Here is a 56,581-nt window from a genome sequence, read left to right as displayed (position 1 = left end):
AACAAAGGAGGCTTTTATGTTCGACGACCTGTACGCCCACATCGATCAAAAAGATACATCGAGAAAACAAACCCTCCACGACCATCTGTACCACACGGCAGCGCAATGTGGCCGCATGGGAAAAGGGGTGGCCATGGAAAGCATGCTTTTTTACGTGGGCTTACTTCATGATTGCGGAAAAGCAAAATTAAATTTCCAGAAGAAAATCAGAACCAATTCAAAGGATCACGTGGACCACTCCACCTACGGCGGTCTTCTTACATTGTGTTTTTTAGATGAGGTGTATAGCGGTCTTGAAGGCGGAAATGTGGACGAAGCATTTGCGTCGATCATCAAAAAAATTAATGAGGACATCCATGTTCTTATCTTTCTTAACGACTACGCCCATCTTATGGCCTACGCCATTATGTCCCATCACGGACCTTACGATATGGTACGGAAAAATCGAGAGAATCGCTATGTTTATACCTCTTTTGAGCGGGCGGAAAGGGAGAAGCTGTCGCCGGAATTTGAAAAGGACCTGGACGCGTTTCAAGCGTATTGGAAGAGGGAAGGCATCGATCTGAAAAAGCTTTTTGCGGAAGGGTTTCACGAGTACATAAACATGGCGGAAAAGTTAAATGCTTTGGCCGAGCGTACGTCCGACGACATCGACGAAGCCATGAGTTTTTATCAGGGAATGTTGGCGCGCCTGGTGGTGAGCATGTTAAAATCCGCCGATATAAAAGACACGATCAATTCCTACGATACCGTCATCGAAGAGGAGGACGAGGCGACCCTTCGAGCACTAGTAGAGGATTTCGAGGCGCGCATCCTTGCCGTCTACGCCGCCTATGGTCCGCCGAAAGATGGTATCGCGCGCGGTCGGGCGAGAATTGCCGATGCCGTACTGGCCCGCTCCAAAGCCGACGACTGTGGGATCTATACTTTGGATCTGCCTACCGGGGCGGGAAAGACCCTGCTCTCTCTGCGCTACGGCGTGAACCAAATGAAGTATCGAGAAAAGCGGCGTTTCTTCTACATCACCTCTTATCTTTCCGTCTTGGAACAAAATGCCGAAACCATGAAAAAGACCTTGGGCCACAAGGATCAGGTTTTGGAACATCACTCCAATGTGGTGGAAGATGAGGAAGGTGAAACGTCTCGCGGTGCGGAAGATGAAAAACAGGATTCCGTGGCGGCAGTGCAGCGCCAATTTTTACTGGGCGATTGGACATCGCCTGTGGTGCTTACCACCATGGTGCAATTTTTCAACACCCTGTTTAAAGGAAAGTCCGCCAATCTCACCCGTTTTAAATCCTTTGTCAACGGTGTGGTGGTTTTAGATGAACTGCAATCTTTGCCCACGGACGTGCTCTACATGATGAATCTGGCCTTGAATTTTATGAAGACGGTTATGAATACCACCGTGGTATTGTCCACGGCGACTCAACCCGCCTATGGTTCTTTGAGCTTGAAGCATCGCTTGGATTACGGCGACAAGAATCAAAAAAACACCGCGTTGGTCGCGGTGGCCGAGGAAGACAAGAAAAGTTTCGAACGGGCGAAGGTGGCGCTCTTGGGAAAAATCGACGAGGAGCAATCCCTCGACGATGTGGCGGCATTCATCCTTTCGAAAGAAGAAAAATCGCGGCTGGTGATTCTAAATACGAAGGCGGCGGTGCGCGGCCTTTACGATCGCCTGGCGGGCGCCATAAACTCGAAGGATCTGTATTACCTCACCACGAATTTAACGGCGGCGGATCGCCTGGCGCGCATCGACGAAATCAAGGCGAGGCTTGTGTCGGACGATTCCATATGCGTCGTGAGCACGCAGCTCATCGAGGCGGGCGTGGACGCGGACTTCGCCATGGTGGTTCGCTCCCTCACCGGTATCGACTCCATCGTGCAGGCAAGGGGTCGCTGCAATCGAGAGGGCAAACGCAAAGAGGCCTACACCTATGTGGTGAATATGGATCGGCGGGAAGAAAACATCGCGCCGCTGAAGGGCATGGGCGAAAGGAAGCTCGCCGGTGGCTTGATTTTAAGAAATGAAGAAGGGGAAATCGCCATCGAGGAATTCATTTCTCCCTATTTCGAAAAACTCTACGCCAATTTAAAAAAAGACGCCCTATCTCCCGTTTTTGATTTGCTTTCGAAGAATCCGACGAAGAAAGACATTTTGCTGAAATCCTCCCCCGGTGCGGCTTCGTTGGACGGCGGCATTCTTATGGAAGACGGCAGGGTCGTCAATTTCTTTCAGTCTTTTAAAGAGGCCTATGAAGCATTTAAACTTATCGACGACGCGCAAGATGTGGCCGTGGTTTTATGTAATGAAACGGAGGAGGCCGTCAATCGGCTGCGGGACATGGAGCTTGGCTCCGCACGCTTCGATCCGAAGGCGTTAAAAGAAGCGCGGCAATTGATTCGCGGCCTCTCGCGCTACACCGTGCCTTTGCCGAAAAAAGCGACGAATGTTTGTGAGTCGATTTTAGACGGCATGGTGCAGGTCCTCCCCAAGGAATTTTACGACAAGGACTTCGGTTTAAATTTGGATTATGAGGGGGGAATTATGATGTAAATAAAAAAGGCCTAAAAATAGGCCTAATTCATATTGACTCATTTCAATCCGCAGCCGAAGCTGATTATTACAGTATAACAGAAAAAATTTATACTGCAACTTGCTTTTTCAAGAGAGCAGAATTATAATTCATATAGACTCGAATATGAAAGGAGGTGAATCCATGAATCAATCAAAGTTTTTCTATGCAAAAGTGTACGGCGATCGGGCGTTGATCACGTCCCCTGAGAGTAAATCCGGGGGAGAGAAAATGAGCGCCATGGTGCCTACTCGGGAAATGCTTCGCGGCATCGTCGACGCCAACTACTTTAAGCCCGTCTTAAAAAATGTAGTGGACGAAGTCCGTATCATGCACAAGATCGAGTCGTACACCCAGGGCACGCGGCTCTTACTAAAAAACTACGCCAGTGATTTGAGTGCGTACACCTATCTTTACAATGTATGCTATTACGTTAAATTCCACTTCGAGTGGAATGACGCACGCGACGATTTAAAAGGCGATCGCAACTTCAACAAACACGAAGCCATTACGGCCCGCTCCCTGAAGCGAGGCGGCAGACGACCGATCTTTCTCGGAACCAGCGAGTGCGCCGGCTACATTGAGGAGCTAACGCAAGAGCAATACGAAAACGATCCGGGCTACTACGACGACAAAACCCTGGGCTTCGGGCTCATGTTCAACGAATTTATCTACCCTACGGAGCCGGGAGGCATGCTCCAAGCCGTATACGCGCCCATCAATATGAAAAATGGCCGCATTGACTACACGGCACTGGAAGGCAAGGGCATTCTGCGAGACGTCCGCAATTACGACTTTAAATTGCCGGCGCAGACCAAGACCGTGGACGAAGAATTGGAAGACTATTAAAGGAGGTGAGACATGAGTTTATTGACAGCCTTACTGGATTCCTACGATTATGCCTTAGAAAACGACATGGTGGGAAAGCCCGATCACTTCGGTAATATTCTATTGCCAATGTACTACAATTCCATGAAATCCAACGGCAAGAATATTATTGAGCTCCTCTTGAGCAAAGAGAGTGTCCTTTTGGAGGCGCGCGTCCTTCCCGAAGGAGAAACCATTCAGTTTCCCGTTACGGAAGATTCCGTCGCCAGAAGCAGCGGCGTGGCGCCCCATCCATTGGTGGATTCCGCTTCCTACGTGATTCAAGACGGCGAAAAACGAAGCGCTGCCTATATGGAACAAATGGAGAATTGGCTGGCCTATGATGCAAACGATTACGTGCAAATCATTCGAGATTTTTTGAAGAAACCGGGCATGCTCGATGCCGTAAAAGAGAAAATAAAGAATTCCGAAAAAGACGGAGAGGAAAAATCAAAAAAGAGCGCAGCGTCCATCGACTTTGAGAAAGTGTTCTTCACTTTCACCATCGAAAATTACGAGGGCATGAAAAATGTCTCTGTAAGTGAAAATGCAGCACTGCAAGGACGCTACAAAGCCTATGTGGAATACCTGAATGCCAATGATCCGGAAAAGGAAAAGATCATTTGCAATTTAAGCGGCAAAGAGGATTACCTTTGTATCAAGCATCAACCGCTAATGGGGACGGCACGCCTGGTGTCGCAAATTACCGCCAATGACGAGAATTACCGCGGCCGTTTTACGACGGCGGATCAGAGCATAAAAATAGGCATGGAGACGAGTCAAAAGATTCATCTCATGGCCAAGTACTTACTTTCGGGCCAAGGGACGCGGCGTTGGCTCGGCGAGCAGGCCAATATGGTGAGCTGGTTTTCCGACGACCTTTCCAATGCCGCGGAATTTAATCCGACGAAATCCGCGGAAGTGGCCTCTTCCGTTAAAAGCCGCCTGCTGGCCATGAAGCAAGAAAAGTCGGATGGATCCATGATCGCCGATGCAATGACAGAAGATATCGTCAAGTCCTTTACCAGCGGCAAGCGTATGTTTTCTGATGTCGCCACCTATTACATCGCCATTTTCGACAAGATCAGCAACGGACGAGTGGCCGCCAAGTATTTTCGGTCTTTGAGCGCTTCCCGTTTAAAAGAAAATCTGGTCGCTTGGCAAGAGAAATACCACTGGTGGGGATTCAGCAATGAAAATCGGGACAAAGAGTTTACGCCAAGCCCGAGGCGCATGGTTTTGGCCGCCTACGGCGTGGAGCGGGACGGGATGTTAGAAATATCAAAAAATGATTTTCTGAAAAATCAGTACCAAAGCATCGTAACCGCCCTTGTGGAAGGGCGTGCCGTGCCCCGAAATTTCGAAAAAGCCTTGGCGGTGAACATTCGCCATCGACAAAACTACGACAAGACGTGGATGGAAGTGATGTTTTGCGCCTTGGCCGTATTAAAAGATAAGGGAGGGATTAAAGACGCTATGCTAAACCGAGAAAACACCGATCGATCGTACTTATTCGGTCGCCTGTTGGCTTCATTCGAGTATCTGGAGAAGAGCACTTTCAGTAAAGGGGACGAGCGAAGCACCAACGCCGAAAAAATGTGGACCAGCTACACCAATCATCCGGCGACCATGATGTTGCGCTTAAGAAATTTAATGATACCCTATGAGCGGAAGTTGGAAAGAAGCGACGAAGCACTAAAGCGAATGGCGTATTTTAACGCGATGCGCGAGATTCGAGAAGCCACCAATATGCTCCATGAAAGCTACGATATGGATTCAGTGGAAGTCAATCGGCCCTTGGACTACGGATTCATTTTCGGTTACGAGGCCCAAAGACAAGCTTTTTATTCCGGAAAAAACAAAGAAGTAAAAGAAACCGAGGAGGTAGATCATGATTAACCATAAAGTCGACTTTATCTTTACCATCGAAGTGGAAGGAGCCAATCCCAACGGCGACCCCTTGACGGGAAACATGCCTCGCATCGACGGCAGGGGCTACGGAGAAATCAGCGATGTGTGCTTGAAGCGGAAAATCAGAAACCGCATGCAGGACATGGACCATGCCATCTTCGTGAAAGCGGCGGAACGGTGTGACGACGGGTTCACATCATTACAAAAGCGCTTTGAGGCCAGCTTCAAGAAAGACGTTCCCGACGAAAAGGTCGCCGAGCAGGCCAACGAAAAATGGATGGACATTCGCGCCTTTGGCCAAGTATTCACCTATCAAAAGCGCGCCTTGGGCATTCGCGGCCCCGTCAGCATCTCCATCGGAAAATCCGTGGATCCCATCGAAACGACCACCATGCAGATCACCAAGAGCGTCAGCGGCATGGACCCGGGCCCGGGAAAAACCCGAAGCGCCGACACTATGGGAAGCAAGCACTATGTGGATTGGGGCGTGTACGTGGTCAACGGCAGCGTGAATTGCTATTTGGCCGACAAGACCGGATTCGACGAAGAAGACTTGAACGTCCTAAAAAAATGCATTCGAACCCTCTTCGTCAACGACGTTTCCGCGGCCCGGCCGGACGGCTCCATGGAAGTAAAAGACATTTACTGGTTCAATCATTCGTCGAAAGTCGGCGATGTATCCAGCGGAAAGATCAAAGATCTGCTTCTGCACGACGAATTGAGTACAGGCACGTTGAAGCCCTGCTACGAAGATTACAACTTCCGATTGGACGAAGAAAAATTAAAAGCATTCGAAGAAGAAGGAATAAGCGTCGAACATTTCACGGGGCTCTAAAATGTATCGAGAAGACGACTTTCTCATGTTGAGCGGCATTCAGCACTTTTTATTCTGCAAGCGTCAGTGGGCTTTGATCCACGTGGAGCAGGTGTGGAGCGAAAACAGCTACACGGCGGAAGGGCAGCTGATTCACGAGAAAGTTGATCAACCTTTCATCAAAGAAAAACGAAAGGACCTGATCATCTCCCGCGCCATGGACGTCAGCTCCAAAACACTGGGACTTTCCGGTCGCCTCGATGCCATCGAATTTCGCCGGGGAGAAGTAGGCATTGATTTAAAAGGGCGCGAAGGAAAATGGATGCCCACCATTGTGGAATACAAGCGGGGGAAAAAGAAAAAAGGCGACTATGACGAGGCCCAGCTCATGGCCCAGGCCATCTGCGTCGAAGAAATATGGGATGTAACCATGCCGTGCGGCTACATCTACTACCACGAAACGGATTCCCGAGAGAAAGTAGACTTTACTCCGGAACTGCGCCAGCTTGTCGTCGAAACGGCTCGCGCCATGCACGAGTATTATGATAAGCAGGAAATACCCAAAGCGGAATTCTTTAAAAACTGCACTCAATGCTCCCTGTATGACGCCTGTCGTCCGCGGCTCACCAAAAAAGCAAAAAACGTCCAACGTTATATTTACGAGGCGGAACTATGAAAAAACTCCTGAACGTCTTATACGTCACCAACCCGGACTACTACCTGCGCAAAGAAGGACTCAATGTGGTGGTGACCCTTGAGGGGAAACGCATGGGCCGTTTTCCCATTCATATCCTGCGGCAAATCGTCTGCTTCAATTACATGGGCGTTAGCCCGGACTTAATGAAACTATGCATGGAAGAGCATGTGCCCATCACCTTCTTTACCCCTTACGGCAAATACTGCGGCCGGGTCGTAGGCGCTTCCTATGGCAACATCTACACCCGAAAGAAACAGTACCGCCTGGCTGAATCCGAGGCCTCCCTCGACGTGGCGAGAAACATGATCTACGCCAAAGCCTACAATTCGCGAAAAGTATTGATCCGAGGCCGGCTGGATCACAAAGAAACCCTGGACTGCGAGCGGGTGCAAGAAGCCATCGACGCCATGAAGACGTGGATGGCGGAGACTAAAGCCTGTAAAGATAAAGACAGCCTGCGGGGCATGGAAGGGGTTATTGCCCGCCTCTACTTTTCCGTGCTGGACGAGCTCATCGTGAAACAGAGAGAAGATTTTTACTTCATCGAGCGGAGCAAGCGGCCGCCCATGGATCGGTTTAACGCCCTGCTCTCCTTTTTCTACGCTATCCTCGCCAACGAAACCGCGGCGGCTTTAGAAGGTGTCGGCATCGATGCCTACGCCGGGCTCTTCCACACCGATCGGCCGGGGCGGGCAAGCATGGCACTGGACATGATCGAAGAAATGCGCGCCTTCGTCGTGGATAAATTCTGCCTCTCTTTGGTGAATTTGAACCGCATCGACAAGCGCCACTTCGAAGTGAAAGAAAACGGCGCTTGCCTACTAAACGACAAAGGTCGAGAAATCGCCCTCAATCAGTGGAACAAACGCGCGCAGGAAGAAATCATCCATCCCTTTACAGAAGAAAAAATCAAGCTGGGCCTCTTGCCCCATGTGCAAGCACAGCTATTGAATGCCTACTTGCGCGAAGACATCGAGGCCTATCCGCCGTTTATGATGGGAGGATAAATGCAAATACTACTCACCTACGACGTGGAGACCGTGACGCCTCAAGGCCGAAAGCGCCTGAGGCAAGTGGCAAAAGTTTGCACGGATTACGGTCAAAGGGTGCAAAACTCCGTCTTCGAGCTCAATGTCGATCCCGCAACTCTGGTGACCATTAAATCCAAATTACATGGTATAATCGATCCAAAGAAAGATTCCATACGAATCTACAATCTGGGAAAAAATTGGGAGCGCCGAATCGAGACCATGGGACTGGACGAGAGCTACAACCCGGAATCGGATTTACTGATGCTTTGAGAGGTCGGGCTGAACAGAAAAGCGCCGAGACCGTCTCACAAAAAAGCACACAAAAAAGCGACAAAACGCTTAAAAATGACTTAGCTGTATGAAAAAAGGCCCGAGAAGGGCTCAAAAATACAGTCGCACCCCTCGCGGGTGCGTGGATTGAAATGTTCTTACAACTTGCAGATGAGGCCGGAAACATGTCGCACCCCTCGCGGGTGCGTGGATTGAAATCGGAAGGATGCTTTGGAATGTTGGTAGTCAGATCGTCGCACCCCTCGCGGGTGCGTGGATTGAAATCCAGCGTCCGCATCTCGTCGATGGACTTAATTTCCGTCGCACCCCTCGCGGGTGCGTGGATTGAAATATTCTTCTACCTCAAAAAGTTTTTCAATGTTATCTTCGTCGCACCCCTCGCGGGTGCGTGGATTGAAATCGCCCTACGCCATTCGGCACACGACGGGAACCTTTTTGTCGCACCCCTCGCGGGTGCGTGGATTGAAATCGCCCTACGCCATTCGGCACACGACGGGAACCTTTTTGTCGCACCCCTCGCGGGTGCGTGGATTGAAATCCAGATGCGGTGAAGCTGGACGGGGCGGAGTCGATGTCGCACCCCTCGCGGGTGCGTGGATTGAAATCTACACCATGACGGTGGGCGAGCTGGAAGAGTGGGTCGCACCCCTCGCGGGTGCGTGGATTGAAATGAGATCACCTCCGGACCGTGGGAGTGCACCATGATGTCGCACCCCTCGCGGGTGCGTGGATTGAAATCCAGATGCGGTGAAGCTGGACGGGGCGGAGTCGAGTCGCACCCCTCGCGGGTGCGTGGATTGAAATCATTACGCGGTGGGTGCGGTAACTTTAGCTTTCAGGGTCGCACCCCTCGCGGGTGCGTGGATTGAAATGTTAATTTTTGTTTAACGGCGCGTTAATTGTGGTAAGTCGCACCCCTCGCGGGTGCGTGGATTGAAATGGCTAAGATCGGTACGCCCGCGGCGATGGTCCCCGTCGCACCCCTCGCGGGTGCGTGGATTGAAATCCTTGTCAGAGCTTTAGCATCGCAGGACATCGACGTCGCACCCCTCGCGGGTGCGTGGATTGAAATTGCGTTTGCGGTTTTGGCAACAGGCGGCGGAGATAGTCGCACCCCTCGCGGGTGCGTGGATTGAAATCAACTCCGCCAACGCTCCAGGCCCGATGGTCACGGTCGCACCCCTCGCGGGTGCGTGGATTGAAATCAAGTAATGCGGAGGCAGAGAAGGGCGAGGCATCGTCGCACCCCTCGCGGGTGCGTGGATTGAAATGCGATAACGTCATTAAGATCGCTCCAGCTAACTGGAGTCGCACCCCTCGCGGGTGCGTGGATTGAAATCTTGATCTCCTGCAATGTACGCTCGGTGCGGATAAGTCGCACCCCTCGCGGGTGCGTGGATTGAAATGTGTAGCATCGCCGACGACAGGCTGCAGCACGTAGGTCGCACCCCTCGCGGGTGCGTGGATTGAAATATCCTTTGATCAACGGCGGCAATGTACACGCTCAGTCGCACCCCTCGCGGGTGCGTGGATTGAAATACTTTCCACGATGTAAAGATCACGGCCGGCCAACGTCGCACCCCTCGCGGGTGCGTGGATTGAAATTTGTGGGCTGATGATGTCCTTATCGCCCACACGGGGTCGCACCCCTCGCGGGTGCGTGGATTGAAATCGAAGGCAACAAGTTTATCATCGACGTGGGCAATGTCGCACCCCTCGCGGGTGCGTGGATTGAAATTGTCATATCCACCTCGTTTAACATCGCACCGGGCGTCGCACCCCTCGCGGGTGCGTGGATTGAAATACAATTAACTGAACAACTAGAAGATTAGGCGGGAAGTCGCACCCCTCGCGGGTGCGTGGATTGAAATACATTTATTTATGCAATAAAAAAAGCCTACCGCGGGTCGCACCCCTCGCGGGTGCGTGGATTGAAATGATCCCTTTTTTGCGCCTTGAATTGTCAAGTCAAGTGCAACTCCACTGAATGATAAACCTCATAAGGCGTTTTCCAGTTTAAACATTTACGTGGTCGACGATTGATCTCTTCTATTTTCGCTTCAATGTAGCTATCTGATTGGTCAATATCTTTTGTTTTTGGAAAGTACTCTCTTAATAGTCCATTTGTATTTTCATTGGTCCCTCGTTGCCATGGATGACGAGGCAGCGGGAAATAGAATTCAACTAGAGACAGTTGCTGTGATATCTCAGGATGCTTTGAAAATTCTTTTCCTCTATCGGGAGTAATGCTTTGAAGGGGTTCATCCTTCAACAGTTCAATCATAGCCTGCTTAACACATTGGGCAGTCTTCTTTGGAATTTTCTGGCAAAGAAGGTAGCGACTTTTCCTGTCAGTCAATGTGAGTAGGCATGCCCTGCCGGTTTTACCTGCCACCGTATCCGCCTCCCAGTCGCCCAAGCGCTCTCTTTTTTCAGTTGCATCCAGTCGTTCGGATATGGGATTGGTGATTGGAATTTTACCGCGTCTTTCTTCATAGGATTTTGTATGCCTTGTTTTTCCGCGATGTCTTAATTTTCTAATACATCCTCTATTGCCCCTCGACAGATTCGGTTCGTCAAAAAGGCCGGAATAAATGGCTCGATAAATCGTGGAGAAGCTAATGCTATAAACACTCCCTTCGTATTTTAAGCGGGCAGCGATCTGTTCCGGAGACCATTGGTGCTCTAAAAATAACGACTTTACTTTTAGGAAGAGGACGTCATCGTCTAACTTCTTTCGAGGACGACATTCTTTTCTTCTAGTGGTATAAAGTACCTGCGCATCGCAAGGCAAGTAACTTCCTTGTAAAGAATTTCTCTTTAACTCACGGCAAATTGACGATTTGTTGCGTCCTAACTTTGTAGCTATTTCAGATTGGTTTAAGCCGATGTCCATATAATGCTTTAGCAACTCACGATCTTTTAGTGTAAAATGAGAATAATGATTCATCGTTCCTCCTGGTTGATTGGTTTTTGTCGACATAATTTTACCAGAAAACGGTGAATCATTTTTTGTTGCACTTAGATTGTAAATTCAAGGTATAAAAAAACGCCATAGGAATTTAATAGCCTATGGCGTTTTTTATAAAGTTTATAATTCGACGAAAATCTGATTTTCTAATTTTATATTGATTGGTACAAGATTTCGATATTGAGATAAAATATCGTCATACAAAATTCCAGGATATTTTGGAATCTCTACTGTAATGGCAACAAAATATTTCATGGGAGTAGTTCCAGCAATATCTCTGTTCATTCCATGAAGTATGAAAAATGGATTGTTCAAAGAAGACGTTCTCATAGTAATAGTCTTTTTGGTTACAGTATCCCATTTCAAATGTTGTGATCGCAGTTCATCTTCACTCAAAAATTGCTTTGGCGGTTTGGAGATTGGAAGATCGGAACGACTATATCCTAAATCATATAGTTCTTTTTCTGCATCAGTCCCAGCAAAGGCTGCTTTTTGCTTTCTACCCTGTATTGTGTTTTTGAAATAATTATAATGTTTATCATGCGGATAAAAATAATCTTCTACACAATTACAAGTATAAGAGTCAACATCATTTGGGTTTAATTCAGATAAAGTTGAAAGAGTCCATGTTATATTAGCGTTACATTTAAGTCCATTTATATCTGGGAGAAGAATGGGGAGTTGTATATTTTGCTTAGGGGCTATAGTTCCTTCGTATAAAACAACAACTTTATTGTCTTCACAGTTTAGGATATTTGTAACATCATCAACACAGAATCCGAATCCTATTTCTTCAATGCTATATTCATCTGAATCTTCTGCTGTGTGAATAAGTAGTGTTTTAGCCATGTGCTGAGAGATTTCAGAAGATAATGCCATCATTTTTCCTAGCTTACCAGTAACAATAGGAGAGGAAAAACTGGTTCCACATTCTACAGTTGCTTTATTTGGTATAGTGCTAATTAAAACAGCTGGATTTTCTGGTGATCCTCCAAATTCCAAGACATCAGGCTTTACTTTGCATCCTTCGCGTCCAGGGCCAATGCAACTATAACTAGCCCTTACTTTTTCTCCATTTCTGTCAAATGTATAAGCACCAATTCCTAAACCATTAACTAAGTCTGCGGGTGCTTGTATCCTATTAAAAGGATAGGGTAAATCCCCATCATTTCCAACAGCAACACAAAATAGTGGATAATGAGGAAGCATGGAAAGCCTATCCAATGCGTAGGTAAAACGGCTAATATCATCATCAACAATTGCACCTCGAGGACCGAAAGATAAATTATATAATGCAGTTTCTGTATGGTTATGCACGATTTGTTCTATTTGATCGATTGCAGGATACAGTCCGCTATCTTCTATAGGATTTCCAGTCTGCTGTTGTGGCAATACTCTATATGAGTCAACAGAAACAATCGGCGTTTCAAGCTGTTCAGTTGATAATTTATAATTTAACAACCCATATAAAACAGCACCGCAAACTGCAGTTCCGTGTGCAATAAGTGCTGGATGTCCAGTGATAGGTGTCAGTTCATGTGCGGTGACAAAATCTTTTAAGTGAGGTAATGTCGAGTCAGCACCACCATCAAAAACACCTATTCGCATTTGAGGAGTTCCTTTGTATAATGGTGGAACTGGTGCGTCAAAAAAAGAGCTGCCACGCATATTTGGTATGTTGAGTTCCCCTAAAGGATGAATGGTTCTTAATGGGTTAAACTTTGCCAATCGTTCTAATGTTTCGTGATTACATACGGCTGCACAAAATAAAGGACCATTTTCATAACCAGATATTTTGTATTTATCTGCTTCTAAATCTAAAAGGGTTAAGAATTGTTGCATAGCAAAATCGTCATTCCATATAAATGGATGTAAAACAATTTCAACTAATCCGCTATCCCAAGTACCTGAGAAACCTGAAATTTTTTCTGTAGAGTCGAGCAAATCAATTGTTCGAATAGTTGAAATTTGATTTTGCCAGGTAACAGTGTTATCTTTTTGACCAGACTCCAATATGTATTTTAGGTTTTCTAATCCCCGATCACTGGTTTTTGCAAAATATAATTTCGATTTAACCAGTCCTTCTTCAGACTTTGAAATTACATATTTACGTCCTCCAATAGGAGTAATACCATCCACCGATAAAAGCATATCAGGTGAATAAGATTTAGCTTCAAATTTAGGTTCCATACGGATACAGACGACTTTTTCTTGTAAAAAAATCTCGTCATTTCTTTGGACTTCTTCTTGAATAGAAGTAATATCCTTGATTAAAGCTAGCTTATTTTCGTGATAAGTATGGGGGAGTTTTTGCGGTCCTCCATAGTAACGCTTTTCAATATCTTTTACATATAGTTCTCCGCGTCCTAAAATTGGATGTTTGTTACTCATTTGATGCACCTCCGTTCTGCAAATAACGACTTACAGATGTTGCTGGAATCTTTGTTATTTTTGATATATCGCGTATGCTTAAAGAAGGATCAACCTCTCGAAGCAAGTTGCAAAGTTCTATCTTTTGCAATTTGCTGTCGTAAGAATTCAAACAAAATTCTTCAAAAACAATTAAATCTGAATTACTCCCAGCTAAAACAATTTTTCTTTTAACGTGTGTACATAGTTTGCCAATATCAGCAGCACTAATATGGGCAGTTTGTTGTAGTGCAAAAGAAAGGGATTTGGGCGATAGCATATCATAATATTTGCCTAAGTATCTTTGTAATAATAGTTTGCGCTCACCTATTTCTGGAGTTTTAAATGTGATTGTTCGATCAAAACGTCTCCATATAGCTTTGTCTAATAAATCGGGATGGTTGGTTGCTGCAATAATTATGCTTTGACTTGGCCATGTTTCTAATTCTTTTAGTAAGACATTAACTAATCGTTTTAATTCCCCTAAATCTGAAGCGTCATCTCTGCGTTTCGCAATTGCGTCAATCTCATCTAAAAGTAAAATTGATGGAAACGACTTTGCATAATCAAAAATATGTTTAATATTTTGACCTGAGCGACCAAGATAACTTGAAATAGAAGTAGCTAAGTCCATTGTTATTAAGGGTAAATTTAATTTGTAAGAAAGCCATTTTGCAGAATAAGTTTTTCCTACGCCCGGCTCGCCAATAAAAAGTAAACTATTGGGTGGAGTAATGTCTTCAATAAGCAGTTTCTCGATTTCTGTTCTTTCGAGTATGAAATTGTTTAGTTCCTCCATGGTTTCCGTTGATAATATCGGAGGGTCAATTTCTAAAGGTTCTTCTGCTTTGCAAAGAGTAAAGCGAGTTTCTCTATCGATTGGAACTGGTTGTACATCGACAGATCTTATAGCAGAAGCGCCATTTCGGGAGTAAGTTAAAGATTGAGAAATTTCCTGAGCAATATGGGGTTGCTTTTTTTTATATAACTTAACCAACATAGTGGAAATTTCTTCAACTAATCTTCGGTCATTATCTAAACATGCCCGTACTAGTTTTGGTACTAATTCATCACTGTTCATCATTTCACCTCATAAATGCTATTTTGGTACAGATGAATTATACTGCAAATTCAATGCGAATTCAATCAAAATGTTCCAAAACAAAAAATATATTAAAAATGGAACACAGAAATAATGAAAGATAAAACGCCATAGGAATTTAATAGCCTATGGCGTAGAGGGTCTGTATTCTGTTATATATCTAATTTATCTAACCATTCATCAAAGGACTTCTTTGAAATCCTGATTGTATTGCCTATGCGGACAGTTTTGAAATGCCCCTCTTTCGTAAGGTTGTAGGCCGATGTTCTGCCGATGTTCAGCATTTTGGCAATATCTTCGACGGTATAGGTTCTGTTTTCACAATTTGACATAAGGTCTTCTATTTGGTAAACCGCCAACAGATGAGCGTTCCTACGCTACATTGGGTATGGTTTGAGCGATACATTCTTGCTAAGAATTTGCTAATTGGACATTACATAATGGGGGAAAAATCGGTGCATGGTATGTTGTGCCATATCAAGCACAACGACCGAAAAAGCCCATAAAATCAATGGTTTTCTTGCATGAGAAGTTATGTAGTCGGTAGCCGCAAGAGGTGGTAAGCCATACTCCGGGGCGGTAGTCGGTCTTCCCGAAGGTCGCACCCCTCGCGGGTGCGTGGATTGAAATATAGAAAGAGCTCGGTAGGAATCGGGCGTGCAACATCTATAAAAAATATGTTGGTTATGTTGGGTTACAAGGAGGTATAAAATGGTTAATTATATCGTTCACAAGAATTTTATCGGCGAATACCAATTTTATGAAGATAAGCAAGAATTTTATGGGAACATTCTAGGGATTGAACCTGTAATTGATTTTTGCGGTAACACAAAAAAAGAGTTAGAAGAATCATTTAAAGAAGGTGTTGAAACGTATATTGAAGAATTTAATATAAAGAAGGGATTTGAAGAGTTGTTAGTGATTTAATAAAGGGCTATCTTAGTCGCACCCCACGCGGGTGCGTGGATTGAAATGCACGTCATAGCGATATAAACACAACGCTGATATAGTCGCACCCCTTGTGGGTGCGTGGATTGAAATTACGTCGTCTAATACTTTTTCGTCGTCCATGTCTAGTCGCACTCCCCGCAACCATGTGGATTGAAATACAAATTTACATTATCTCAAGTAAAAAACACCCATCTCCACGCGAACAGAATTGAACAGGAACCGGGAGGCTCACATGAAACGATTTCTTTTCCTTAGCATGGCCATTGTCGCAGTTTTATCGGTCGCTTGCGCGAAGGCCGGTGCAAATGAAACCATCAATGCAGATAAGCAAAGTGCCTCAGCCCATGCTAGGGAAAGGGCGTCGGGGCATAAGGAAAGGGCGGAACACAATTATCCGCCCATGGTCAAGGTGGCGGGGGTCGTTTACGTGGACACGGGCTATGAAAATGCCATGGCAACCTGCACCACGACAGATGGCGAAATAAAAACCGCCGTGGACGGAAGGAAGATGCCCGTAAATGACGATGAATCGAATTTCGGCACAGGCTACGGCTATCAATTTTGGGAAAAGGGCTATATGAATGTTCGCCGGAATAATCGGTGGATTTTATTTAAGGATTTGGACCTCAAGAACGACGGCGATGGGATTCCGAAATGGGTCGCCCATTTTACGGCGAAGGTCATCAAGGCGGAGGAAGACTCCCTTCTCGTCGAGGTGACGGATGTGGACGATGGGTTTTATTTTAAGGAGCGAATGACAAAACCCATCGTCCTGTCGATTGAAAATTTGGATCACGCGAAGGACGGATTTGTCAGCACGGAAGGCCTTGAGGGGAAGGCGGTGGAGGTTTATTTCGGCGGCGAAATAAAAAATGCGGAACCGGAAAGCTCTGTGCCCATCCATCTTGAAACCATCTATAAAATCCATGTAAAGGAAGGCAATGGGATGAAATAAACTTTTCGGTTGAAAGAAAAGGCGGTCCATGGCGTTTAATATGTCGGCAGTGTTTTAGGCCGGTCGTTTTGAATGGGACCGAAACCATCCCTTACAATCGCGACGTCGCTTTTCTTCCACAGGCCTCTTCTTGTGGTTTCGATTATGGTATAGTTACAAGAAACACAACCAATAGAATCCTGGGGCATTTGCCTTTTGAAAGGGGATAGAAGGGAAGATTTGATGATCGGAAGAATTTATCACGTGGGCCTCACGGTATCTGATTTGGATCGATCCGTTGCTTTTTATCGAGATGTTCTCGGGCTTGAGTTTCAGGGGGAAATGGTCATGACCGGGGCTGGAACCGATGCGTTGTTTCAAAAGAAAAATTGCAAGGTGCGGCTGGCCTATTTAAACGGTTCCCGGCATGTGGAAGCGCCGCCGGTGGAGCTGATTCAGTTTGTCGGCGAAGCTTCGGTGAAGGGGGAGCCGGATTTGTTTGCGCCTTCGATTTCGGAGCTGTGCTTTTATACCGATGCCATTGACGCCGTTTACGAAAGGCTTCTTGCAAAGGGTGTGGATTGTTTGTCGCCTCCGGTGGCATTCGATTTTACCGACCAAGGCTTCGGCAAAAGCAAAGCCTTTTATTTTAAAGATCCCGATGGGATTATTTTAGAGATGATGCAGCCTCTTTAGGCGGATGAAGCGAGCTTTCGGGCTCGTTTTTTTGTGTCGTTTTTCCGTCGCTCGCCTTTAATTTTTCTTGCCTTTCGCGAGAAAATATATTAGACTATCGAGGACTACACATTTTTTTAACAAGCATAGAGAGGAAGTGACTATGAAGACGCACAATCGTTGGTTGGTGCTTGCCGCCTGCGTGGTAATCAATTTGTGTCTCGGGGCCGGTTACGCGTGGAGCGTGTTCCAAGGGCCTTTGGTGGAGATGTTTGGTTTCACGCCGGCGCAGGCGACGATCGCTTTCAGTATTTCTTTCGGCATGGGCCCGATCGGCATGATTTTATTCGGGCCGCTGCAGGATAAAAAGGGGCCGCGGCGGATTACCTTCGTCGGCGGTTTGTTGTATGGTTTAGGTTTTATTTTGACTTCGTTTACGACGAGTTTGGGCTGGCTCTACCTGTCTTACGGCTTGGTGGCCGGGGCGGGAATCGGCATGGCCTACGGCTGCACCACGGCGACGACGGTGGCCTTGTTTCCCGACAAACGGGGCCTCGCCAGCGGGCTGAATGCGGCGGGCTTCGGCTCCGGTGCCGTGGTATTTGCGCCCATCGCGGCGGCGTTGATTCGCTCCTTCGGCGTGCTGCACGCGTTCCGCTACTTGGGCATTGCCATTTTAATTATTATTTGCGCCGCGTCCCTTCTTTTGGTGGGACCGAAAGAGAAGCAGGCGCAAGGGGCGATTCCCGAAGGCGACAAGCGCCCCTCGGAAATGCTTCGCATGGGCCGCTTCTGGATTTTGTGGGTAATTTATGCCATCGGCGGCATTAGCGGCATGATGATCATCGGTCACGCCTCGCCCATCTCTCAAGAACACATCGGCTATCCCTTAGCCATGGCTACGGCGGTGGTTTCCATCGTGAGCCTTTCCAACACCTTGGGCCGCATTTTTTGGGGCTCCATGTCCGACCGCTTCGGTCGCTACCCGGTGGTGAGTATGATGTTTGCCGTGTCCACTGTGGGCATGGTGCTTATGTATTTAAATCTTTCGCCGGTGATCTCCGTGGCGGGCATCGTGCTCATCGCCCTGTGCTACGGCGGCTTCCTCGGTATTTTCCCGGGGATTACCGTGGAAAACTGGGGTGCCACCTTTAACGGCAGCAATTACGGCTATATGTTTGCCGCCGTGGGCATTGCTGCGGTTATCGGTCCCGTCCTCGCCGCCTCGGCGAAGCAGGCCAATGCCGGGGACTACGGCCCCGCGTTCTTCATGGCGGCGGCGCTGAACATCGTGGGCCTCGCCCTTATGCTCGGTTTTCAAAAGTTCCAAAAGAAAAAAGCAAGTGAATAAAAAAAGGTGTGCATGACGCACACCTCAGAGTGCAGACAAACTCCGAATAAATTTCGGGGTTTGTCTCTTTTTTATGTATTTTTTCCATAAATTAGTAAAAGAAGGGCCGTCGCCTCCTCCGTCCCGCTCTTTTCGATCCATCATTAGTGCCAGTTTTTTCATGTTCATGCATGCAAAGGTCAGCACCGCTTTCAGGTCCATTTTCTTTCGTCCACGCTGGTTGGTGTAGCGAAGGCCATGGTATTCTTTGGCGCTGCCGAATTGCCGTTCGATGGTTTCTTTGCGTTGTTTGTATTCTGCTTTTCCTTGGGTGGTGTAGCGGTAGTCTTCCGCGACGTCCAGGGCGTCTTGCCACAGGTGACGAATAATGATTTTTTGATGGTTTTTGCTGGCGGTGCAGCGGTGAAGGGTAGGACAGTTTTTGCAGATTTTTGGATTGCTTTTGTATTCGCGGTAGCCTTCACGTGTCGTGGTGCTGTAGGGGAGGATGGTTTCTTCCGGGCAGAGGTAGCAGTTGTAGTAGGCGTCGTAGACGAAGTCGCGTTTGTAGTAGGGGTCGTCGAGGGCCGGTTTGTGTTTGGGCCGGGTGTAGGGGAAGACGGGCAGGATGTCTTTTTCAAGGAGGGTTTTGGCGATGGCCGGGGTTTTGTAGCCGGCGTCCATGACGAGTTTTTCCGGTTTTAAAGCTTGGAGTTTGGGGAGGAAGTCGAAGAAGGTGCTGCTGTCGTGGCGGTTGCCGGGAAAGCTTTGACAGGCGAGGATCCATCCGTGTCGGTCGCAGGCGGTTTGGATGGTGTAGGCAAAGACTTCTTTGTGCTCGCCTTTGTGAAAGAGGCCGCTTTCGGGATCGGTGGTGGATTGGGTGATGGTGGTGGTATCGCTGGGCGGGTTTTTCGGTGGTTTGAGGTCGTCTTTTCCGTGTGCGTTTCGATCGTCGGCAATTTCTTTTTCCAGCTGTTGTTGGTAGCTTCGCACGTGTTTCTTCACTGTGGCTTTTTTGTTTTTGTGGCGATTGGCATGGGCTTTGACGTGGGTGGCATCGACGAATTGGAGGCGTGTGTCGACGAAGCCTTGATCCATGGCTTGTTGAAGGATGTTGGTAAAGATGGACTCGAATAGGTCGGTGTCTTGAAAACGCCGACGGTAATTTTGCCCAAAGGTGGTGAAGTGGGGGATTTTATCGTAGAAGTCGAGTCCCAAGAACCAACGATAGGCCAGGTTGACTTCGACTTCTTTGATGGTTTGGCGCATGCTGCGAATGCCATAAAGGTGTTGAAGGAAGACGAGTTTAATGAGAACCACGGGGTCGATGCTTGGCCTTCCGTTGTCTGGGCAGTAAAGGTCTTCAACAAGATCATAGATGAAGTCGAAGTCCACGTAACGGTCAATTTTTCGCAAAAGATGATCTGTCGGCACGAGTTGATCCAGAGCGATCATTTGAATTTGTTCTACTTTTTTCTTGTCTTCTTTGTGCAGCATAGCAACCTCCTTTTTCTCTATTTTACTATAATTGAGGCGGATGCTGTTTGATGACACAAAAAAGGGAGGGTGAATCGGGTGATTCTCCCTCCCTTTGTCATCACTCTGAGGTGTGCATGACGCACACCTTGGGCTTCGGACAAACCTCGGATTTCATTCGGGGTTTGTTTTTTTATGGCTCTATAATATCCATTGGGGAGTAAGCTCCTCAATGGATATTTTTGTGCAAAAAGATAGCACTTGTTTTCCCTATCGCCTAAAATTAAATCACCACAAAATAATAAAGGGGGTCAAACAAGTGCAAAACAATATTACCACATTACTTTTAGGAATCCAAGACGTCGAGGTTACCGCTGTTTTAGAAGAAAGACGGCTCATTACCATTGACTGCAAACCCGTTCATGATCGGGTTTGTCCTCACTGTGGCTCGACCCACGCTTGGGTCCATGATCACCGGGAGCAAGTGCTTCGGGACGCACCGATGCGCCGAAAGCACGTGCTTCTGCGGGTTAAGAAGACACGGTATGAAGGATGTTGGTAAAGATGGACTCGAATAGGTCGGTGTCTTGAAAACGCCGACGGTAATTTTGCCCAAAGGTGGTGAAGTGGGGGATTTTATCGTAGAAGTCGAGTCCCAAGAACCAACGATAGGCCAGGTTGACTTCGACTTCTTTGATGGTTTGGCGCATGCTGCGAATGCCATAAAGGTGTTGAAGGAAGACGAGTTTAATGAGAACCACGGGGTCGATGCTTGGCCTTCCGTTGTCTGGGCAGTAAAGGTCTTCAACAAGATCATAGATGAAGTCGAAGTCCACGTAACGGTCAATTTTTCGCAAAAGATGATCTGTCGGCACGAGTTGATCCAGAGCGATCATTTGAATTTGTTCTACTTTTTTCTTGTCTTCTTTGTGCAGCATAGCAACCTCCTTTTTCTCTATTTTACTATAATTGAGGCGGATGCTGTTTGATGACACAAAAAAGGGAGGGTGAATCGGGTGATTCTCCCTCCCTTTGTCATCACTCTGAGATGCGTCGGTGCGCATCTGAATTATTTCTTTTCCTCTTCGGCCCATTTCTTCCACACGTCGGGCGCGTGGCCCAAGACCGCCCGCTTTTTGCTCCGTACGATAGGCAGCTTCATGACGCTCGGGTGATCGATAATATAGGCCTCTTTGCTTTCATCCGTCGCGTACTTCACATAGGCCAGGCCGTCGGCGTCTTTGGAGTTTTCGTCGATCCAGGCGTCCAGGCCGCCGATGGAGGATGTAATGGAATCGAATTCGCCCCACGACATTTCCACTTCATTTAAATCAATAAACTGAAATTTAATGCCCCGCTCCTTAAAAAAGCGCTGGGCTTTTTTCGTGTCGTTATTTTTCTTCGTGCCGAAAATTTGAATGGCCATGGCTCTCCTTCTTTCTGTTATACTGAGGGTATGAAACATTTAAACAAACGCTTACGAACATTTTTACTGATTGTACTGGCTCTGGCGGCGTCCTTTACCGCCAAAGAGGGCCTTTCTCCCGCGCCAAGCGCCACGAGCGGCGTCACAGTGAAGCGGGTAGTGGACGGGGACACGCTCATTATCGACGACGGCAAGGACACCCGGGTGCGACTCATCGGTGTGGACACGCCGGAGACGGTGAAGCCACGGGGCCGCGTGGAGCCTTGGGGAAAAGAGGCCTCGGATTTTTCGAAGAAGACCCTTACGGGAAAGTCCGTCTATTTGGAATACGACGAGGAAAAAGAGGACCATTACGGCCGCACTCTGGCCTATATTTGGACGGAAGACCCGAGGAAAAGCGACAAGCCCAAGGAGGAGATCCTCTTTAACTACCAATTGGTGGCCTCCGGCTACGCCCGGGAGCGGGCCTACGGGCCCAACACGAAGTATCAGGCTATTCTCCACGAAGGGGAGATCGTCGCCATGGATCACGTGCGGGGCATTTGGGCCGTGGAGGGAAAGGAAGGGCCGGCCAAGGGCAATAAAAAGAGCAAGATCTATCATTTGCCTTCGGACAAATCCTACGATAGGGTGTCGCCGCAGAATACGGTGATTTTCGAAAACGCCATGGAGGCGGAGCGCGCCGGCTATCAACGCACCTTCAGCCGCTAGTTGTTTACGGCCCTGTTCTTATGAACGGGGCTGTTTTTTTGCGGAAATTTTTATCCCCGCGCCTTTCGCGGGGCTTTCATCCGGAATGTATTTTATCAATATGGTGATGGATTTACTTATTCAACGGCCCGACATAGAGGAGCTCCTTGGGCAGGATGCGCACTTTCACAGGCCCTTTTTCCCGGAAGTTCTCCCCGTCTAAATTGACATTAGCCTCTTCGAGAAGGGTAAATTCCATGGACTGAGCGGATCGGCGCACCATGTCTTTTTTCCAAAGGCGATCTTTTCCCGCAAAGAGACAGATCAAAAAGGGCAGTATGAATTTCAATCGGCTCTTGCCCGCCCCTAAAAAGAGGAGTTCGCCGGAAAAGGGGCTTGCCTCGGGAAAAATGGGAAAGCCGCCGCCGTAATAGCCGCCGTTTCCTATGGTAAAGAGGGTCCAGCGCGTGAGGGCGAGGCCTTCTTTTTTTATGGTCACGGGACGATAGGTAAACAGCGTCTTTACCACGCTTATGGTGTAACTGAAGGGGCCGAAACGCTTCATGCCGTCGCTGTTATTGGCGTTTACGTCGGCGTCGAATCCCACGGAAGCGATATTGATAAAGTAGCGATCGTTCCACATGGCGAGATCCATGGGGCGAGGCGCCGCTTTTTTCGCTTCTTTTAATATAGTGAACATATCTCCCTTCAGGCCCAAGGATCTGGCGAAGTCGTTGCCGCTTCCCGCCGGCACGACGGTGAGTTTTCGCGCCGCAGTCTTCATCATGGCGTTGACCACGGCAAAGATGGTGCCGTCGCCGCCTACGGCCACGAAGTGATCGTACTCGGCCAAGTCCTTCGCCTCGTAGTCAGATATGGAGCCCTGTGCCATGGCGTAGTCCTCTTTCCACACGCTCTCGGCGGCCGCCTCCCGCCGCTTCTCCCCTGTGAGGCGAGGGCTCAGGACGAAAAGGGTCTTCATGCCCGGTGAAATGCCCGCACTTCGCCATGCACCTCGACCATCACCTCGGTCATGGCCTGAATTTTTTCCCGATAAACGCCTTTGGTGGCCTCGTCTTTTAAGGCAGCCACATTGAGCATGGCCGTGTCTTTGGCGCCGTTAAAGGCCGTAAGGGCCAGATCTGCCGCCATGGTGAGGTCGCTCAGGGCTTCGTCGCCGATAAATTCTTCCTGGGCCTTCAGGGTTTTGACCACGCCCAATACCGCTTCCATGGTGGATAGGGGCACGTCGATGGCCCGCTTATAGCCTTCTTCGATGGCGAGGCTGCGAATTTTTTTCTCTTCCTCCGTGGTCTTTGCCATGCGAAAGGCCTTCAGCACGTCGTCGAAAGAGGTGCTGTCGTCGTCGATGTTTTTTTGGAGTATCTCGGAAAATTTCCCGTAGGCCGTGGCTTTATCCTCGGCTTTCGAAAGATTCAACACCATGGCGGCGAGGGATGCGGCCAGGGCGCCGCAGAGGGCGGCGATGGAGCCGCCGCCGGGGACGGAACTCGTGTCCTCGGCTTTTTTAATGTAATCTGTTAAGCTCATATTCGCTAATTTCATATGCGCATAATTCCTTCCATGACGACACAGGCTTTGCCGCCCACGTAAATCGCGCCGTCGATTTCATCGAGGACGATCTCCGAGGGCCGGCCGATTTCTTCCCCTTGGCTGCAGGTGATTTTTCTTCGGGCCAAGCGATTTTTTTCCTTTAAATAGGCGTACATGGCGCCGCTTGCCGTCCCCGTGCCGGATTCCTCCCAAATGCCCACGGAGGGAGCGAAATTCCTCTGAACGACGCATCCGTCCCCGTCGTAAGAAAAGAGATGGAAGCATTGGCAGCCGTATTTTTCCGTAAGACGAGCCATGCGTCGGCGCTTGGGCTCCATCTTTTTCAGCACGGCCTTCTCTCTTACGGGAATGACCATGGCCCTGATTCCCGCGTCGATGACGGCGGGCTTTAATTCTGCGTCGAGATCCTCAAGGTCCAACTTAAAGGCCTCGGCCACTTCCCGGACATCCTCTATTTCTTCCACGAGCTTCATTTTCGGCAGCTCGATCTGTACGAAGCTCACTTTTTCTTCATGAAATTGAATTTTTACCCGCAGGGCGCCGGCCTTGGTATACTGGCGAATCTGCACCTCTTCTTCCCGTCCGTTGATGTAGCCGAGATGCGCCAAGGTCCAAAAGGTCCCCAGGGCCGCGTGACCGGAGAGGGACACCTCCTTCACCGGAGAAAAGTAGCGTACGTGGTAAATATCCGTGTCCAATCGGCGAACGCAGGTGGTTTCCGAGTGCTTCAGCTCCCGCGCCGCCTTCAGGCATTCCTCGTCGGTCATTTTTCCCTCGGTGAGCACCACGCCCGAAGGATTTCCAACGAAGGAGCGGTCTGTGTATGCGTCCGCAACGAAGTATCTGTATTCCCTAACCATCGATGTCTTCTCCCAAAATAATGTCGCAAAGGCGCATTAAATCCGCCTCCGTGTAGTAGTCGATGACGATTTTTCCCTTCTCGTGATTGCCTTTGATCTCCGTCTTCGTACCCAAGACCTCCATCAGGCTGTTTTCCAAATAACTGTAGTAGCCCTGATGGCTCTTCGCCTTATTCGTCGACTTTTTCGTGTTTTCCGTGCTCTCGGCGATGGTTTGGCCCTCGTCCACCATGCGCTTCGCCTGCTTGATCTGCTCCCTGCCGTCTTTTACGGAGAGCAGGAGTTTGCCCTGACTGATGGAAAGTTCTTCTCGTCGAAGCATTTCCTTGACCACGGGCTCGAGCTTCAACAGGCGCAAGCTGTTGGCGATGTAGGGGCGGGATTTGCCTACGAGGCCGGCGATTTTTTCCTGGGTGTACTTGTATTTCTTTCTTAATGTATCGTAGGCCTCGGCCTCTTCCATGGGATTTAAGTCTTCCCGCTGAATGTTTTCGATAAGGGAAATTCGATCGCCTTTTTCCTCGTCCACGTCGATGAAGCGCACGGGGACTTCTTTTAATCCGGCCTTCTTCGCCGCCCTGAGCCGCCGCTCACCGGCGATTAAGAGGTTTTTGTCCCCGTCTTTTTTAATTAAGAGGGGTTGAAGCACGCCCACGGCCTCAATACTTTCCGCCAATTCCTCGATGCTCTCTTCGGAGAAGTGCTTTCTCGGCTGATGGGGATTGGCTTCGATAACGTTCACCGCCAAGGTCTCGGAAGTTTTCTCTTCTTCCTGTTGGGGCCCGAAAAAATTATCCAGACCGCGACCTAAACCCCGTTTCTTTTCCATCAGGACCTCCTCTTTTCAACTTCGTCGGCCAAAGACGCGTAGGCCTTTGCGCCGCGACTGTTTTTGTCGTAATCCATAATGCTCATGCCGTAGGAAGGCGCCTCCGCCAGGCGCACGTTTCTCGGGATCACCGTGGAGAAAACGGCGTCTTTAAAGTAGTTCTTTACCTCTTCCACCACCTGCATGCTGAGATTCGTTCGGCCGTCATACATGGTGAGGAGCACGCCCTCGATTTCCAAATCGGGATTAAAGCCGCCCCGCACCAGCTGAATGGATTCCATAAGCTGCGACAGGCCTTCCAAGGCGTAGTATTCGCATTGCACGGGAATCAGAATGCCGTCCGCCGCTGTAAGGGCCAAGATGGAAAGAATTCCCAAGGACGGCGGGCAGTCCATGACGATGTAATCGTAGCCCTCGAGCTCGGCGATGCGATCCTTCAGCACCGTCTGCCAATCGTCCCTTCGGGCAAATTCGATTTCGATCCCAGCCAAACCGGCACCGGAGGGGATAATGGACAAATTCTCTTTCACCTGAACGGCGAAATCTCCCTCGGCTCCAAGAAGGTAATCGTAAATCATTTCCTCACGATCTTTTTCTATGTTTAATCCGCTAGTGGCGTTCCCCTGCGGATCTAAATCCAAAATCAACACGCGATGGCCCTTATTTGCCAGGGCATCTGCTAAATTTATTACTGTGGTTGTCTTGCCGACGCCGCCTTTTTGATTAAAGACGGCAATGCTTCTCGTCATAATGCCACTCCCTTCTTTCATATAGTATCAAAGCTTCGGGCAAATAAAAAGAGCGGAGTGTTCCATGTGGAACATTTCCGCTCAATTATTTTTTTCTTCTGTTTTTGTTCCGTCATCGATTGTTCCACGTGGAACATTTTTGTCCTCTCGTTTTAAATAGATGACTTTTTCCTCGTCGGTCTTGCTGTTCGTTATGACGATGCGCTCGTGGTCGTCGTCCGTATTCTCCGGGTGCTCTTCTTTTTCTCGGGCCATGCGACGCTCCTTTAGATACTCGCTTCTGGCGTCCACGTATTCACGGCGGGAGAGAAAGATTAAATAGAGGGCCGCGACAATGGCCACGGCGGGGAAGAGGAAGCGGATCGGCTCGATAAATAAACCCCCAGCGCCCATGTAGGCGGCGCCGCTTACGAGACACAGGAGGATTAAAACCGCAGCCGTCTTCGTGCGTTTTTTGTAGAGATTGTAGATAAGAAATGCCAGTGCCGGAATATAAAAGATCATATTAGAGAGGATCCTTCCGCGGTTTGCCGCCGCCTCGCGGATATTTCTCCGGCGTTCCCTTCACCTTTTTAATGACCACCAAATGGCGCTCGTCGCCGCCGGGAAGTCGGAGGTCCACAATTTCCTCGAGCTGTCCGCCTAAAATCTCTATGGCCCGTTTGGCTTCCTCAACTTCTTCCACACCTTCGGCGCCCTTCATGGCAATAAGATGGCCGCCTAGGCGCACAAAGGGAAGGCAGTATTCCGCCAAAATGGGAAGCCGCGCCACAGCGCGGGAGACGACGAGTCCGTATTGCTCGCGGAATTTTCTGTCCCGCCCGGCTTCTTCGGCCCGACCGTGGAAGGTGCTTACATTGGTAAGGCCCAGCTCCTTCACCACGTGATCCAGAAAAGTAATCCGCTTATTTAAGCTGTCCATAAGATGCACGTCCCGCTCCGGCGACACCATGGCGAGCACCATGCCGGGAAAGCCGGCGCCGGTGCCTAAATCCAGAATCTTTCCCGTGCCCTCATAGGCCGCCGTCAATGTGGGGGTGAGGGAGTCGATAAAATGTTTGTTCATCATATCGTCTTCGTCGGTGATGCGGGTGAGGTTCATGCGCTCGTTCCAGTCCAAGAGGATGTCGCCGTAGCGATCGAAGGCCTTGGTGGGGATCTCTACGGGAAATTGCTTCAGATAGTCCTTACGCGTCTGCCAGTTCATTTGCCGCCTCCCTGTGTTTCTGTTCCAAATAAATTAAAAGGACATTAATATCCGCCGGGCTCACGCCGCTGATGCGGCTCGCCTGTCCCACGGACTCCGGTTGAATCTTCGAGAGCTTTTCCTTGGCTTCGTTTCTCAAACCGCCGATGGCGCCGTAATCCAGGTCCTTGGAAAGCATTTTCGTCTCCATCTTCCGGAACTTTTGAATTTGCGCCGCCTGCTTTTCGATGTAGCCCTTGTAGCGAATATCCGTCTCCACCTCGTCGATGACGTGGCGGGGAAGTGCCGGCCTATCGGGATCGAAGACGGCCAGTCGATCGTAGGTCAGCTCCGGCCGCTGCATAAGGTTTAACAGGGGCGTAGCGTTTTTAAGGGTGGCCGAACCGAGATCCGCCAGCTTTTCGATGTTTTCGTCCGTGGGATTGATCTGAATGGAGGCCAGGCGCGCCCGTTCCTTTTCGATGGCATCCCGTCGCTCCAGGAACTTTTCGTACTGTTCGTCGCCCACCAAACCGATTTCCCGCCCAAGCTCTGTGAGACGCAGATCCGCATTGTCCTGGCGCAGGGTAAGGCGATACTCCGCACGAGCCGTCATCATGCGGTAGGGCTCTCGGGTGCCCTTGGTGACGAGATCGTCGATTAAGACGCCGATATAGGCCTGATCCCGCCCCAAGATAAAAGGTTCTTTGCCCTCGATGGAAAGGGCCGCGTTGATTCCCGCCATGAGTCCTTGGGCCGCCGCCTCTTCGTAGCCGCTGGAGCCGTTGATCTGGCCCGCCATGTAGAGATTCGGCGCGTCGGTGACCTGAAGGCTTAACCGTAGTTTCGTGGCGTCGATGGCGTCGTACTCGATGGCATAGGCCGGGCGCATAAATTCGCAATTTTCCAGGCCGTCGATCTTTTTGTAGAGGGCCATTTGCACCTCTACAGGTAGGGAGGAAGAGACGCCCTGAACGTAGATTTCTTTCGTGTGGAGCCCCTCCGGCTCGAGAAAGACCTGGTGGCGATCCCGATCGGCGAAGCGAGTCACCTTGTCTTCAATGGAAGGGCAGTAGCGGGGGCCGATGCCCTCGATGTCTCCCATGGCCATGGCGGAGCGATGGATGTTTTCCCGAATGATTTCGTGGCATTCAGGGGTCGTGTAAGTTAAGTAGCATTTAATCTGCTCCTTCTCACTGTAATCCACGTCGAAATTGGAGAAGGAGAAAGGCACGATGGTTTCATCGCCCATTTGCACGTCCATGCCCGTAAAGTCGATAGAATCCCGGTGCACCCGCGCCGGCGTTCCGGTCTTCATGCGCATGGTCTTAAGGCCCAGGCCCTCGATGGCGGCGGTAAGCTGATTGGCCGGTTGCATGCCGTCGGGGCCGGAAGCGTAGTTCACCTCGCCCATAAATACCCGGCCGCGGAGGTAGGTTCCCGTAGCTAAAATGGTCTTCTTGGATTTATAAATGGCGCCGCTCTTGCCGATAACGCCTGAAACTTCCCCGTCTTCCATGTAAAAATCCACGGCCTCGTCCTGAATCAGGTGGAGATTTTTCGTGTTTTCCAAAGTCTCCTTCATGGCGGCGTGGTAGTCCCACTTGTCCGCCTGAGCCCTGAGGGAGTGGACCGCCGGGCCCTTGGAGCGATTCAACATGCGGCATTGGATAAAGGTCTTGTCGATGTTTCTTCCGATTTCGCCGCCCAATGCGTCGATTTCCCGCACCAAGTGGCCCTTACCTGTGCCCCCTACATTGGGATTGCAGTTCATGGCCGCCACGGCATTTAAATTAATGGTAAGAATGGCCACAGAATGGCCCATGCGCGCCGCCGCCAGGGCCGCTTCGCAGCCCGCATGGCCCGCGCCGACGACGACGATATCGACGGTTTTCGCTAAAAAATTCATTTTCGCTCCTTATTTTCCGATACAAAATTTAGAGAATACGTGGTCCAAGACTTCCTCGCCGGCGGTTTGGCCGGTGATTTCGCCTAATTTCAAAAACGCGTCCTCCACGTAGACCTCGGCGAGATCCAGTCCGACCCCCGAACGTATGTCCTCTACCGCCTTCGAGAGGGATTCCACGGCTTCCGCGAGAAGAAGCTTGTGGCGCAGGGAATAGATCTGTATCTCGTCTTCTTCGATGGTGCCGGAGAGGAACCAGGATTCGATCAAATCCTCCACGGCAGCCAGGCCCTCGTCTCGAATAAAGCTGGTCTCGATGACGGCGCCCGGGAAATAGGCCTCCATGGCTTCTTTGTCCAACACCGACCCGAGATCCTGCTTATTTAAGAGGCAAATCACCCGCTTGTCCTTGATCCGCTCGATGATTTCCATGTCTTCTTCTTCAAGGGGGCGGGAGGCGTCGAAGAGGGCGATAATGAGATCCGCCTCTTCCATGCTCGCCATGGCCCGCTCGATGCCGATCTGCTCGATGGTGTCCTGGGTCTTTCGAATCCCCGCCGTGTCCTGAATGCGAAGGTGGATCCCGTCCAGGGAGTAACTCGCCTCGAGCACGTCCCGAGTGGTGCCGGGAATGTCCGTGACGATGGCCTTGTCTTCCCGGAGCATTTTATTTAAAAAGGAACTCTTTCCCACATTGGGCTTGCCTACAATGGCCGTGGCGATGCCTTCCTGTACCAATTTCCCTCGGGTAAAGGTGGATTCCAAGGCCTTCATTTCGGCTAAAATGGCCTCGCAGGTAGTGATCAGGGCGCTTACATCCACGGGCTCCACCTCTTCCGTGGAAAAGTCGATGTCCGCCACCAAATGGGCCAAAGTGTCCTTGATCCGCGTGCGGAAGCCCTCGATCTTTCGGTACAAATGGCCGGTGAGCTGACGGGCGCTCTGCTTTTGGGCCGAGACGCTTTCCGCTTCGATCATGTCGATAATGGCCTCGGCTTCCGTTAAATCAAGCTTTCCGTTTAAAAAGGCGATCTTCGTAAACTCGCCCCGCTTCGCCGGCTCCGCCCCGGCGGAAATAAAGCAGTTTAAAATGCGCTCCAGGCCGATGCGACTGCCGTGGGCCTGAATTTCCACCATGTCCTCGCCGGTGTAGCTGAAGGGTGCGCGAAAGGCCACGGCCAAGACCTCGTCCACCACCTCGCCTTCGGAGACGATGTGGCCGTAGAGAAGCTTTCGGTCGTTTGCAGGATCTTCAAGACTCTGTTTGCCCCGAAAAAAGCCGCAGGCCAGAGAAATGGCCGCATCTCCGCTTAATCGCACGATGCCGATCCCCGCGGGAGACTTTGCCGTAGATATAGCCGCAATTGTCATAGTAGTCAACCTTTCCTATAAAAAAGCCTTCATAGAGACTATGAAGGCTGGGATGTATCCTTATGAATGACGACGCGCCTGTGGGGATCTTTCCCCTCGCTCCGCGTTCGAATGCCGTCGACATTGGCCAGGCAGGCGTGAATGATGCGCCTTTCCTGTGCATTCATCGGCTCCAATTTAATGGATTTATTCGTCTTTAATACTTTGTTCGCCGTCTTGCCGGCGATGCGCTTCAGCACCTGCTCCCGCTTTTTGCGGTAGCCGCTGCAGTCCACGATGACCCGGCGAAATTCTTCGCTCCGTTGGTTCACCATGGCGGAAAGCACGATTTGAATGCCGTTTAACGTGGATCCGTGCTTGCCGATGACAATGCCCGTCTCCTCTTTCTTGCCGTCGATGGACACGTCGATCTCATTTTCATTGAAATCCACGGATAGGGTATAGGCCAAGTCCATGGCCCCCATAATTCGGTCGATGTAGTCGCGAATCATGGCTTCCATTTCCTCGTCGTTTAAGCGCTCGAAAGCCGGTTCCTCCGGCGTGGCTTCGGCTTCTTCCTCTTCTTCGGATTCTGCGAAAACCTCGTCCGATTCCTCATCTTCCACCGCTTCTTGCGCTTCTTGTTGAGCCTTTTCGTCCAAAACCGTGCGCACGGTTTGGATTTCTTCATCCTTTAAAATGGATTCCACAATGTCCTTGTGGTCCATTTTTTTCTTCACCTTGACAATAGCATCCTTGCCCCCAATCAGCCCTAAAAAGCCGCCGGAGGGCTCTTCAATTACTTCGATTTCCACCTCACCTGGGGTGGCTTTCAACTCGAGGAGGGCCTTTTCCACGGCCTCGTCGATGGTTTTTGCCGATTGAATGGAGAAATTCATGCTATGCCTCCGCTTCTTTTTCTTTTTCGATAATTTTGTTGCTCACATATTGTTGGAAAATCGTGTAGATACTACCGACGATCCAGTACAAGACCAAACCCGCCGCCATCTTTCTCGCGAAAACAAAGATCATAATGGGCATCATCATGGACATGGTGCGCATCATTTGCTCCGATTGCTCCGTAGACGGGGCCTTGTTGCTCTTTTGCACGATGTAGGTGGATAGCCAGGTAAAAAAGGCTGCTATAATAGGGAAAATCATCCCCGTAGGGTCCACCTTATCGAGGTTTTGAATAAAAAAGAAATTCTTCTGTATGGACGCGTAAAATTCCGGATTCGTAAAGGCAAATTTCGTCGGAAACATAAAGATCCGATAAAAAGCCAAGAGAACGGGGAATTGAACCAGCATGGGCAAACAGCCGCTTAAAGGATTAAATTGTGCTTCCTTGTAGAGCTGAGACTGTTTTTGCGCCAAGAGCTGGGGGTCTTTTTCGTATTTTTTTTGAATTTTTTTCATTTCCGGCTGCAATTTCGCCATCTTCAACTGGTTTTTCGTTTGGAATAAATTCAAAGGCAAAAGGGCCAAACGGAAAAGCAGGGTCGTGATAATAATGGAAATCGCATAAAAGGAAATCATCTTCGGTTCCGAGCCGATTCCCGCCAAGAAATTGTAAATGGCGTGGAGAAGGGTGCCGAAGAAACTCGCTAAAGCGTTAATCAAGTGAACTTCCTCCTAATCTCTATGGAAGTGGATCATAGCCGCCCTTATGAAAAGGGTGACAGCGTAAAACGCGCCTTACGGTTAAATAAAGCGCCTTAAAGAACGGGTATGTTGAAAAAGCTTCGTAGCCGTATTGGCTGCACGTCGGATAAAACCTGCAGTGCGCCCCGGGCAATACATAAGGAGAAATCACTTTTTGGTAAAAACGAATCAGTCCCAAGGCCAAAGTCCTCATGACTTTTTGCCCCCCTTTAGAAACTTCGATACGCGAAACAGATGGTAAAAGGCGGATTTCATGGTTTTAAAATCTAAATCCGCCACATTATTTTTGACGACGATGACGTAATCGTAGCCCGGCGTGAGGCGCGGATACGCTTCCTGATAAAGGGCTTTCAGCCGTCTTTTTATTTTATTACGAACAACGGCCTTGCCCACCTTCTTGTTGATGGAAAAACCCATCCTGGAATGGGCCAGGCCGTTTCGCTTGACGTAAAGAGTAAAATTTCTGTTACCGAACGTTTTTCTCTTCCTATATACTTTTTTAAAATCCCCGTCTTTCGTCAGAAAGTACTTTTTTTCCATGGATTATGCGGAAAGTCTTTTTCTTCCCTTAAGTCTGCGGGCGCGCAAAACCTTACGACCGCCGCGCGTTCTCATGCGTGCACGAAAACCGTGTTCTCTTTTTCTTTGTTTGCGTTTCGGTTGGTACGTTCTTTTCATGATTACACCTCCTCTGTCGGGATAAAAAAATGCCCAATGGACCTATTTTTTTTAAATACACTCTATATATTATAGGGACTCATCCCCTTGAAGTCAATGAATATAGAGGAATTTCCTCCCTCTCCTCGCAAAAAAAATCGCCGAAGGACGGATTTTTAAAGGCCCGTGAAGGCGCCGGACATGTTGATAACTTTTTTATATTTGTGTATAATTATTTCGAGCCTGTGAATAAAAAGATTGCCTGTCGATACATTGTAGTTATTCACACTCTGTGTATAACTTGTTGATAAGTATCTTCTTTTCACAGAATTTCCCGTAAAATACGAAAAAATAGTCCCGGTTTATAAACAAATGCATTTCGAGTCATTGTTCATAAACAGTTTATCCCCACAATCCACAATCTTGTGGATTTTTTCATCCATAGAGATTTTTCCACATGTGAATATGTTAATACATAGCTTTAAGGAGCGAACGTCTATGTCAACCGATGTTAAAACCCTGTGGGACGATGCCTTTCAATTGATTCTCGAAGAAAACCTCTACGAGTCCCAAATCAATACCTGGTTTCGCCCGATTCAACCCATCGCCATTCGCGACGACGCCTTGATCTTAGGCGTGAGCCGTGAATTCGTCTTAAATCATTTAAAAAAGAACAACAACAATTACAAAAACCTCATTCGCCGCGTCGTAAAAGAAGCCGGCGGAAGGGATTTGGACATTCAATTCGTCCTCACCGCCGACGGGGAGGGCCGGGCCATGCCTGCGGAAAATGCCGCCGAATCCCTGTCTCACTTAAATCCGAAATACACCTTCGACTCCTTCGTCGTGGGCCAGTCCAATCAATTTGCCCACGCAGCCTCCTTGGCCGTGGCGGAAAATCCCATCGAAGCCCACGCCAACCCCTTGTTTATCTACGGCGGCGTCGGCCTGGGTAAAACCCACTTAATGCATGCCATCGGCCATTTTATGCATCGAAACGATCCGAACAAGCGGATTTTGTACGTGACCAGCGAGCAGTTTACCAACGAATTTATCGCATCCATTCAAACCAATCGCAACGAGGAATTCCGCAGAAAGTATCGGTCCCAAGACCTGCTTTTAATCGACGACATTCAATTTATCGCCGACAAGGAATCCACCATGGACGAGTTTTTCCACACCTTTAACGAGCTCCACGCCCGGGACAAGCAAATTGTACTCACCAGCGACAAGCCGCCGAAGGACATTCAAAAACTGGAGCAGCGGCTTATTTCCCGCTTCGCCTGGGGCCTCGTGGTGGACATTCAGGCGCCGGATCTGGAAACCCGCATCGCTATATTAAGGAACAAAGCCGAAAGCGACGGCTTCGACGTTCCCGACGAGGTGATCAATTACATCGCCACCCACGTAAAGAGCAATATCCGTGAACTGGAAGGGGCCCTTTCTCGGGTTACGGCCTATTCCAAACTCACCACCGGCGTCATTACGGAAGAGACGGCGGCGACAGTGCTGAAAGATATTTACGAAAACAACCGACCCGTCGCCATTACGGTGGAGCGAATCAAGGACGTGGTTTGCGAAAAGTATCAATTAACTGTGGAGCAAATGGACAGCAAAAAGCGCTCACGCCCCTTGGCCTATCCCCGACAAATCGCCATGTACCTGACCCGGGAGCTGACGGATATGTCTCTTCCGAAAATCGGTCAGGAATTCGGCGGAAGGGATCACTCCACGGTGATTCACGCCTGCGATAAGATCAAAGACGATATGGAAAAAGACACCAATCTCTACGTCACCATCGAATCGTTGAAAGAAACCATTAAGGGCAATTAGTCGGATTGTGGATAAAAGAGAAACCATCCACGGGGATATCCATAAATTATCCACAGGATGATCACGACGCGGATCCTTTTAAAGGGGACTATCCACAAATTCACAGCCCCTACTACGAATACGAAGTACTAATCTAATAGTTGAGGAGGAAAGCATTTGAAATTTCAAATCGAAAAATCCGCATTGGCTTCCATCGTCTCCACCGTCTCCCGGGCCATTTCAGCAAAGACGAGCATGCAAATATTGGAAGGCATCTACATGGAGGCCACGGAAGATCAATTGATCCTAAGAGCCACGGACACGGAAATCTCCATGGAATCCCGCCACGCCTGTTTCGTGGAAGAGGCGGGAAGCATCGTATTAAATGCCTCTTTATTCGGAGACATTGTGCGCAAGCTCCCCAACGCCATGGTGCATATAAAAAGCGAAGGTCAAAAGCTTTCCCTGGTCTGCGAGCAGTCGGAATTTGAAATTATGGGCCAAAATCCGGAGGAATACCCGCAGCTGCCGGAACTGGGCGGCGAAGAAAAAATCGTGGTCACCGGCGAAGCCTTGCTAAAGGCCTTTAAAGAGACCCAATTCGCCACATCCAACGACGACATGCGCATCGTCTTAACCGGCGTGCTCCTAGACGTTCAGCCGGAAGGCATTACCTTCGTGGCCTTGGACGGCTACCGCATGGCCTTGAGCCGCATTCGTGGAGAACAGTCCGTGCGTCGGGATTTAATCTTGCCGGCGAGAGGCGTGTCGGAAATCACAAAGCTCATCGACGAAACCAAGACCCTTACGCTGGAAATCGGAAACAACCACGTCTTGATTCAATTCGACGAGACGAAATTTTTCACCAAGCTCTTAAACGGCGAATTTTTCCGCTACAACAGCCTGATCCGCACGGAGCACGACGTGAAAGTGACCTGTGACAGAAAACAGTTAATCGACGCCTTGGAGCGGGCCAGTTTAATGACGGGCAAGGAGCGAAACGGCTTGGTGCGTCTGGAAATTAAAGACGATCAAATCGAAATCCTCTCCAATTCCGAAGTAGGGAAGGTTCACGAAACCATTCGCGCCGAAAAGACGGGGAATGATCTCACCATCGCCTTTAACGCTCGCTACTTATTGGAAGGAATTCGCGTCATGGACGAGGAGACCATTTCCCTCGGCTTTACCGACGCGGTGAATCCCTGCATTATTACGCCCTTGGAAGGGACGGACAGCCTGTATCTCGTCTTGCCCGTAAGGTTGGCCAATCTATGAAAATAACGACGGACTACATTAAGCTCGACAGCTTTTTAAAATACGTGCAGTGGGTGGATTCCGGCGGCATGGCTAAAATGGTGGTCTCCGACGGCCTGGTCTATGTAAACGGCGAAATGGAACATCGCCGGGGCAGAAAGCTCTACCCGGGCGATGTGGTGGAGTTTATGGGAGAAAAAGACACCATTGAGAAGGACGAGACCCATTTGTCGGAATAGAACATTTGTACTATACTAAGGGAAACGAATGAAAATTCAACGGGGCGGGAGGACGATGTGTTTGTATCTGAATTAAACATGGTCTCGTTTCGAAACCATCGCCGCCTTTTTGTGGATTTGGAACCGAAAATGTATCGCATCATCGGGCCCAACGGCACGGGTAAGACGAATTTTTTAGAGGCCATTTACTTAGCCATGACGGGGCGCAGTTTTAAAACCGCTTCGTTAAAAGAAGTGATCGCCTTCGGCGAGGAGAGCGCCTTTGTGGCGGCCACCGTGGTCATGGACGACTTCGCCAGGGACATGGAGATCACCGTAAAAAAAGACAAGCGCCGCTTTCTCAGGGATCACAATCCCGTAAAAAACACCTCGGCCTACGGTCGGGGCATGGGCGTGGTGCTTTTCGAGCCCGGGCACTTGCAGATGGTGCAGGGCGCCCCATCGCGGCGCCGGGCATTTATCGACGACATGCTCCGCATGCTCTCTCCCGCCTACGACGAGGCCTACACGTCCTACTACCACGTACTCTATCAGCGAAACGTCGTACTCAGAAAGCTTCGGGATATGGATCTTTTAGACGTCTACGACCGAAGTTTGGCAAATTACGCGGCGGTGATTTTAAGGGAGCGGCTGAAATTTTTAAAGCGCATGGCCGCCTCCGTTTCGACCTATTACGAAGCCATCGCAGGCGAGGGCGAGGGCCTGGAGCTGCGCTACAAGGCGTCTTTTCCCGTGGTCTTGGACGGGGAGTTGGAGACTGCCTTTTACGAAAGCCTGAAGGCGAGGCGCGAAACGGATCGGGAGCGGGGGCGGACGTCCATCGGCCCCCACTTGGACGATTTGTCTTTTCTCTTAAACGGCGAGGAAGCGAAGAAATTCGCCTCCACGGGCCAGATACGAAGCATCGTCTTGGCCATGAAGTGCATGGAAATCGACCGCATCGGCGAGCAGGTGGGCGAAGCCCCGGTGGTGCTTTTAGACGACGTCTTGTCGGAGCTGGACGAGAAGCGGCGGCGGATGTTGCTTTCTATGATTAAAGGCCAATGCTTTATTACGGCGGCGGAGCCTATGGAGGCCTTGGAAGAGGCGGCGGAAGCCATTGATTTAATCGAATTAAAAAAGAGCGCAGACGATCTGCGCGAGGAGGATTTATGGTAAGGGAAAATGAATACAATGCCGGCAATATACAGGTATTAACGGGCCTCGAGCCGGTTCGTAAACGCCCGGGCATGTACATCGGGTCCACGGGTCCCAAAGGCTTGCACCACTTGGTCTACGAAGTGGTGGACAATTCCATCGACGAAATTTTAGCCGGCCGCTGCGATCAGGTCATTGTGGAACTGAACAAAGACGGCTCTGTTTCCGTGCGCGACAACGGTAGCGGCATTCCCGTGGACATTCATCCCCAAACGAAAAAATCCACCGTGGAAACCGTCCTTACCATTCTCCATGCCGGGGGGAAATTCGACAGCAATGCCTACAAAGTCTCCGGCGGCCTTCACGGCGTCGGCGTCAGCGTGGTCAACGCCCTGTCGAAAAAACTCATCGCCTACGTGCGACGGGAGGGAAAAGCCTTCGAACAGGTCTTTTCCAGAGGCATTCCTCAAACGGAACTTACCGTCGTGGAAGAAGGGGTGAAGGACACGGGCACCACCATTACCTTCTGGCCGGATGAAGACATATTTAAGGAAACCGTGGAATTCAGCCGGGAGGTATTGGCCCGCCGCTTCCGGGAAATGGCCTTTTTAAACAAGGGCGCCTACATTGAATTTATCGACCACCGAGACGAAGAGGAATTTAAGGAAATCTACCACTACGTCGGCGGCATAAAAAGCTATGTGGAATACATTAATCGGAACAAAAAGCCCATTCACGACAAAATTCTCTACGTGGACGAAACGGATTCAGACACCAATGTGGAAATTTCGATTCAGTACACGGACAGCTACCGGGAGACGGTCTTATCCTTCGCCAACAATATCAACACGGAAGAAGGGGGCACCCATTTATCGGGCTTCAGAAGCGCCCTTACCAAGAGCATTAACGAATACGGCAGAAAATACAATTACATTAAAGAAAAAGAAGAAAACCTCTCCGGCGACGATGTGCGGGAGGGGATCAGCGCCGTGATCAGCGTGAAGATTCCCGATCCCCAATTCGAAGGCCAAACCAAGGCCAAGCTCGGCAATTCCGAGACCAAGGCCATTGTGGAGCGGGTGTTGAACAATTACCTGGCCGCCTTTTTGGAAGAAAACCCGAAAATCGGAAAGATTATTTTAACGAAGGCCCTTTCCGCCCGCCGGGCCAGGGAAGCGGCGAGAAAGGCGCGGGATTTGACGCGGAAGCGCTCCATCTTAGATAACACGCCCCTTCCCGGCAAGCTCGTGGACTGCCAGTTAAACGACAACGAGAAGACCGAGATCTTTTTAGTGGAAGGGGACTCCGCCGGCGGCAGCGCCAAGGGCGGCAGGGACAGCAGCTATCAGGCCATTTTGCCCCTTCGCGGGAAGATCATGAACGTGGAAAAGGCGCGCATGGACAAGATTTTAAACTCCAACGAAATTCGCGCCATGATCACCGCCTTCGGCACGGGCATCGATACGGAATTCGACATCGAAAAACTCCGCTACGGAAAAATCATCATTATGACCGATGCGGACGTGGACGGCGCCCACATTCAAACCCTGCTCTTGACCTTCCTTTTCCGCCACCTGCCCGAGCTGATCGAAGCGGGACACGTCTTTGTGGCTAAGCCGCCCCTTTACGGCATTAAGCGGGGATCGAAGGTGCTGGAATACTGCTACAACGAAGAAGAGCTGCAAGAGGCCATGAATCGCCTGGGCCGGGACAAGAATTTAAAAATCGGTCGCTACAAAGGTCTCGGTGAAATGAACGCGGAAGAGCTCTGGGAAACCACCATGAATCCGGAACACCGGGTGCTCCTTCGCGTGAGCGTAGACGACGCCCAAATGGCCGACGAAGTATTTTCCATGCTTATGGGCCAGGAAGTGGCGCCGCGGCGGGAATTTATCGAAGAAAATGCAATTTACGTCGAAAACATCGACGCCTAGGAGGATACAGTGGCAAAATTTGCAAATGAAAGCGGCATTCAAGACGTCGTCTTAGAAAAAGCCATGAAAAAGGCTTACTTAGAATATTCCATGAGCGTCATCGTCGCCCGGGCCCTGCCCGACGTGCGGGACGGCTTAAAGCCCGTGCATCGCCGTATTCTCTACGGCATGCAACAGCAGGGCCTTACGCCGGATAAGCCTCACAGAAAAAGCGCCCGCCTCGTCGGGGACGTTATGGGGAAGTATCACCCCCACGGGGACTTGTCCATTTACGACGCCGTGGTGCGTTTGGCCCAGGACTTTAACATTCGCTACCCCCTCGCCGACGGCCAGGGGAACTTCGGTTCCATGGACGGGGACAGCCCGGCGGCCATGCGTTACACGGAAGTGCGCATGTCGAAGTTGGCCATGGAAATGTTGAGAGACATCAATAAAGACACCGTGGACTTCGTGCCCAATTTCGACGAAGAATTGACGGAACCTTCGGTGCTTCCCTCGCGCTTTCCCAATCTCCTGGTCAACGGCTCCGCCGGCATCGCCGTGGGCATGGCCACCAATATGGCCCCCCACAATATGAACGAAGTCATCGACGGGGTCATCGCCTACATGGACGACGAAACAATCTCTCTGGAAAAGATGATGACCCACATTAAAGGGCCGGATTTTCCCACCGGCGCCTTTATTATGGGCAAAGAAGGCATTAAGGAAGCCTACAAAACTGGCCGCGGCAAGGTAAAAGTGCGGGCGCGGGCGGAAATCGAGCCCTTAAAGAGCAAGTACCAAATCGTGGTGACGGAATTTCCCTATCAAGTGAACAAGGCGCGGGTCATCGAAAAAATCGCCGAGCTCGTGAAGGACAAAAAAATCGACGGCATCTCCGACATTCGCGACGAATCCAATCGCCGCGGCGTGCGCATGGTTATTGAACTGAAGCGGGACGCCAATCCCCACGTGGTTTTAAATCGCCTCTACAAGGAAACTCAGCTGCAAATCACCTTCGGCATCATCAATCTCGCCTTGGTGGACGGGGTGCCGAAAGAATTGACTCTGCTCGAGCTTATTCACTACTACGTTATGCATCAGCGGGACGTGGTGACCCGACGCAGTACCTTCGACTTAAACAAAGCCAAGGCCCGGGTGCACATTATCGAGGGCTTGAAACTTGCCATCGACCATATCGACGAAATCATCGAAATCGTCAAAAGCTACCGCACTGACGAAGAGATCAAGGCGAAATTTACCGAGCGCTTCGGCCTCACGGACATTCAGGGCCAGGCCATTTTGGACATGCGCATCAAGCGCTTAAGCGGCCTGCAAGTGGAAAAGCTGGAAGAAGAGTATAGGGAACTCTTGGCCCTCATCGAAAAATTGGAGCTCATCCTCTCCGATCCCAAGGTCTTGGATAAGACCATTCAAGAAGAACTCTTGGAGATCAAGGAAAAATACGGCGATTTGCGCCGCACGGTGATCACGAAATCCGACGGGGAAATGGAAGATGCCGATCTCATCGAAGACGAAGAAGTGGTGGTCACCCTCACCAATTCCGGCTATATTAAGCGCATGCCCGAAGGCACCTACAAGCCTCAACACCGCGGAGGCCAGGGGATCAGCGCCTTAAACAAAAAGGCCGACGACTTCGTCACCAGCCTCTTTATTACATCCACCTTGGATACGATTCTGTTCTTTACCGACTGCGGCCAAGTGTATAAGAAACAGGCCTACGAAATTCCCGCCGCCGGCAGAAACGCCAAGGGCACGGCCATCGTGAACCTGCTTCAATTGGAAGAAGGGGAGCGGATTCAAAGCATTATCCCCATCGATCAGGTGGCGGACGACGACAATCTCTTCCTCGTCACCCGTCGCGGCTACATTAAAAAGACCAAGATGGGCGAATACAAAAACATTCGCAAAAACGGCCTCATCGCCATGGGCTTAAGAGAAGGCGACACCATGATCGGCGGCATTCAATGCGGCGACGACGACGATTTAATCTTTGTCACGAAGAAGGGCATGTCCCTGCGCTTCAAGGGCGGCGAGCTGAGAGAACAGGGCCGCACGGCCATGGGCGTCATCGGCATTCGCCTGGACGAAGACGACGAAGTGGTCAGCTTTGTAAAGGCCGAAGAGGGCAAGACCCTGGCCGTTATCAGCGAATACGGCTACGGCAAGCGCACGGCCATGGAAGAATACAAGGTGCAAAATCGCGGCGGCAAGGGCCTGATCACCTACCGCATCAAGGAAAAAACCGGCCAATTGGTGTCGGCGAAAGTCTTAAACGACGGAGACGAAATTATGATGATCTCCGAAGACGGCGCCATTATTCGTCTGAAGGCGGAATCCATTTCCATCTTAGGGCGGGCCACCTCCGGCGTGAAGCTCATGAATATTAAAGACAGCCACATCGTCGCCGTGGCCGAATACGTCGGGGAAGAATAAATGTATTGCCCCCGCGGCTTGCGATGATATACTAGAAGAGAAAAGGAGGGCGGAATGTTTACACTGAAAATAAAAGATGACGGGGAACGCTTGCGTCTCATTCCCTGCGGCGAAATGGACATGTATTACACGGCTCAATTTAAAGAAGAAGCCGTCGCCGCCTACGACGCCCACAAAAAAAACATCCTCGTGGATGCCGCGGATTTAGCTTACGTGGATTCCACCGGGCTCGGCGGCTTTATTTACCTGCTCAATTACGTCAAGGAAAACGGCCACGAAGTGCACATCGAGCACTTGGATCCCAATGTAAAGAAGCTCTTTACCATTACGAAATTAGACAAATTGTTTCATATCGAGGGAGAGGCCTAATGGGAGATAAAGTCTATTTAACCATTCCGGCCAAGCCCCGCTACCTTTCCCTGGCGCGCTTAAACGTGTCGGGGATTTGCGTGGAAGAAGACATCGATATGGACACCTTGGGAGACATTCGCCTGCTTCTTACGGAAAGCTGCAATCTTTCCTTCGCCATGGGCATGAAAGATACCATCGACATCGTCATGGAGCCGGAAGAAGGCGCCATTCGCTTCCGCGTCTCCGGCATCAGCGAGGAGAAAGTCGAGGCCGACGAGCGCCTGGCCATCACGGCCATGATTATCGAGTCTTTGGCCGACGAAGTCTCCTACGACGACGATCAATTGGTCGTTTACAAAACCTTCGGAGCATAAAATGGACAAAGAAGCCTACTACAACATGGATCGGCCCCTTTCCAAAGCGAAGCGAAAAGAATTATTTGCCGAATACGCCGAAACCGACGACAAGACCCTTCGGGACATTTTAATCGAAGAGCACCTTTACATCGCCGAAATTCTGGCGAAAAAATATACGGGAAAAGGCATCGACTACGACGACATCTTTCAAGTGGCCTCCATGGGCCTGATTTTTGCCGTGGAGCGCTACGATCCGTCCAAGGGCTTTGAATTTTCGTCCTTTGCCACGCCGACCATTATCGGCGAGATTAAAAAATACTTCCGGGACAAGGGATGGACCATTCGCGTGCCCCGCCGGGTGCAGGAGCTGTCGAAAAAAATCAACGACGCCAAATTGACCCTGGCGCAGCAAAACCAAAAGACTCCCACCATTTCGGACATCGCGGAATTTCTGGATATTTCCACGGCGGAAGTGCTGGAGGTCATGGAAGCGTCGAAAGTCTACGCGCCGGAGAGTCTGGACATGAATTTCGACACGGGAAGCGAAGACCGGGATCTGTCCCGCGGCGACAAAATCGGCGTGGAAGAGGAGTACTTCCGAAAAGTCGAGATGAACGACTTTATTCAGCGGGCCATGGAAAACTTCAACGATGTGGAAAAAACCATCTTGATCGACCGTTACCAGTATCGGAAGACCCAGGTGTCCATCGCGGAAAAATTGGGCATTTCCCAAATGACCGTGAGCCGCATCGAGAAAAAGTTATTGGAAAAAATGCGTAAGGAAATGGAAAAGTCCGGAGAAATGGGATGAATCGAAAGAAATATATAACCAGGCTCCAAAGCCTGCTCTACGCCTTGGAATTTGCCATGGCCGTCACTATTATTATCGGGATCGTCACTTCCGTCCCCGATCTTTTTAAATACATGGTAGACATCGCCCACAGCACCAAGGGAAGCAGTTATGAGCTCTTTCAGTCTTTTCTTTCCCACGTCCTCTTAATGGTCATCGGCCTGGAATTTGTGGCCATGTTAATCAATCACGAGGAATACCAAATCATCTACATTATGATTATGGTGGTGGCGAGAAAAATGCTTATTTACGGCGACAATACCCAAGACCTTTTTATCGGCGTTTTGGCCATCGCCGTCTTGTTTATCGTGCGCAAATACTTTACCATTCACAAAATCCTTGCCAATGCCGGCGTGGCTTTTTTCGATGCGCAGACGAGAATGGAAAAGGTCAACGAACATTTGGTTAGAGACATCGAGAGCAGAGAAGAGATCCTCGGCGACTACATTCAAAAAATATTCGACGAACAGGATAAAATCGTGGAATTAGGCGCTGTTGTGGAAGACGAACGCTACGTCTATCAAGTGGAGGAAATGGACGAAGGACGCATGACCATGATCGCCTTGGAAGATAAATATAAAGGAATGTAAAAGATTTTCTGCAAGGCGCGGATATGAATTGCAAATTATGAAATAGGTGCGTATACTGTTCATTATGGAGCTGTAGCTCAGTTGGATAGAGCAGTGCCCTCCTAAGGCACGTGCCGGGGGTTCGATTCCTCTCAGCTCCGCCATTACATAAGCGACGATGCGTCTTATAAAAAGAACAATGCCGAATATAGGATTGTTCTTTTCTAATTGAAGGGATTCGGTAAGAATCTAACGATCAATTATGTATGGTACGATAATTGTCACTGGTCTATTAGATTGGGGTATTTATGGAAAACAATAAATCGATGCGAGAAGTCATGAATTCAATTTACCTGAAATATAAATTAAATTTCTACAAAAATCTCTATCGCAACAACAGACAGCCGGATTCACTGACGGTCATGGAAAAGTTTTGTGCCGAGGCCATTTACGCGCTTCAAGGGCCGACCATTAACGAATTGGCCAATTTTATTCGCGTGAGCCAACCGAATGCCGCCTACAAGGTGAATAATTTGGTGGAAAAAGGCCACGTGGAAAAAGTGCGCAGCCAAAAAGACCGCCGCCAGGTCCACCTCTTCGTCACGGATAAATTTAAAAAGTACTACCAAGTCAATTACGACTTTGTCGACGACGTGCTTAAATGCCTGGAAGAAAAGGTGCCCGAAGAAAAAATGCAGGTCTTTAAGGAAGTCCTGGACGTGTTGGACGACGGCATCTTGGAATCGGTGACGAAAGAATTAGACGAAAGCTACTACCGCAACCACGAGGAGGTGTAAATCGTGGAGCCGGGGTCTCTTCGCGCCTTCAGGCGTCTTGAAAAAGACATGTTGCGCACGGAAAAGGCCTATGTTCAGGTGCTGATGAAAGCTATGGACGAGAAAGAGGCCGCGGATCTCCGTGCCTTGGAAAAGAGGCAAAGTGAATTTGAAGCGGCGATTCGAGAATTTAAAGCCGCCCTGTACGAATAAAAGTTCTGAGGAAGCCTTTTTTTCCTCGGAATTTTTTATTGTCTTAACGCTCTCTTAACGCCTCGTCCGCTACAATGACATTACCATCGAAAAAGGAGTGTTCACATGAATAAGAAAATGAAAAAGATTTTGGCAGGCGCCTTGATCGCGAGCTTAAGCTTCGGCCTTTTGGCCTGCGAGAAGAAAGACAATCGCCGGGAAGACCATCCGGAAGAAGTGGCCCAAGGCGAAAGCATCGAGGCCTCCAAGGCCGGCATGGGCAATGAAATGATCAAGCCCGCCGACTACGCCTGGCAGGTAAAAGATACTTATGAATTCCCCTACATGGGCGCAAAAATCACTTTGCCGAAAACCCTGCAAGACATGATGACGAAAAAAGACGTCATCATGCTGGACGATCAGTCCTTAGGCGAAAAGAACGAAATCAAATACGCCATGCTCACCTTCTCCGCTTTAACGGAAGAAGACAAGAACAAGGAAATTCCGAAAATGGGCGACGAGTACCCGAAGTGGCTGGAAGCCATTAAGCGGGCGGGTACTCTGGGGATCTACGACAAATCCATGGACGAGGCCGCCATTAGCAAGGTGACCAAATTGGATACTCACACGAAACTCGGCGAAAGCAAAGACGGAAAGTACAATTACTACTTATCCACGGCGAAAGATGTGGATCCCGCCGTTCAGGAAGCCTTAAAGGGCGTGAAGCTTGAGACCATGGATAGGACCCCCATGGCGGAAAACGGCTACGTCTTTGAAGAAAAAGAAATGCAGCAAACGTCCGATGCGAAATCCATCGCCCCCTTTAAGACCCAGGACATCGACGGCAAGGCCTTCACCGACGCGGATCTCGCGAAAAACAAACTCACCATGGTCAATGTCTTCGCCACCTGGTGCACGGCCTGCATTCAGGAAATCCCCGATTTGGAAAAGCTGAATGCGGAAATGAAAGACAAGGGCGTGGGCGTCGTGGGCGTGGTCATGGACACCCACGAAGACGGAAAAGACATTCCCGAAGCCATCGACAAGGCCAAGGCCATTCAAAAGAAATTAAAGACCACCTACCCCTTCTTAAAACCGGATGATCAATTGATGAAGGGCCGCCTCCAAGGCATTCAAGCCTTGCCGGAAACCTTCTTCGTGGACAGCAAAGGCAACATCGTGGGCGATTCCTACTCCGGCGCCAAGAGCCTGGACGAATGGAAGACCATCGTCGAAAAAGAACTGAAAAATGTCAACTAAGGTGAAAGAAAAATACCGCGCCTATTTGGGCCCCGCCATCTTCCTCGCATCCATGGCCATGATGGCCTACGGAATCAACCGGGGAGAGATGCAGGTGGTTCTGAACAAGGCCATACGAATTTGCATGGAGTGTATCGGCATTGGCTAGTAAAAAAAAATCCATGAAAGAAACGAAGCGCCACCTCTTTCAGGGGTTGTGGTTTCTCGCCACCAATTCCTATATGGAAGGCTTTAAGACGGGAAAAATCTATCAGGGCAAGATGAAAAACCTCTGCGTGCCGGGCATGAATTGCTATTCGTGCCCCGGGGCCAAGGGGGCCTGTCCCATCGGCGCCCTGCAGGCCGTCATCGGAAATATGGACTACAAATTTTCCTTTTACGTGGTGGGCTTTCTCTTCTTTATCGGTGCCCTTATGGGCCGCTTCGTCTGCGGCTGGCTCTGCCCCTTCGGCCTGGTACAGGATCTTTTGCACAAAATCCCCTTCCCGAAGAAAATAAAAACCTTCAAAGCGGATAAGCATTTGAGAAAATTAAAATACGCAATCCTTTTGATCTTCGTCCTTCTCCTCCCTCTTTTTCTCGTGGACGTCCTGGGTCAGGGATCCCCCTATTTTTGTAAACTCATCTGCCCCGTGGGGATGCTCGAAGGGGGCCTTCCCTTGGTCCTGAAAAACGAAAGCATGCGAGGCGCCGTAGGCTTTTTGTACGCGTGGAAAGGCGCCATTCTCGCCGCCACGATTTTCCTAAGCATCGTCATCTATCGTCCCTTCTGTAAATACATCTGCCCCCTCGGGGCCGTATACTCACTCTTCAATCCCATCTCTGTTTTTAAATACAGATTGGACGATAAGGCCTGCATCAATTGCGGCGCATGCGCAAGGGCCTGCAAGATGAACGTAAATCCCGTGGAAAACGAAAATTCCGCCGAGTGCATTCGCTGCGGTCAGTGCGAGAAGGCTTGCCCCACCGGCGCCATTACAAAAGGCCTGTGCATGAAGCAAAAAACAAAAGCAATACCTGAAAACTAAAAGATTCACAAAACGCAAAGAGGCCATGCCTGTTTGCGTTTTTGCTATAATGAGAAAAAAGGAGGCGCCATGCGACTGTTAATTGTAGAAGATGAAAAGGAATTGTTGGAATCCATCGCCGAAGGGCTGAGACTCTCGGGCTACGCCGTGGATACGGCGGCGGACGGCGCCGAGGCGGAGGATCTCTTTTGGAGCGAAACCTACGATCTCATCGTGCTGGACATTAATCTGCCGAAAATCGACGGCTTTACCCTGCTCAAAGAAATTCGCGAAGAAGACAAGCAGGTCAATGTGATCATGCTGACCGCCCGCACCCAGGTGGCGGATCGGGTGAAGGGGCTGGACCTCGGGGCCAACGACTACTTAATCAAGCCCTTTCACTTCGACGAATTGGAGGCGCGGATCCGCTCCCTTCTCCGCAGAAAACAGGTGGTGGAAGACAAAATCATTCATTACAAAAACCTGTCCTTCGACACGGCGACAAAAATCCTCACCGTGGACGGGGATGTGATCAAGCTCACGGCCAAGGAGCTGGGCATTTTCGAGTACCTGATCTTGAATCAGGGCCGCTACATTTCCGCCGAGGAATTGATGGAACATGTGTGGGATATGAATGTAAGCGATGTGTCCAACGCCGTGCGGGTGCATATGTCCGCCCTGAGGCGAAAGATTAAAGAGGCCCTGGGAGAAAACATCATACGAAACGAAATCGGAAGGGGCTATGTCATTGATAGGGAATAAAACGAGGCGCTCCATTATATTCAAGCTGACGGCGGCGAGCGTGGCCCTCTTGATGCTTATGCTCGTCCTCTCAAACTTTCTCATCGCCCGGCGCCAGCAGGACATCGCCGAAAACCTCACCGCCCAAGTGGAAAGCCGCATGAAGGGAAAGGCGGAAGGGGACTCGGTCATGGTCTTTATCGACCAGGAAGAAGTGCGCCATTTGGCGGATTTCAAGCTCTATGCCATCGGCGTCTTTCTCATCACAGGCCTTATCGGCGGCGGCATATTTATTCTTTTGATTCGCCGCACCTTGAGCCCTCTCGCGATTTTAACGGAAAAAGTGGCGGCCACGGACATGGACGCCATGGCGGAAAAAGACAGCCTGGTGCTGAAAGAAGGGGCCTACGAAATCGTGGCCCTCTCCGAAGCCTTTCAAAAGACACTGGATAAAATCTACGACAATTACGAAAAAGAGCGGCTCTTTTCCGTGAACGTGGCCCACGAACTGCGCACGCCCCTGGCCGTGTTGCGCACCCGCGTAGACGTGTTTAAGAAAAAAAGAGGCCCCATGGATCCGGAACTTGAAGTCTTCGTGGAAAGCATGGAGAAAAACATTCGCCGCCTCTCCGACTTAGTGGAAGAGATCCTCTTTTTGGGCCGGGACACAGCCCCGGAATTTCGCCCGGTCAATATCAAGGCCATGGGCCAGGAGCTTCTTTTGGATCTGGAGGAAAAGGCCGAGGCGAAAGACGTAGCCCTTTCCCTCGAAGGAGAAGACATGGTCCTTGAAATCGACGACGCCCTCCTGGGGCGGGCGTTGTACAATCTCATCGACAACGGCATTAAGTACAACCGACCCGGAGGCAGCTTAAGCATCGTCCTTTCGGAAAAAGGCGAAGATGCACTTATCACTGTGGCCGACACGGGATATGGCATGGATGAAGAAGCCAAGGCCAAAGCCTTCGACCTCTTCTATCGGGCCGATCCCTCGAGAAACCACGACGGCTACGGCGTGGGCCTGGCCCTCGTAAAAGAAATCGCCGGTCGCTTAGGCGGAAAAATCCATATTAAAGACAATCAACCCGCCGGGACCATTTTCGAATTCACCCTTCCGAAAAAAGGACCGCGGTAAGGGCAAAACTATTTTCCATGAGACAAATCTCGATGCCTTCGGGATTTGTTTTTTTGTGTAAAATCTCCGGGATGAGGCAAATAAAATATTGTATTTTTACACATGCTTTGTTTTAATAAAAAGAGAAAGGAGGGCGCCCCTTGCTTTTACAGCACAGAAAAGACGAAAGATTCAATCAAAAAATCGAACACCATTACGAAAAGCAGAAGGCCTTTCTCACGGCCTACGGAAGTAAATGCTTGGGCTCAAAAGAAAAAGCGGAAGACGCCCTCCAGGAATGTTTTCTCGCCATCATTGAGAGAAAAGCCGATTACGCCGATCTTTCAGACGACGAATTCAGAAAAGTAGCCGTCACCATGATGAAATACAAATGCATCGATCGACTGCGAAGAGAGAAGAAATGGGCGAATCGGGCCCCGGACGCGTATGATGATGCCCTCGATGCATTCGACGATCTGTCGGCGACCTATCTTAAAAAAGAGCGGGAGCAAATGGCCCGGGAGGCATTAAAAAAACTGGATCCCCTGGGCCAACAGATCCTGTACCTAAAGTATTTTGAAGAGAAATCCTACAAAGAAATCGCAGAAGAGCTGGCCATAAGCACCAATTTGGTTCAGGTGAAGCTCTATCGAATTAAACAAAAATTGCGAAAAATGCTGGGAGAGGAGGGGGAAAATGAATGATCGGCAATTGGATCAATGGATAAAAAACGCCATGGAGAAAAACACGGAAGAAGAGATCCGCGCCCTCGAAGAGCAGTGGACAAGTGACCACGACCGTGCCTTCGCCCTCTCGACTGAAACCGACCGAAAAATCCTCGCCGCCATTCAAAGGAACAAAAAGAAAAATCCCTTAAAAAAAGCCGCCGCCGTTCTTCTCGTGGCCGGGATCGGCCTAGGGAGCCTCTTTGCCTTTCACGGCGATGCCCTGGCCCAAATTCAATCCTATGTGGAAGCGTGGTTTAGCGACCACACCGCCATCTACTTTACCGAAAAGGAGAAGGTAGAGAAAAAAGACTGGGAAATCACCTATGTTCCGAGGGGTTATAAAGTATCTAAAATTGAAAAATTAGATGAGGGATATCAAATTACATTTTTTGAGAACGAGGAAGGAAAAAACTTTAGCTTTGAGTGCGTCGCGAAAGACGGTGCATTTACCATTGGAGAAGACAATGAAAACGGAGAAAGAAAAAAAATAAACATAGGAAAAAATGAAGCATTCCTCTATGTATCCAAACGTGAAGGGTTTTCAAATTCCATTACGATGGAAAATGAAGATTATATTTTCATACTTGATGGAGATGTTACGGTGGATGATTTGATAAAAATGGCCGAATCCATCCGTGAAAAGAAATAAAAATTTCAAAAAGACTGTACAGTTTTTCCTTTGTGAAACGTTATAGTAGTGAGACGAAAAGAAAGGAGCCCTTATGACCATTGTTCGAATCCAACTGATGATGACGGTGTTGGTTGCACTCTATGCCTTCGCCACCTTGCCGCTTTACTTATCCGATGAGAAGGCGCGATTAGCAAAGTACCCGTGGCTGGCAAAACACGATCGAAAAATCTCCCGCGTCTTGGCACTTCTGCTATTGATCGTTACCATTCTCCGCTTTGTCATGGAGCGGGGTGTAGGGGCGTAACCTGGAAGACAATAGAAAATTTAATCAATGAGGTGATTTTATGAGAAAAGATTTTAAGCAGATCGGTTATGCCATCAGCCTGTTTTTCTTAGGCTTGTTGGCGTGGAATCCGTGGATCGGCCTTCCGAATGACGTTGTTATCGATACTCGAGAGTATGAGTTGCGTCTTCTTTTTATTCTGGTGATTTTGCTCATGCTTCCCCGCGCGCTGGAGACCGTGGATTATAATAGGGCGGCGGAAAAAAACGAGGGAAAAGACGAAAAAGAAGACGAGGTGCAAAAACAGTAGTAACCGGAGAGTATGCTTTATCGAAATAATACCTCGAAAAAGATAGGAGAAAATCACATGAAGAAAGGGTACAAAAAGTACGGTTACGTCATTAGCATGGTTTTTCTCGCTCTGATAGCCAGAAATAATCGCATTTTAGTATGGGAAGATTCCATTAATTTTGTCGATCTTTACATACGCATCGTCATCGCCGTTATCATGTTAATTTTATTACCTCACGCACTGGACGCTTTTGATGTGGTGCGTGAAGAGAAGGTAGAAAAAGCGGAAAACAAGGATAAAGTCGGAGATGGAGAAGAAACAGGCGACGGAATTTTTTCGAACGGCGATAAATCGGATTGAACATAAAGGCCATGATCGAGCAAGCTTTTGCCTGCTCGATTTTTTCGTCGGAAAAAGGAGGATTGTGGTCAGGGGTTTTGATACGTGGTAGAATTTAGCCGAGGTGTTTATGTTAGTTATCGATAAATTTGAACAGACCGTGGAAAAACACGGAGATAAAATCGCCCTGGTGGACGGCGTGCGGTCCATTACCTTTTCCGAACTGAGAAAAGAGGCCCTAGATTTGGCGGCGGCCCTTTACGAAACAACCGGCGCTGCAAGCAAGCCCATTCTCGTCGCCGTGAATCGGCACATCGAAACGGTGGTGGCTTATTTGGCCGTGCTCTATTCGGGGAATTTTTACGTGCCCGTAAGCGACGAGGAAGCGGCGGGGCGCATGGAGCAAATCGCCGAAAAGCTCGAGGCCGAGGCGGGGATTTTTCACGAAAAAAATTGCTTTGAATCCTTAAATCTTACGGCGATTTCATCGAAGGCGAAGGCGACGGGGGCGGTGGATGTCAATCGCCTCAGGGAAGGAATCATCGACGCCGATCCCTGCTACGTCCTCTTTACTTCCGGCTCCACCGGGGCGCCGAAGGGGGTGGTGGTAGCCCAAAAAATGGTGGTGGATTTTATGGACTGGATCCCCGAAGCTTTGGGCATCGATGCAAGTTTTAACATCGCCAATCAAACGCCCCTGTACTTCGACGCGTCGGTAAAGGAGCTGGCCCTTATGATGGGGGAAGGGGCCACGGTGCATTTAATGGACAAAAAGCTCTTTCTCTTTCCCGTAAAGGCCGTGGAGTATTTAAACGAACACAAAATTTCCGCCATTCTCTGGTCCGTTTCCGCCATGAATCTCTTGGCCAATTCCAAGGTCTTCGACGCCGCGGTGCCGGAGCATTTAAAGGTGGTGGCCTTTGCCGGGGAGGCGTTTTCCGCGGAGAAATTAAAGATCTGGCGCGACGCCGTCTCGGCGGATTACTTTAATCTCTACGGGCCCACGGAAACCACCGTGGACTGCGCCTATTACAAGGTGAATCGGGATTTCGGTCCCGGGGAAGTGATTCCCATCGGCAGGGCCTGCGAAAATATGGATTTAATGATTTTAGACGGCGATGTGCCGGCGGATAAGGGCGAGCTGGTGGTGCGGGGCACGGGCGTGGCCTATGGCTACTACAAGGACCCGGAAAAGACGAAGGCCGCCTTCGTGCAAAATCCATTGAACAGCCGCTACCCGGAGATCGTCTATCGCACGGGCGACATTGTGCGAAGAAATGGGCGGGGCGAAATCGAATTTCTCGCCCGAGAAGACGATCAGATCAAGCGCCACGGCTACCGCATCGAATTGGGGGAAGTGGAGCGGGCCCTTTTTGCCTTCGGCATCAAAGACGGCATGTGTTTCTACGACCGCGAAAAGGAGAAAATCGTCGCCGTCTACACCGGGGAAGAGTTCTCCCGCATGGATTTTCGCAAGGGGCTTAAGGCCCATTTGCCCGCCTACATGATTCCGGACCGCTTTATCCACGTGGCGTCGCTGCCGACGACGCGAAACGGAAAAATCGACCGAAAGGCATTGGAGGACGCTTATGAACATGGTGCCCTTTAAAGACGAAAGGGACTTGGACACGCGCCTGGCTGCTTACAAGGGGAGCGTGAACAACGACTACATGAACCGCCGCCGCTATGTAGAGGAGCTCGAGGATCTGCGCTATTTTGACGACGGGGATCTCTACATCGGCACGAAGAAAAACGACCGATGGCACGTGACCTATTACTTAAAGGAGCAGAAGCCCTTGGATTTGAACGAGGCGTTGGTCACAGAAATCGTCGGTCGCCGGCCGGACATATCAGCCGCCGAGGCCGTGGGCTTTCGCCTTTATAAAATGCGCCTGCGCCTTCGTCTGAAGGAAGGATTGGGGGAAATTTCCCCTCGCGTCGTGACTTTGGACGACGGGGACTTTGTGGCCCGGGGCATCGCCGCCTTCGATCCCGTTTCGGGGAATCATCAATCCACGGATGAAATCGAGAGGGACATAAGAGAAGGACGCGTGATCGGCATTCCCGGAGCGGGCTTTTTGCAGTATTCCATAAGCCCGACGGAACAGACCATCGAGCATTTGTATGTGGAGCCTTCTCGCCGCGGCAGGGGCCTGGCCCTGGAGCTGGTGAAGCACTACGTGGCCGCCTGCATCGAAAAAAAGCGGGCCACCGTGTGGACCGACGCCGAGGGCGGAGCCGCGGCTTTGTACGAGAAGGCGGGCTTTCGAAAAGACGGCTTTCATTCGGCGGTCATGGTCTACGCACCGGAATTGAAATAACCGGCGGCTAATTGTATAATGGGAAAGAATCGAAGGAGGAGCTATGAAAGAATCAATCATTGAAATCATCGAAAGCATCACCGGCGAAGTGGTGAAAGAAGATACAGATTTAATCGAAGAAGGTATTTTGGATTCCTTCGACATGGTGAGCCTGGTGTTGGAGCTGCAAGATGCCTTCGACATTACCATCGACGTGTCGGAACTCTTGCCGGAAAATTTTGAGTCTGTCAATACCATCGCCGAGTTTATCGACAAATTATAATGGCCTTTACCGAACTTTCCTTTCTCTTATTTGTCGCCCTCTTCGTCGTCATCTATCGCGTCGTCGGTTGCAAGTGGCAAGTCTTACTGGCCGCTTCCCTTCTGTACTACGCGCTCTACGACATCAGGGCGTTTTTTTATCTGTTTACGGCCATTTTCACCACCTACTTCGCGGGAAAAATCCTCTACAAAACCAAGAACAAGGCTCTTTTATTCGCCACCCTGGCCGTGAATTTCGGCCTTTTGTCCTTGGTGAAATTTACGGATCTTTCCGCCTTTAAGATCGCCATTCCCCTGGGGATTTCTTTCTACACCTTTCAGGCCACATCCTACATTATCGACCTGTACCGGAAGAAATACCCGCCGGCGGACAATCTCTTAAAATACGCCCTGTATCTGTCCTTTTTTCCGCAAATCGTGCAGGGGCCCATCTCCCGTTACGACGCCATTTCCGAGGACCTTTACCGGGCGGAAGCGGATAGCCTCTCCTTTAGCCGGGGCCTTCTTCTCATGCTCTACGGCTATTTTAAAAAGCTCCTCATCGCCAATCGCGCCGCCCTCGTGGTGTCGGGGATTTTCGATCATCCCGACGATTTCGGCGGCGGCTTCGTGTTTATCGCCATTATTTTCTATTCCATTCAGATTTACTGCGACTTCAGCGGCGGCATCGACATCGCAAGAGGCGTGGCCTATCTCTTCGGCGTGGAGCTTTCGGAAAACTTTAAGCGGCCCTTTTTCGCCACGTCCCTTACGGACTTTTGGCGCCGTTGGCACATTACCCTCGGGGCGTGGATGCGGGACTACGTGTTCTTTCCCCTGTCCCTGACGAAGACCTTCGGTACCATTAACAAAAAATCCCGCCGGATTTTGGGACGCCACGGCGGCAAGGTGCTTACCTTAACCATCTCCACCTACATCGTCTACTTGCTCATCGGCATTTGGCACGGCGGCGGCTTTAATTTCATCGCCTTCGGCCTCTACAACGGGACTTTGATCTCTCTGTCCCTTCTCTTCGAGCGGCGATTTAACGCGGTGAAAAAAGCCCTCTCCATCGACGATCAAAAGGCGCCCTACCGGGCCTTTCAGGTGATCCGCACCTCCTTTTTGGTCTTTATCGGCCGCTACTTTACCCGCTCCGGAAGTTTTTCCCAGGCGATTTTCATGCTGAAAAAAACCCTTCGGGACTTCAGCTTCCGCCACGGGGACTTCGGCGTGGAGCCGAAGGATTTTGCCGTCATCGGCTTGGCCTTTCTCGTCGTGGCCGTGATCTCGTCGATTCAAGAGCGCGGCGTGGATGTGACGGAGCGGATCCTTTCCGCCAAGATGCCGGTAAAGGCGGCCCTTATCTTCGGCGCCATGGCGGTGATTCTCTACTTCGGCGTCTACGCCCAAGGCTACCGGTCCGTGGAATTTATTTACAGAAACTACTAGGTGAACTATGGAAAAGAAGACGAAACAATTTAATCGGCTGTTTTTACTCATCGCCCTGGGGATTTTTATTGCCATCGCCGCCTTCAATGGGCTTACCGATCCCTTTAATGTCTTCGGCGACCCTCTGTTTCGTTGGTACGGCTACGATTACACGCAAAATCCCCGCACGGCGAAGATCACCTACTTAAAGACCCACCAAAAAGAAAAACAGTATAAAAATTTCATCGTCGGCGCATCCGGGGCCAGCTCCATTCCCTTGGACAAGCTCAAGGCCTACACGGGAAAGGACTACTACAATGTCTTTCACTACGGCGCGGACCTTTACGACACGGAAAAGACCGTGGCCTTTTTGGTGAAGAATTATCCCGTGGAGTCCATTATTATGCCTCTGGCCATTCCCTCGGCCACGAAGTACCACGAAAACAATCGGGACTTAAATTACCTCCTTCATCCGGATGTGAGCGGGGAAAATAAATTCACCTTTTACAAAAACTACCTCTTCGCCAATCCCCGCTACGGCGCGGACAAAATCGCGGCAAAAAAAGAGGACAGCTACATTCCGAAAAATTTCGACGTCTTTCACGAAGACGGAAGCTACGACAAGCGGGTGCGGGACGTGGAATACATGGGATCTTCGGAAGAGTACATGAAGAATCAGCATTTCGACATTCCCGCGGAAAAAATCCCCCTGTCTTCGCAAGACGAGGCCATCGCCGCCATCGGAAGGATCAAGGCCATGTGCGACGAAAACCACATTCCCATTACCTTTCTATTGACGCCTATGTATGCCGGGCAAAATGCCCGCTACGACAAAGAAGAAGTGGATGCCTACTACAAAAAGCTTGCCGAGACTGTGGATTTTTGGGATTTCACGAACACGCCTCTGGAGAAGGATCCCCGGTTTTTCTACGATCCATCCCACTTCAGAAACGCCATGGGCGCCATGATGCTGGATAAAATTTACAAGGGCGAGGGAAATTACGGGAAGTTTATTGCGAAAGGTCGCGTGGAGAAAGCCGCAGCCCAGGCCCCCGAGGTTTTGGAGCGCAGCTACTACATCTTCGCCTTCCACCACCTGGCGGATGAGGGCGACGGCCTCTACACCATTTCTCCGGCGCGATTCGAGGAATTTTTGCAGTACCTCAAGGACGAGGGGATTCAAACCGTCCACTTTAAGGACCTGATGAATTTCGTCGAGGGAAAAGGGGATCTGCCGGAAAAATTCGCCCTCATTACCTTCGACGACGGCTACGATTCCAATTTAAAGCTGGCCTATCCATTGCTTAAAAAATACAATCAAGTGGCCACGATCTTTCCCATCGGAAAGACCATGGGC

60 protein-coding genes, 1 tRNA gene, 1 pseudogene and 1 CRISPR repeat array (1 of these 63 running past the window's edge) are annotated in these 56,581 nt (G+C 49.8%); of the genes and pseudogenes, 41 read left to right on the top strand and 21 right to left on the bottom strand.

Annotated elements, in window-relative coordinates:
* Positions 1-16 precede the first annotated feature (16 nt).
* The 7 genes from cas3 to cas2 all read left to right on the top strand — a co-directional run bounded on the left by cas3 (position 17) and on the right by cas2 (position 8,169).
* Entirely contained in the window at positions 17-2,560 is a 2,544-nt protein-coding gene (cas3, locus tag OCV31_RS01760; RefSeq protein ID WP_267303737.1) for a CRISPR-associated helicase Cas3', read from the top strand.
* A gap of 163 nt (positions 2,561-2,723) precedes the next feature.
* On the top strand, positions 2,724-3,428 hold the full coding sequence (gene cas5c / locus OCV31_RS01755; RefSeq protein WP_148472031.1) for a type I-C CRISPR-associated protein Cas5c: 705 nt from the start codon (positions 2,724-2,726) through the stop codon (positions 3,426-3,428).
* Between the two features lie 12 nt (positions 3,429-3,440).
* Complete coding sequence (cas8c, locus tag OCV31_RS01750; RefSeq protein ID WP_148472029.1) at positions 3,441-5,345, top strand: type I-C CRISPR-associated protein Cas8c/Csd1; 1,905 nt, start codon at positions 3,441-3,443, stop codon at positions 5,343-5,345.
* On the top strand, positions 5,338-6,192 hold the full coding sequence (cas7c, locus tag OCV31_RS01745) for a type I-C CRISPR-associated protein Cas7/Csd2 (protein WP_148472027.1): 855 nt from the start codon (positions 5,338-5,340) through the stop codon (positions 6,190-6,192). Before cas8c ends, cas7c begins: the two co-directional genes overlap by 8 nt.
* A 1-nt stretch (position 6,193) precedes the next feature.
* Positions 6,194-6,847: a CRISPR-associated protein Cas4 gene (gene cas4 / locus OCV31_RS01740; RefSeq protein ID WP_148472025.1), complete on the top strand. Its 654-nt coding sequence runs from the start codon at positions 6,194-6,196 to the stop codon at positions 6,845-6,847.
* Positions 6,844-7,875: a type I-C CRISPR-associated endonuclease Cas1c gene (cas1c, locus tag OCV31_RS01735; RefSeq protein ID WP_148472023.1), complete on the top strand. Its 1,032-nt coding sequence runs from the start codon at positions 6,844-6,846 to the stop codon at positions 7,873-7,875. Before cas4 ends, cas1c begins: the two co-directional genes overlap by 4 nt.
* A complete protein-coding gene (gene cas2, locus OCV31_RS01730) occupies positions 7,876-8,169 on the top strand; it encodes a CRISPR-associated endonuclease Cas2 (RefSeq protein ID WP_148472021.1) in 294 nt (97 codons plus the stop codon).
* Positions 8,170-8,291: 122 nt separating this feature from the next.
* Positions 8,292-10,128: a CRISPR direct-repeat array (repeat unit 32 nt; unit sequence GTCGCACCCCTCGCGGGTGCGTGGATTGAAAT).
* A gap of 25 nt (positions 10,129-10,153) precedes the next feature.
* Here cas2 and OCV31_RS01725 read toward each other — a convergent pair.
* From OCV31_RS01725 to OCV31_RS01710, 4 genes are all read right to left on the bottom strand, one after another.
* The gene (locus OCV31_RS01725) at positions 10,154-11,140 is read right to left on the bottom strand and encodes an IS30 family transposase (protein WP_148472019.1); all 987 of its coding nucleotides are present in this window, start codon (positions 11,138-11,140) and stop codon (positions 10,154-10,156) included.
* Between the two features lie 141 nt (positions 11,141-11,281).
* Positions 11,282-13,552, bottom strand: coding sequence for a S8 family peptidase (locus OCV31_RS01720; RefSeq protein ID WP_148472017.1), 2,271 nt, complete (start codon positions 13,550-13,552; stop codon positions 11,282-11,284).
* Positions 13,545-14,654 carry an AAA family ATPase gene (locus tag OCV31_RS01715; RefSeq protein WP_148472015.1) on the bottom strand — a complete coding sequence of 370 codons (1,110 nt, stop codon included), beginning with the start codon at positions 14,652-14,654 and terminating at the stop codon, positions 13,545-13,547. The genes OCV31_RS01720 and OCV31_RS01715 overlap by 8 nt, the downstream gene beginning before the upstream one ends.
* Positions 14,655-14,824: 170 nt before the next feature.
* On the bottom strand, positions 14,825-15,004 hold the full coding sequence (locus tag OCV31_RS01710; protein ID WP_148472013.1) for a helix-turn-helix domain-containing protein: 180 nt from the start codon (positions 15,002-15,004) through the stop codon (positions 14,825-14,827).
* A gap of 379 nt (positions 15,005-15,383) precedes the next feature.
* Here OCV31_RS01710 and OCV31_RS01705 point away from each other — a divergent pair, with 379 nt between their 5' ends.
* From OCV31_RS01705 to OCV31_RS01690, 4 genes are all read left to right on the top strand, one after another.
* Positions 15,384-15,599 (top strand): hypothetical protein, encoded by a 216-nt coding sequence (locus tag OCV31_RS01705; RefSeq protein ID WP_148472011.1) that lies wholly within the window; start codon positions 15,384-15,386, stop codon positions 15,597-15,599.
* Between the two features lie 256 nt (positions 15,600-15,855).
* On the top strand, positions 15,856-16,578 hold the full coding sequence (locus OCV31_RS01700; protein WP_148472009.1) for a hypothetical protein: 723 nt from the start codon (positions 15,856-15,858) through the stop codon (positions 16,576-16,578).
* 222 nt (positions 16,579-16,800) lie between these two features.
* Complete coding sequence (locus OCV31_RS01695) at positions 16,801-17,253, top strand: VOC family protein (RefSeq protein ID WP_148472007.1); 453 nt, start codon at positions 16,801-16,803, stop codon at positions 17,251-17,253.
* A gap of 142 nt (positions 17,254-17,395) precedes the next feature.
* On the top strand, positions 17,396-18,583 hold the full coding sequence (locus tag OCV31_RS01690) for an L-lactate MFS transporter (RefSeq protein WP_148472005.1): 1,188 nt from the start codon (positions 17,396-17,398) through the stop codon (positions 18,581-18,583).
* Between the two features lie 24 nt (positions 18,584-18,607).
* Here the strand turns inward: OCV31_RS01690 and OCV31_RS01685 are convergent, their stop codons facing one another.
* On the bottom strand, positions 18,608-20,062 hold the full coding sequence (locus OCV31_RS01685; RefSeq protein ID WP_148472003.1) for an IS1182 family transposase: 1,455 nt from the start codon (positions 20,060-20,062) through the stop codon (positions 18,608-18,610).
* 211 nt (positions 20,063-20,273) lie between these two features.
* On the opposite strand from OCV31_RS01685, the gene OCV31_RS01680 reads away from it, so the two are divergent.
* A complete protein-coding gene (locus tag OCV31_RS01680; RefSeq protein ID WP_148472001.1) occupies positions 20,274-20,603 on the top strand; it encodes a transposase family protein in 330 nt (109 codons plus the stop codon).
* On the opposite strand, the pseudogene OCV31_RS01675 reads toward OCV31_RS01680, so the two are convergent.
* Positions 20,590-20,979: pseudogene (locus OCV31_RS01675) on the bottom strand (transposase); the annotation flags it as partial. The gene OCV31_RS01680 and the pseudogene OCV31_RS01675 overlap by 14 nt on opposite strands.
* A 131-nt stretch (positions 20,980-21,110) precedes the next feature.
* The gene (locus OCV31_RS01670; protein WP_148471999.1) at positions 21,111-21,467 is read right to left on the bottom strand and encodes an arsenate reductase family protein; all 357 of its coding nucleotides are present in this window, start codon (positions 21,465-21,467) and stop codon (positions 21,111-21,113) included.
* Positions 21,468-21,497: 30 nt separating this feature from the next.
* Between OCV31_RS01670 and OCV31_RS01665 the strand changes: the two genes are divergently transcribed.
* The gene (locus OCV31_RS01665) at positions 21,498-22,178 is read left to right on the top strand and encodes a thermonuclease family protein (RefSeq protein WP_148471997.1); all 681 of its coding nucleotides are present in this window, start codon (positions 21,498-21,500) and stop codon (positions 22,176-22,178) included.
* Positions 22,179-22,290: 112 nt separating this feature from the next.
* Here OCV31_RS01665 and OCV31_RS01660 read toward each other — a convergent pair whose 3' ends face one another.
* The 14 genes from OCV31_RS01660 to rpmH form a co-directional block, all read right to left on the bottom strand.
* A complete protein-coding gene (locus OCV31_RS01660; protein WP_148471995.1) occupies positions 22,291-23,139 on the bottom strand; it encodes a diacylglycerol/lipid kinase family protein in 849 nt (282 codons plus the stop codon).
* Entirely contained in the window at positions 23,136-23,723 is a 588-nt protein-coding gene (locus OCV31_RS01655) for a cyclodeaminase/cyclohydrolase family protein (RefSeq protein ID WP_148471994.1), read from the bottom strand. The genes OCV31_RS01660 and OCV31_RS01655 overlap by 4 nt, the downstream gene beginning before the upstream one ends.
* Positions 23,720-24,592: a PhzF family phenazine biosynthesis protein gene (locus OCV31_RS01650; protein ID WP_148471992.1), complete on the bottom strand. Its 873-nt coding sequence runs from the start codon at positions 24,590-24,592 to the stop codon at positions 23,720-23,722. Before OCV31_RS01650 ends, OCV31_RS01655 begins: the two co-directional genes overlap by 4 nt.
* Entirely contained in the window at positions 24,585-25,421 is an 837-nt protein-coding gene (locus OCV31_RS01645) for a ParB/RepB/Spo0J family partition protein (RefSeq protein WP_148471990.1), read from the bottom strand. The genes OCV31_RS01650 and OCV31_RS01645 overlap by 8 nt, the downstream gene beginning before the upstream one ends.
* Positions 25,421-26,170: a ParA family protein gene (locus OCV31_RS01640; RefSeq protein WP_148471988.1), complete on the bottom strand. Its 750-nt coding sequence runs from the start codon at positions 26,168-26,170 to the stop codon at positions 25,421-25,423. The genes OCV31_RS01645 and OCV31_RS01640 overlap by 1 nt, the downstream gene beginning before the upstream one ends.
* 81 nt (positions 26,171-26,251) lie before the next feature.
* Positions 26,252-26,674 carry a hypothetical protein gene (locus OCV31_RS01635; protein WP_148471986.1) on the bottom strand — a complete coding sequence of 141 codons (423 nt, stop codon included), beginning with the start codon at positions 26,672-26,674 and terminating at the stop codon, positions 26,252-26,254.
* A gap of 1 nt (position 26,675) precedes the next feature.
* Positions 26,676-27,377, bottom strand: a complete 702-nt coding sequence (rsmG, locus tag OCV31_RS01630; protein ID WP_148471984.1) for a 16S rRNA (guanine(527)-N(7))-methyltransferase RsmG — start codon at positions 27,375-27,377, stop codon at positions 26,676-26,678.
* Positions 27,358-29,265, bottom strand: a complete 1,908-nt coding sequence (mnmG, locus tag OCV31_RS01625; protein ID WP_148471981.1) for a tRNA uridine-5-carboxymethylaminomethyl(34) synthesis enzyme MnmG — start codon at positions 29,263-29,265, stop codon at positions 27,358-27,360. Before mnmG ends, rsmG begins: the two co-directional genes overlap by 20 nt.
* 9 nt (positions 29,266-29,274) lie before the next feature.
* A complete protein-coding gene (gene mnmE / locus OCV31_RS01620) occupies positions 29,275-30,633 on the bottom strand; it encodes a tRNA uridine-5-carboxymethylaminomethyl(34) synthesis GTPase MnmE (RefSeq protein ID WP_148471979.1) in 1,359 nt (452 codons plus the stop codon).
* A gap of 38 nt (positions 30,634-30,671) precedes the next feature.
* Entirely contained in the window at positions 30,672-31,511 is an 840-nt protein-coding gene (gene jag / locus OCV31_RS01615) for an RNA-binding cell elongation regulator Jag/EloR (protein ID WP_148471977.1), read from the bottom strand.
* Between the two features lies 1 nt (position 31,512).
* The gene (locus OCV31_RS01610) at positions 31,513-32,232 is read right to left on the bottom strand and encodes a YidC/Oxa1 family membrane protein insertase (RefSeq protein WP_317246786.1); all 720 of its coding nucleotides are present in this window, start codon (positions 32,230-32,232) and stop codon (positions 31,513-31,515) included.
* 19 nt (positions 32,233-32,251) lie between these two features.
* Complete coding sequence (gene yidD / locus OCV31_RS01605; protein WP_108831351.1) at positions 32,252-32,467, bottom strand: membrane protein insertion efficiency factor YidD; 216 nt, start codon at positions 32,465-32,467, stop codon at positions 32,252-32,254.
* Entirely contained in the window at positions 32,464-32,814 is a 351-nt protein-coding gene (rnpA, locus tag OCV31_RS01600; RefSeq protein ID WP_148471975.1) for a ribonuclease P protein component, read from the bottom strand. The genes yidD and rnpA overlap by 4 nt, the downstream gene beginning before the upstream one ends.
* Before the next feature lie 3 nt (positions 32,815-32,817).
* Complete coding sequence (gene rpmH / locus OCV31_RS01595; protein WP_148471973.1) at positions 32,818-32,952, bottom strand: 50S ribosomal protein L34; 135 nt, start codon at positions 32,950-32,952, stop codon at positions 32,818-32,820.
* A 477-nt stretch (positions 32,953-33,429) separates the two neighbouring features.
* Here rpmH and dnaA point away from each other — a divergent pair, with 477 nt between their 5' ends.
* The 28 genes from dnaA to OCV31_RS01455 all read left to right on the top strand — a co-directional run.
* Complete coding sequence (dnaA, locus tag OCV31_RS01590; protein ID WP_148471971.1) at positions 33,430-34,764, top strand: chromosomal replication initiator protein DnaA; 1,335 nt, start codon at positions 33,430-33,432, stop codon at positions 34,762-34,764.
* 156 nt (positions 34,765-34,920) lie between these two features.
* The gene (gene dnaN / locus OCV31_RS01585) at positions 34,921-36,018 is read left to right on the top strand and encodes a DNA polymerase III subunit beta (RefSeq protein ID WP_148471969.1); all 1,098 of its coding nucleotides are present in this window, start codon (positions 34,921-34,923) and stop codon (positions 36,016-36,018) included.
* A complete protein-coding gene (gene yaaA / locus OCV31_RS01580) occupies positions 36,015-36,236 on the top strand; it encodes a S4 domain-containing protein YaaA (protein WP_148471967.1) in 222 nt (73 codons plus the stop codon). The genes dnaN and yaaA overlap by 4 nt, the downstream gene beginning before the upstream one ends.
* Positions 36,237-36,293: 57 nt before the next feature.
* Positions 36,294-37,394 (top strand): DNA replication/repair protein RecF, encoded by a 1,101-nt coding sequence (recF, locus tag OCV31_RS01575; protein ID WP_148471965.1) that lies wholly within the window; start codon positions 36,294-36,296, stop codon positions 37,392-37,394.
* Positions 37,388-39,307, top strand: a complete 1,920-nt coding sequence (gyrB, locus tag OCV31_RS01570; RefSeq protein ID WP_148471963.1) for a DNA topoisomerase (ATP-hydrolyzing) subunit B — start codon at positions 37,388-37,390, stop codon at positions 39,305-39,307. The genes recF and gyrB overlap by 7 nt, the downstream gene beginning before the upstream one ends.
* Before the next feature lie 9 nt (positions 39,308-39,316).
* A complete protein-coding gene (gyrA, locus tag OCV31_RS01565) occupies positions 39,317-41,743 on the top strand; it encodes a DNA gyrase subunit A (RefSeq protein ID WP_148471961.1) in 2,427 nt (808 codons plus the stop codon).
* A gap of 54 nt (positions 41,744-41,797) precedes the next feature.
* Entirely contained in the window at positions 41,798-42,112 is a 315-nt protein-coding gene (locus OCV31_RS01560) for an STAS domain-containing protein (protein ID WP_108831343.1), read from the top strand.
* Positions 42,112-42,468, top strand: a complete 357-nt coding sequence (locus tag OCV31_RS01555; RefSeq protein WP_148471959.1) for an ATP-binding protein — start codon at positions 42,112-42,114, stop codon at positions 42,466-42,468. Before OCV31_RS01560 ends, OCV31_RS01555 begins: the two co-directional genes overlap by 1 nt.
* 1 nt (position 42,469) lies before the next feature.
* Complete coding sequence (locus OCV31_RS01550) at positions 42,470-43,261, top strand: SigB/SigF/SigG family RNA polymerase sigma factor (RefSeq protein ID WP_148471956.1); 792 nt, start codon at positions 42,470-42,472, stop codon at positions 43,259-43,261.
* The gene (locus OCV31_RS01545) at positions 43,258-43,890 is read left to right on the top strand and encodes a phosphate-starvation-inducible PsiE family protein (protein WP_148471954.1); all 633 of its coding nucleotides are present in this window, start codon (positions 43,258-43,260) and stop codon (positions 43,888-43,890) included. The genes OCV31_RS01550 and OCV31_RS01545 overlap by 4 nt, the downstream gene beginning before the upstream one ends.
* Before the next feature lie 66 nt (positions 43,891-43,956).
* Positions 43,957-44,033 (top strand) — tRNA-Arg (locus OCV31_RS01540).
* Between the two features lie 174 nt (positions 44,034-44,207).
* Positions 44,208-44,666: a MarR family winged helix-turn-helix transcriptional regulator gene (locus tag OCV31_RS01535; RefSeq protein WP_267303736.1), complete on the top strand. Its 459-nt coding sequence runs from the start codon at positions 44,208-44,210 to the stop codon at positions 44,664-44,666.
* Positions 44,667-44,669: 3 nt separating this feature from the next.
* Complete coding sequence (locus OCV31_RS01530; RefSeq protein ID WP_148471950.1) at positions 44,670-44,858, top strand: hypothetical protein; 189 nt, start codon at positions 44,670-44,672, stop codon at positions 44,856-44,858.
* A 105-nt stretch (positions 44,859-44,963) separates the two neighbouring features.
* A complete protein-coding gene (locus OCV31_RS01525) occupies positions 44,964-46,097 on the top strand; it encodes a TlpA family protein disulfide reductase (RefSeq protein ID WP_267303735.1) in 1,134 nt (377 codons plus the stop codon).
* 1 nt (position 46,098) lies between these two features.
* The gene (locus OCV31_RS01520) at positions 46,099-46,245 is read left to right on the top strand and encodes a CD1871A family CXXC motif-containing protein (protein ID WP_394800626.1); all 147 of its coding nucleotides are present in this window, start codon (positions 46,099-46,101) and stop codon (positions 46,243-46,245) included.
* A 13-nt stretch (positions 46,246-46,258) separates the two neighbouring features.
* Positions 46,259-47,125 (top strand): 4Fe-4S binding protein, encoded by an 867-nt coding sequence (locus OCV31_RS01515; RefSeq protein WP_148472044.1) that lies wholly within the window; start codon positions 46,259-46,261, stop codon positions 47,123-47,125.
* 69 nt (positions 47,126-47,194) lie between these two features.
* On the top strand, positions 47,195-47,866 hold the full coding sequence (locus tag OCV31_RS01510; protein ID WP_148471948.1) for a response regulator transcription factor: 672 nt from the start codon (positions 47,195-47,197) through the stop codon (positions 47,864-47,866).
* A complete protein-coding gene (locus tag OCV31_RS01505) occupies positions 47,853-48,980 on the top strand; it encodes a sensor histidine kinase (RefSeq protein WP_148471946.1) in 1,128 nt (375 codons plus the stop codon). Before OCV31_RS01510 ends, OCV31_RS01505 begins: the two co-directional genes overlap by 14 nt.
* A 140-nt stretch (positions 48,981-49,120) precedes the next feature.
* Entirely contained in the window at positions 49,121-49,663 is a 543-nt protein-coding gene (locus tag OCV31_RS01500; protein WP_148471943.1) for an RNA polymerase sigma factor, read from the top strand.
* Positions 49,656-50,336 (top strand): DUF4367 domain-containing protein, encoded by a 681-nt coding sequence (locus tag OCV31_RS01495; RefSeq protein ID WP_148471941.1) that lies wholly within the window; start codon positions 49,656-49,658, stop codon positions 50,334-50,336. The genes OCV31_RS01500 and OCV31_RS01495 overlap by 8 nt, the downstream gene beginning before the upstream one ends.
* 73 nt (positions 50,337-50,409) lie before the next feature.
* The gene (locus OCV31_RS01490) at positions 50,410-50,622 is read left to right on the top strand and encodes a hypothetical protein (RefSeq protein WP_148471939.1); all 213 of its coding nucleotides are present in this window, start codon (positions 50,410-50,412) and stop codon (positions 50,620-50,622) included.
* A 40-nt stretch (positions 50,623-50,662) separates the two neighbouring features.
* Positions 50,663-50,911 (top strand): hypothetical protein, encoded by a 249-nt coding sequence (locus tag OCV31_RS01485; protein WP_148471937.1) that lies wholly within the window; start codon positions 50,663-50,665, stop codon positions 50,909-50,911.
* A gap of 57 nt (positions 50,912-50,968) precedes the next feature.
* Complete coding sequence (locus OCV31_RS01480) at positions 50,969-51,253, top strand: hypothetical protein (RefSeq protein ID WP_148471935.1); 285 nt, start codon at positions 50,969-50,971, stop codon at positions 51,251-51,253.
* 109 nt (positions 51,254-51,362) lie between these two features.
* The gene (locus OCV31_RS01475) at positions 51,363-52,841 is read left to right on the top strand and encodes an amino acid adenylation domain-containing protein (RefSeq protein WP_148471933.1); all 1,479 of its coding nucleotides are present in this window, start codon (positions 51,363-51,365) and stop codon (positions 52,839-52,841) included.
* Positions 52,822-53,553, top strand: coding sequence for a GNAT family N-acetyltransferase (locus tag OCV31_RS01470; RefSeq protein WP_148471931.1), 732 nt, complete (start codon positions 52,822-52,824; stop codon positions 53,551-53,553). Before OCV31_RS01475 ends, OCV31_RS01470 begins: the two co-directional genes overlap by 20 nt.
* A 43-nt stretch (positions 53,554-53,596) precedes the next feature.
* Positions 53,597-53,815: a phosphopantetheine-binding protein gene (locus OCV31_RS01465; RefSeq protein ID WP_148471929.1), complete on the top strand. Its 219-nt coding sequence runs from the start codon at positions 53,597-53,599 to the stop codon at positions 53,813-53,815.
* Positions 53,815-55,245, top strand: a complete 1,431-nt coding sequence (locus OCV31_RS01460; RefSeq protein ID WP_148471927.1) for an MBOAT family O-acyltransferase — start codon at positions 53,815-53,817, stop codon at positions 55,243-55,245. The genes OCV31_RS01465 and OCV31_RS01460 overlap by 1 nt, the downstream gene beginning before the upstream one ends.
* A 7-nt stretch (positions 55,246-55,252) precedes the next feature.
* A protein-coding gene (locus OCV31_RS01455) for a polysaccharide deacetylase family protein (protein WP_148471925.1) crosses the window boundary here: on the top strand, positions 55,253-56,581 show its 5' portion. Its footprint extends 447 nt past the window's final position; only the first 1,329 of its 1,776 coding nucleotides appear in the window; the start codon lies at positions 55,253-55,255; its stop codon lies beyond the right edge, outside the window.

It is taken from the genome of Aedoeadaptatus acetigenes (assembly GCF_025566985.1).
GTDB lineage: Bacteria > Bacillota > Clostridia > Tissierellales > Peptoniphilaceae > Aedoeadaptatus > Aedoeadaptatus acetigenes.
Note: the sequence above shows the minus strand (reverse complement) of the source record. Positions and strands in the feature narration are given on the sequence as shown.

What these genes read in the sequence shown, in the direction of transcription:
- cas7c (WP_148472027.1), top strand. Translation starts at nt 5,338, where the DNA reads ATGATTAACCATAAAGTCGACTTTATCTTTACCATCGAAGTGGAAGGA.
- yidD (WP_108831351.1), bottom strand. Translation starts at nt 32,467, where the DNA reads ATGAGGACTTTGGCCTTGGGACTGATTCGTTTTTACCAAAAAGTGATT.
- OCV31_RS01705 (WP_148472011.1), top strand. Translation starts at nt 15,384, where the DNA reads ATGGTTAATTATATCGTTCACAAGAATTTTATCGGCGAATACCAATTT.
- OCV31_RS01510 (WP_148471948.1), top strand. Translation starts at nt 47,195, where the DNA reads ATGCGACTGTTAATTGTAGAAGATGAAAAGGAATTGTTGGAATCCATC.
- OCV31_RS01495 (WP_148471941.1), top strand. Translation starts at nt 49,656, where the DNA reads ATGAATGATCGGCAATTGGATCAATGGATAAAAAACGCCATGGAGAAA.
- mnmG (WP_148471981.1), bottom strand. Translation starts at nt 29,265, where the DNA reads ATGAATTTTTTAGCGAAAACCGTCGATATCGTCGTCGTCGGCGCGGGC.
- OCV31_RS01555 (WP_148471959.1), top strand. Translation starts at nt 42,112, where the DNA reads ATGGGAGATAAAGTCTATTTAACCATTCCGGCCAAGCCCCGCTACCTT.
- OCV31_RS01695 (WP_148472007.1), top strand. Translation starts at nt 16,801, where the DNA reads ATGATCGGAAGAATTTATCACGTGGGCCTCACGGTATCTGATTTGGAT.
- OCV31_RS01515 (WP_148472044.1), top strand. Translation starts at nt 46,259, where the DNA reads ATGAAAGAAACGAAGCGCCACCTCTTTCAGGGGTTGTGGTTTCTCGCC.
- OCV31_RS01465 (WP_148471929.1), top strand. Translation starts at nt 53,597, where the DNA reads ATGAAAGAATCAATCATTGAAATCATCGAAAGCATCACCGGCGAAGTG.
- OCV31_RS01470 (WP_148471931.1), top strand. Translation starts at nt 52,822, where the DNA reads ATGAACATGGTGCCCTTTAAAGACGAAAGGGACTTGGACACGCGCCTG.
- rpmH (WP_148471973.1), bottom strand. Translation starts at nt 32,952, where the DNA reads ATGAAAAGAACGTACCAACCGAAACGCAAACAAAGAAAAAGAGAACAC.
- OCV31_RS01725 (WP_148472019.1), bottom strand. Translation starts at nt 11,140, where the DNA reads ATGAATCATTATTCTCATTTTACACTAAAAGATCGTGAGTTGCTAAAG.
- rnpA (WP_148471975.1), bottom strand. Translation starts at nt 32,814, where the DNA reads ATGGAAAAAAAGTACTTTCTGACGAAAGACGGGGATTTTAAAAAAGTA.
- OCV31_RS01715 (WP_148472015.1), bottom strand. Translation starts at nt 14,654, where the DNA reads ATGATGAACAGTGATGAATTAGTACCAAAACTAGTACGGGCATGTTTA.
- OCV31_RS01665 (WP_148471997.1), top strand. Translation starts at nt 21,498, where the DNA reads ATGAAACATTTAAACAAACGCTTACGAACATTTTTACTGATTGTACTG.
- OCV31_RS01550 (WP_148471956.1), top strand. Translation starts at nt 42,470, where the DNA reads ATGGACAAAGAAGCCTACTACAACATGGATCGGCCCCTTTCCAAAGCG.
- OCV31_RS01690 (WP_148472005.1), top strand. Translation starts at nt 17,396, where the DNA reads ATGAAGACGCACAATCGTTGGTTGGTGCTTGCCGCCTGCGTGGTAATC.
- OCV31_RS01700 (WP_148472009.1), top strand. Translation starts at nt 15,856, where the DNA reads ATGAAACGATTTCTTTTCCTTAGCATGGCCATTGTCGCAGTTTTATCG.
- mnmE (WP_148471979.1), bottom strand. Translation starts at nt 30,633, where the DNA reads ATGACAATTGCGGCTATATCTACGGCAAAGTCTCCCGCGGGGATCGGC.
- OCV31_RS01475 (WP_148471933.1), top strand. Translation starts at nt 51,363, where the DNA reads ATGTTAGTTATCGATAAATTTGAACAGACCGTGGAAAAACACGGAGAT.
- rsmG (WP_148471984.1), bottom strand. Translation starts at nt 27,377, where the DNA reads ATGAACTGGCAGACGCGTAAGGACTATCTGAAGCAATTTCCCGTAGAG.
- OCV31_RS01670 (WP_148471999.1), bottom strand. Translation starts at nt 21,467, where the DNA reads ATGGCCATTCAAATTTTCGGCACGAAGAAAAATAACGACACGAAAAAA.
- cas4 (WP_148472025.1), top strand. Translation starts at nt 6,194, where the DNA reads ATGTATCGAGAAGACGACTTTCTCATGTTGAGCGGCATTCAGCACTTT.
- yaaA (WP_148471967.1), top strand. Translation starts at nt 36,015, where the DNA reads ATGAAAATAACGACGGACTACATTAAGCTCGACAGCTTTTTAAAATAC.
- OCV31_RS01720 (WP_148472017.1), bottom strand. Translation starts at nt 13,552, where the DNA reads ATGAGTAACAAACATCCAATTTTAGGACGCGGAGAACTATATGTAAAA.
- cas2 (WP_148472021.1), top strand. Translation starts at nt 7,876, where the DNA reads ATGCAAATACTACTCACCTACGACGTGGAGACCGTGACGCCTCAAGGC.
- cas1c (WP_148472023.1), top strand. Translation starts at nt 6,844, where the DNA reads ATGAAAAAACTCCTGAACGTCTTATACGTCACCAACCCGGACTACTAC.
- OCV31_RS01680 (WP_148472001.1), top strand. Translation starts at nt 20,274, where the DNA reads ATGGATATTTTTGTGCAAAAAGATAGCACTTGTTTTCCCTATCGCCTA.
- OCV31_RS01635 (WP_148471986.1), bottom strand. Translation starts at nt 26,674, where the DNA reads ATGATCTTTTATATTCCGGCACTGGCATTTCTTATCTACAATCTCTAC.
- OCV31_RS01655 (WP_148471994.1), bottom strand. Translation starts at nt 23,723, where the DNA reads ATGAAATTAGCGAATATGAGCTTAACAGATTACATTAAAAAAGCCGAG.
- OCV31_RS01485 (WP_148471937.1), top strand. Translation starts at nt 50,663, where the DNA reads ATGAGAAAAGATTTTAAGCAGATCGGTTATGCCATCAGCCTGTTTTTC.
- OCV31_RS01645 (WP_148471990.1), bottom strand. Translation starts at nt 25,421, where the DNA reads ATGGAAAAGAAACGGGGTTTAGGTCGCGGTCTGGATAATTTTTTCGGG.
- gyrB (WP_148471963.1), top strand. Translation starts at nt 37,388, where the DNA reads ATGGTAAGGGAAAATGAATACAATGCCGGCAATATACAGGTATTAACG.
- OCV31_RS01460 (WP_148471927.1), top strand. Translation starts at nt 53,815, where the DNA reads ATGGCCTTTACCGAACTTTCCTTTCTCTTATTTGTCGCCCTCTTCGTC.
- OCV31_RS01650 (WP_148471992.1), bottom strand. Translation starts at nt 24,592, where the DNA reads ATGGTTAGGGAATACAGATACTTCGTTGCGGACGCATACACAGACCGC.
- cas8c (WP_148472029.1), top strand. Translation starts at nt 3,441, where the DNA reads ATGAGTTTATTGACAGCCTTACTGGATTCCTACGATTATGCCTTAGAA.
- OCV31_RS01560 (WP_108831343.1), top strand. Translation starts at nt 41,798, where the DNA reads ATGTTTACACTGAAAATAAAAGATGACGGGGAACGCTTGCGTCTCATT.
- jag (WP_148471977.1), bottom strand. Translation starts at nt 31,511, where the DNA reads ATGAATTTCTCCATTCAATCGGCAAAAACCATCGACGAGGCCGTGGAA.
- OCV31_RS01535 (WP_267303736.1), top strand. Translation starts at nt 44,208, where the DNA reads ATGAATTCAATTTACCTGAAATATAAATTAAATTTCTACAAAAATCTC.
- OCV31_RS01525 (WP_267303735.1), top strand. Translation starts at nt 44,964, where the DNA reads ATGAATAAGAAAATGAAAAAGATTTTGGCAGGCGCCTTGATCGCGAGC.
- OCV31_RS01480 (WP_148471935.1), top strand. Translation starts at nt 50,969, where the DNA reads ATGAAGAAAGGGTACAAAAAGTACGGTTACGTCATTAGCATGGTTTTT.
- OCV31_RS01710 (WP_148472013.1), bottom strand. Translation starts at nt 15,004, where the DNA reads ATGTCAAATTGTGAAAACAGAACCTATACCGTCGAAGATATTGCCAAA.
- OCV31_RS01545 (WP_148471954.1), top strand. Translation starts at nt 43,258, where the DNA reads ATGAATCGAAAGAAATATATAACCAGGCTCCAAAGCCTGCTCTACGCC.
- OCV31_RS01490 (WP_148471939.1), top strand. Translation starts at nt 50,410, where the DNA reads ATGACCATTGTTCGAATCCAACTGATGATGACGGTGTTGGTTGCACTC.
- dnaA (WP_148471971.1), top strand. Translation starts at nt 33,430, where the DNA reads ATGTCAACCGATGTTAAAACCCTGTGGGACGATGCCTTTCAATTGATT.
- OCV31_RS01660 (WP_148471995.1), bottom strand. Translation starts at nt 23,139, where the DNA reads ATGAAGACCCTTTTCGTCCTGAGCCCTCGCCTCACAGGGGAGAAGCGG.
- OCV31_RS01640 (WP_148471988.1), bottom strand. Translation starts at nt 26,170, where the DNA reads ATGACGAGAAGCATTGCCGTCTTTAATCAAAAAGGCGGCGTCGGCAAG.
- OCV31_RS01685 (WP_148472003.1), bottom strand. Translation starts at nt 20,062, where the DNA reads ATGCTGCACAAAGAAGACAAGAAAAAAGTAGAACAAATTCAAATGATC.
- cas3 (WP_267303737.1), top strand. Translation starts at nt 17, where the DNA reads ATGTTCGACGACCTGTACGCCCACATCGATCAAAAAGATACATCGAGA.
- cas5c (WP_148472031.1), top strand. Translation starts at nt 2,724, where the DNA reads ATGAATCAATCAAAGTTTTTCTATGCAAAAGTGTACGGCGATCGGGCG.